The following is a 56,396-nucleotide window of genomic DNA, read 5'->3' on the forward strand; positions in this document are numbered from 1 at the left end:
GCCGCCCGGTCTCCTACTTCTACGAGTCCCCCTCGGCGGGCTCGGACGGCTGCCCGGTGGACGCGGGCGAGAAGTGCGCCCGCGAGGTCCTGGCCCTGGGCACCCCCCTGCTCTGGTGGGTGGGCTGCTTCGCCCTGCTGTACGTTCTGTGGCGCTGGCTCTTCCGCCGCGACTGGCGCGCGGGCGCCATCGCCTGCGGCGTGGCGGCGGGCTACCTCCCCTGGTTCATGTACCAGGAGCGCACGATCTTCCTCTTCTACGCCGTCGTCTTCCTGCCGTTCCTGTGCCTGGCGGTGGCGATGCTCCTGGGCGCGATCATCGGCCGCCCGGGATGCAGCGACACCCGCAGAGTCGCGGGCGCGACGGGAGCGGGCGTCCTGGTCCTCCTCATCGCCTGGAACTTCATCTACTTCTGGCCCCTGTACACGGGCACGGCGATCCCGATGGAGGAGTGGCGGGCGCGGATGTGGCTGGACACGTGGGTCTAGTCAGCTCATGACCGCGCGGGCCGCGTCCAGAAACGCCAGCCGGTTTTCCTCCAGGTAGTCCCGCACACTGTCGCCATCCGGCAGGCCCTCCCACACCGTCCGGTTGAGGTCGAGGAAGTACGCGCGTGCCGCGTCGTGCACGGGCAGGGGGAACTGGATGCGGATGAGCCGTTCGGCGACCCACAGCCTGTGCATGACGTCCCGGGTGGTGAGAAACCAGTCGTCGGTGCGTTCCCACTCGCGAGGCCGGCTGAGGGCGGAGCGTTCGGCCTCGGCCCCCACCTCGACGAACCGCTCCAGCAACGCCAGCCGTTCCGCCCGCCGGGTCTCCGACAAGGAGATCCGCTGCCGTCGCTGTTCCGCGCGTTCCGCCGAGAGCTGGGTCCGGTGCTGGACGAGATAGGACAACGAGCCACCGAGGACGACACCGCCCAGCGATATGAGGGACACCCAGACCTGACCTGACATGGCCGCGATCATCCCACGCCGCGGACCTTCGGGACGGATGCGGCGAGACATCGCTTCGTGTACGACCGGGTCACCGCAATCATCAGTGCGGGGACGGCGAACAGCGGGCCGAAGGCGACGCCCCAGACGATCTCCGCCGTACCGCTCGACAGGTACGTCTGGCTCTCGGCGGTGAAGGCGACCACGAGCTGCCACAGCGCCACCAGGACCAGAACCGCGGAGGCGGTCCAGGCCAGCGGGGCCAGGACCCCGGGGCGCAGCGGCCGCCACCGGTCGCTGACGAGCAGCAGCGGCAACAGGGCGGCCAGCTCGGCCAGGACGGAGAGGCCGACGACGTAGGCGATGCCCCATCCCGGTATGTCGTAGACGTCGCGCAGCACCTGGTCGCTGTAGCCGACGTAGACACCGGCCGCCATGGCGATGCGCCACAGGCCGGACGGGACGGCGCACAGCGCGATGGCGTGGGCGGCGCGACGAGCCCAGACGGGCGCGGGTGCGGGGAGAGCGGTGGTCGCTGTCGTCATGGCGCCCATGCTGGCCCCGGACACGGCAGCCGCGCTTCGTCCGCTGCGGCGGACCGTGTCCGCCTCGCGGGTGAGGTGACACCCTCTGAAGGAGGACCTCAGCAGGAGCCCGCCTCTGGGCGAGCCGGCTGCCGAACCGTACGGCGCCGGAGGGCACCGCTACCCCCCGGGTCTCCTTTAGGCCACCAAACGGAAACACCCGTACCGCCGGTCACTCGCTGCGCATAGAGTGCAACCACAACTGCTTCTGAACGCGTTCAAGAAGGCGGGCGGAAGGTCTGACGGGGAGGGGAGCTGCCGATGGGCAGGGGGGTCAAGGTCGCCGTCATAGGCGGGGTGTTCGCCGTGATGGTGGGCGGTGCCGGGTACGGCGCCTACAACGTGGTGTCGGCGCTGGACGGCGGCGGGGGATCCGGGTCCGCCGGGGCGGAGGCCAAGAGTGGGCCGCCGGGCAAGGAGGAGGTCGAGGAGACGAGCGAGAAGTTCTTCACGGCCTGGGAGAAGGGCGACGCCACGACCGCCGCTTCCTACACCAACAACGCCTCGATCGCCGGGACGCTGCTGACCGCCTACGGCGAGGACGCGCACATCGGCGGCGTCGAGATCACGCCGGGCACGGCGGCCGGCACCTCCGTGCCGTTCACGGTGAAGGCGAAGGTGTCGTACGAGGGGACGACGAAGCCGCTCAGTTACAAGAGCACGCTGACCGTGGTGCGCGGGGAGACCAGTGGGCGGGCGCTGGTGGACTGGGAGCCGTCCGTCGTCCATCCCAGCCTGAAGGACGGGGACACACTGGTCACCGAGGAGTCGGCGACCCCGCAGATCCAAGCCGTGGGGCGGGACGGTGACGTACTCACGAAGGAGAAGTACCCCTCGCTCGGGCCGGTCCTCGCCACGCTCCGGGAGCGGTACGGCTCCAAGGCGGGCGGCACCCCGGGCGTCGAACTGGCGGTCCGGCACACGGTCGCCAACACGCCGGACACCCCGTTGCTCACGCTGACCGAGGGCGAGCCCGGGAAGCTCCGGACGACCCTCAGCGCGAGCGTCCAGGCGGCGGCCGAGAAGGCGGTGAAGCGGTACGGCGAGTCCTCCGTGGTCGCGGTGAAGCCCAGCACCGGGGAGGTGCTGGCCGTGGCGAACAACCGTCAGGACGGGTTCAACGCCGCGTTCCAGGGGCGGGTCGCCCCCGGCTCCACCATGAAGATCATCACGTCGGCGATGCTCATCGACAACGGTGTGACCTCGATGAACGGTCCGGCGCCCTGCCCCGACACGGCGACCTGGCAGAGCCAGACCTTCAAGAACATCACCAACATGAAGCCCAACATGAGCGCCACGCTCGCCAACACCTTCATGCGCTCCTGCAACACCGGCTTCATCAAGCTCGTCGACGAGAAACCCCTCACGGACTCCTCGTTGACGCAGGAGGCCCAGGAACGCTTCGGGCTCGGGCAGGACAACTGGCAGACCGGCATCGTCTCCTTCGACGGAAGCGTCCCCGCCTCCGGCGGACCGGACCGCGCGGCCAACGCCATCGGGCAGGGCCAGGTCCAGATGAACCCGCTGAACATGGCCTCCGTGACGGCGACCGCCATCACCGGTGAGTTCCGCCAGCCGTACCTGGTGCCGTTCGACCTGGACGACCGGGAGCCGGCCACCGCCAAGGGTCTGCCGCAGGGCACCGTCTCCCAGCTCAAGCAGATGATGCGGCTCACCGCCACCCAGGGAACTGCCGTGGTCCCGATGTCCGGGCTCGGCGGCGACATCGGCGCGAAGACCGGGTCGGCCGAGGTCGACGGACGGGCCACCTCCGACAGCTGGTTCACCGGCTACCGCAACGACATCGCGGCGGCGGCCATGGTCCAGGCGGGCGGCCACGGCGGTGACGCGGCCGGGCCGATCGTCGCAGATGTGCTACGAGTGGGCGGCTGACCCGGACCGGCGGCCGTGACTGCGCCTACTGTGGTCGCCGTTGTGGGCACCGCACCATCCGGTGCCGAGCAACCGACGGCACTGATACAAGCGACGGCACCGAGGAACGGGACGCAGTGGGCAGCAGAAAGGGCGCCGCCGCCGAGCGGCGCAGGACGAAACCCGCCGTGATCGGCAGTGTGGCCGCCGTGGTCGTGGCCGGTGCCGGATTCGGTGCCTACGCGATGTACGGCGGCGGGGCCGACGGCGAGGACTCCGCGCGCACCAAGTCCGCGGCGGCCGCGGAGAAGGTGAAGTCGGGCCCGCTGACGGCGGCCGAGGTCACCTCGACCGCCCAGCGGTTCCTGACGGCCTGGCAGCAGGGCGACGTGGCCGGCGCGGCCGCCGCGACCGACGACGCCGAGGCCGCGAAGGCGCTGCTCACCGGTTACGCCAAGGACGCCCGCGTCAAGGACGCCACCTTCACCGCGGGCACCCCGGCCGGGGAGAAGGTCCCCTTCTCCGTCAAGGCCACGGTCGCCTACGAGCAGGCGGCCGAGCCGCTGGCGTACGACAGCGCGCTGACCGTCGTCCGCCGGGACGGCGACGGCGAGCCCCGCGTCGACTGGCACGCGGCCGTCGTGCACCCGGAGTTGAGGGACGGCGACAAGCTGGTCACCGGGAAGGCCGGTGATCCGCCGGTCAAGGCGCTGGACCGGGACGGCGCGGAGATCACCGCCGCCAAGTACCCGTCCCTCGGCACCGTCCTGGACGGGCTGCGCGACAAGTACGGCAAGAAGGCCGGCGGCACCCCCGGCGTCGAGCTGCGTGTGGTGCGCGGGAAGACCACCGGGGACGGGAAGGGATCGAAGGAGTCCGGGGCCGGCGAAGTCGCCGACAAGACGCTGCTGGAGCTGAGCAAGGGCACGCCCGGCACGCTGAAGACGACGCTCGACCCCGCCCTCCAGGCCGCCGCCGAGAAGCAGGTGGACGGCAAGAAGGGGGCGTCGGTGGTGCTGCTGCGCGCCTCCACCGGCGAGGTCCTCGCGGTCGCCAACGGCGGGCACGGCTTCAACACCGCCTTCCTCGGCTCACTCGCCCCCGGCTCCACCATGAAGGTCATCACGGCCTCGATGCTGCTGGAGAAGGATCTGGCGTCGGTGAACGAGAAGCACCCGTGCCCGAAGTACTTCGAATACGGCGGGTGGAAGTTCCAGAACGACGACAAGTTCGAGATCAAGGACGGCACCTTCAAGGCGAGCTTCGCCCGGTCCTGCAACACCGCCTTCATCAGCCAGGCCCCCGAGCTGAAGGACGACGACCTGACCAGGCAGGCCAAGGAGGTCTTCGGCCTGTCCATGAACAACTGGTCGGTCGGCGTGTCCACCTTCGACGGCCGGGTGCCGGTGCAGAGCAAGGCCCAGATGGCCGCGTCCCTCATCGGCCAGGGCGGGGTGCGGATGAACCCGCTGAACATGGCCTCGGTCTCGGCGACCGTGAAGTCGGGCTCCTTCCACCAGCCGTACCTGGTCGCCCCGTCGGTCGACGGGCGGGCGCTGGCCACGGCCTCCCGCACGATGTCGGGCGAGACGCTCGGCGCGCTGCGCGAGCTGATGTCCTACACGGCGGCGTACGGCACCGCGGCGGAAGCCATGGCCGGGGTCGGCGGTGACGTGGGTGCCAAGACCGGCTCGGCGGAGGTCGACGGGCAGGAGAAGCCCAACGGCTGGTTCACGGCGTACCGGGGCGACCTGGCGGCGGCGGGCGTGGTCCAGCAGGGCGGGCACGGCGGCGACACCGCGGGCCCGATCGTCGCGGCGCTCCTCAAGGCGGGTGGCTGACGCTGCCGGATGCGTGGCCGGTGGCCCGGCTCAGTGGGCCACCGGCTGGGCGGTCGCCGCGTAGGTGCGGCGCAGGAAGCGGATGAGGGCCTTGTTCTCGAACTGGACCACCGAACAGCCCTGCGGGGAGTGGAACTCGACCACGGCCTGCACCCGCCCGCACGGCCACACCCGCACCTCACCGCTTCCGGCGGGCGCGCGCAGGCCCTGTTCCAGCAGCTCGCGGGAGAAGGTCCACTCGCGGGAGCGGGACGCGCGGCCGCCCGGCCCGGGCAGGGCGACGCACACCAGCGAGGGGTCGAGTGCGGGGTCGTAGCGCAGGACGACGGGTATCGCTCCGCCGTCGTCCTGGTCGGGGAGATCCCCGTCCGTGAGGATGTGGGCTCGTGCGTACTGTTCGACTACGGACATGGGGTCGCCCCTTACGCTCTGCCACCTTTGTTGAAGCTGTGGGTCCACCCCCACTCCAATGTCCCATATTTCCCGGCTCACGCCCTGCGGGCCGGATACCACATGTGAGATCGGCCCCATCGGCAGACTGACACAGCCTTTACCTCGCTCTTGCGAACGAGTTGCAACTGGTCTCTATCATCGAACCGTGCATGTACCTGACGGATTCATCAACGCCCCGACCTCCGCCGTGACCGGAGTCGTCGCCGCGGGCGCCATCGCGGTCAGCCTGCGCGGCGCGCGCCGCGAACTGGACGAGCGGACGGCGCCGCTGGCCGGGCTGGTAGCGGCGTTCATCTTCGCCGTGCAGATGCTGAACTTCCCGGTCGCGGCCGGGACCAGCGGGCATCTGCTCGGCGGCGCGCTGGCCGCCATCCTCGTCGGGCCCTACACCGGGGTCCTGTGCGTGTCCGTCGTGCTGCTGATGCAGGGCATCCTCTTCGCCGACGGCGGCCTGACCGCGCTCGGCGTCAACATCACCGACATGGCGATCGTCACCACGGTCGTCGCCTACGCCCTCTTCCGGGGCCTGGTGAAGGTGCTGCCGCGCACCCGCCGCTCGGTCACCGTCGCCTCCTTCGTCGCCGCGCTCGTCTCCGTCCCGGCCGCCGCCCTCGCCTTCACGCTCCTGTACTGGATCGGCGGCACCACCGACGTCTCCATCGGCAAGGTCGCCACCGCGATGATCGGCGTGCACGTGCTGATCGGCATCGGCGAGGCCGCGATCACCGCGCTGACCGTCGGCGCCGTCATCGCCGTGCGCCCGGACCTGGTGTACGGGGCGCGCGGGCTCCGGCAGCGGCTCAAGCTGCGGGTCAACGGCGATCTGGTCGACGCCCCCTCCGGCGCCGCACCGGCCCCCGCGCCCGCCGCCGCCCGTTCGCACCGCAAGGTGTGGATCACCGGCCTCGTCGCCTCCCTGGTCCTCGCCGGATTCGTCAGCTTCTACGCCTCCGCCAACCCCGACGGCCTGGAGAAGGTCGCCTCCGACAAGGGCATCGACGAGAAGGCGAAGGAGCACGCCAACGCCGACTCGCCGCTCGCCGACTACGGCGTCAAGGACGTCACCAACGCCCGGGTCTCCGGCGGCCTCGCGGGCGTGATCGGCGTCGGCGTCACCGTCGTCGCGGGCAGCGCCGTGTTCTGGGCGGTGCGCAGGCGCCGCAGCGACGACGCCTCCCCGAGCAACACCGAAACGACCGTCTGACGTGGGTGCGGGTCACGCTCATCGGCTCTACCGGCACGGCCACTCCCCCGTGCACGGGCTGCCGCCGCACACCAAGCTCGCCGCGGTCTTCGCCTTCGTGGTCGTCGTGGTGTCCACGCCGCGCGAGGCGATGTGGGCCTTCGGCCTGTACGCGCTGCTGCTCGCGACGGTGGCGTACGCGGCCCGGGTCCCGGCGGCCTTCCTGCTCAAGCGGCTGCTGATCGAGGTGCCGTTCGTCGCGTTCGCGGTGCTCATGCCGTTCGTGGCTCAGGGCGAGCGGGTCGACGTGCTCGGCCTGTCCCTGAGCGTCAACGGTCTGTGGGGCGCCTGGAACGTCCTGGCCAAGGGCACCCTGGGCGTCGCCGCCTCCGTGCTCCTGGCCTCCACGACCGAGCTGCGGGAGCTTCTCCTCGGTCTCCAGCGGCTGCGGCTGCCGCCGCTGCTGGTGCAGATCGCCTCGTTCATGATCCGGTACGGGGACGTGATCGCGGACGAGATGCGGCGGATGCGGATCGCCCGGGAGTCGCGCGGGTTCGAGGCGAAGGGCGTGCGGCACTGGGGCGTGCTCGCCAAGTCGGCGGGGGCGCTGTTCATCCGCTCCTACGAACGCGGCGAACGCGTCCACCTGGCCATGGTCAGCCGCGGGTACGCCGGTTCGATGCCGGTGATCGACGAGGTGACCGCGTCCCGGGCGCAGTGGTCGTACGCGCTGGCCCTCCCGTGTGCGGCACTGGTCGTGTGTCTGCTGGGATGGGTGCTGTGACCGACCCAGTGACAGGCCCAGTGACAGGCCCCGCCTCCGACCCCGTGACCGACGCGCCCGCCTCCCTCGACGTCTCCGGCCTCGCCTTCGCCTATCCCGACGGGCACCAGGCGCTGTTCGGCGTGGACTTCTCCGTCGCGCGCGGCGAGCGGGTCGCGCTGCTCGGTCCGAACGGCGCGGGCAAGACGACGCTCGTGCTCCACCTCAACGGGATCCTGACCGGCGGCACCGGCACGGTCACGGTCGCCGGGCTGCCGGTCGACAAGCGGAACATGGCGGAGATCAGGCGCCGGGTCGGCATCGTCTTCCAGGACCCCGACGACCAGCTGTTCATGCCGACGGTGCGCGAGGACGTGGCGTTCGGACCGGCGGCGGCCGGGATGAAGGGGGCGGAGCTGGAGGCCCGCGTGGACCGGGCGCTCACGCTGGTCGGCATGGCGGAGTTCAAGGACCGGCCGCCGCACCACCTCTCCTTCGGCCAGCGGCGCCGGGTGGCGGTGGCGACCGTGCTCGCGATGGAGCCGGAGATCCTGGTCCTGGACGAGCCCTCCTCCAACCTCGACCCGGCTTCCCGCCGCGAACTCGCCGACATCCTGCGCTCCCTGGACGTCACGGTCCTGATGGTCACCCACGACCTGCCCTACGCCCTGGAGCTGTGCCCCCGCGCCCTGATCCTCAGCGACGGCGTGATCGCGGCGGACGGACCGACCGCGGACCTGCTGTCCGACGACGGCCTGATGCGCGCCCACCGCCTGGAACTGCCCTTCGGCTTCGACCCGCGGTCGGTGTCGGCGGGCGGGTGAGGAATCGCGGACGGTCGGTGGTGGTTGCACCCACTGTCACGGGCGAACGGAAGGGACACGGGAAAGTGGACGAGGACGGGGACGGGGACGCGGACGTGAACGTGCACGGCACGGTGGCCGAGGGCTTCGAGCCGGTGCGGGACGCGTTCGCACGGAACTTCAGCGCGCTCGGTGAGCGGGGCGCGGCCGTCGCCGTCTACCGGGACGGGCGCAAGGTCGTCGACCTGTGGGGCGGCGCCAAGGACGTCGACGGCACCGCCGGCACCGAGCCGTGGCGCCGGGGCACCGCCCAGGTGGTCCGCTCGGCGACCAAGGGCGTCGCCGCCGCCGTACCGCTGCTGCTGCACCGGCGCGGGGAGCTGGACCTGGACGCGCCGGTGGGCGAGTACTGGCCGGAGTTCAAGGCGCACGGCAAGGAGCGGGTGCTGGTCCGGCACGTGCTGAACCACCGGGCCGGGCTGCCGGTCCTGGACCGCCCGCTGACCCCCGAGGACGCCCTGGACCCGCTGCGGGGCCCCGCGGCCCTCGCCGCGCAGACGCCGGTCTGGGACCCGGGCACCGACCACGGCTACCACGCGCTGACGTACGGCTGGCTGCTCGACGAACTGGTCCGCCGAGTGACGGGCGGGCGGGGCGCCGGGCAGTGGATCGCGGACGAGATCGCCGGTCCGCTGGGCCTGGACCTGTGGGTGGGGCTGCCCGCGGCGGAGGAGGCGGCGGGCCGGGCCGGTCGCGTCGGACGCCTCGACGAGCCGGAGCCGTCGAGTCCCGGCAACGGCCCGCGGCTGCGCCCCAAGCGCTCCGTCACCGAGGCCTACGACGACCCGGACTCCCTCACCCGCCGCGCCTTCGCCGCGATCACCCCGTTCCCCGACCAGAACGACCCGGTGTACCGCGCGGCCGCGCTCCCGGCGGCCAACGGCATCGCGACGGCCGACGGCCTGGCCCGCTTCTACGCGGCGCTGATCGGCGAGGTCGACGGCGTGACGCGCGGCCTGCGGCTGTTCGACCCGGAGACGATGGAGCTGGCCCGCGCCGAGGAGTCCGCCGGTCCCGACCGGATCCTGGTCGTGGGCACCCGGTTCGGCCTCGGCTACATGCTGCACGGCAGTGCGTCCCCGTTCCTGGGCCCCGGCTCCTTCGGCCACCCGGGCCGCGGCGGCTCCCTGGGTTTCGCCGACCCGGAGACCGGCATCGCGCTCGGCTACGTCACCAACGGCTTCCGCAAGACCGTGACGGCGGACCCGCGGGCGCAGGCACTGGTACGGGCGGTACGCGCGTCGATCGCCCAGGGCCCGTCCTAGGGGCAGGCCCTGGACGGCCCTGGACCGGGCTCACGCGGGTCCAGGCGTGGATTCAGACGTGGATGGGGTGCGAGGTCCGCCCGGACGCCGCGTCGATCTCGTCGTGGGCCTTGGTGAGCAGCTGCATCGCCAGCTCGTTCAACGCCCGAGCGCCCGCGACCTCCTCACCGACCCGTGGCTGCTGGGAGTCGACCCGGTGCCGGCTGGCGTGGCCGTGCGCGCGGACCTCGGTGCCGTCGGGGAGCCGCACCATCGCGACCGCCCGCGTGTGCTGGTCGTCCTCCGTGAACTCCAGCTCGACATGCCATCCCACTGTGGTGTGCATCATGACGATCACCTCCGGAACACCTTCTTCCAGGGTGCGCCTCGCGACGGCCGTACGCACCATCCCGGCCCTCGCGGCTATCCGGTGTGCAGCATCAGCCCGATCCCGACGACCAGGAGACCGGCCGCCGCGATCCGGGGCGCGCCGAACCGCTCCTTGAAGAACAGGGCCCCTATCGCGGCGCCGACCAGGATGGACGACTCGCGCAGGGCGGCGATGGGCGCGAGTTCGGCGCGGGTCTGCGCCCACAGGACCAGGGCGTAGGCGGTGACGGACAGTGCCGCGCCGACCAGTCCGAGACCGGCCTGCGGTCGCAGCAGGGCCCAGGCCCCGGCGCGGTGCCGGTACAGGAAGTACGCCGGCAGGACCGTCCCCTGCACCGCCATCAGCCAGGCGATGTAGCCGAGGGAGGACCCGGAGGCGCGTACGCCGAGGCCGTCGACGACCGTGTACGCCGCGATGGTCACGCCGGTCGCCAGGGCGGCGCCGATGGCCGCCCAGTCGGGCCGGCGTCCGCGCAGCCCCCACAGGGCGACGCCGGTCAGCCCCGCGCAGGAGACCAGGATGCCCCCGGTCGCCCAGCCGTCCGGCACCTCGTGGGCGAAGACGGCGGCGAGGACGGTGACCAGCAGCGGCGCGCTGCCGCGGGCGATCGGATAGGCCTGGCCGAAGTCGCCCAGCCGGAAGGAGCGCATGAGCAGGGCGTAGTACGCGATGTGGACGGCGGCGGAGACCAGGAGGTACGGCCACGCCCCGGCCGCGGGGAACGCCGTGAACGGCAGCAGCGCGAGCCCGATGAGCATCCCGCCGCCGGAGATCAGCGCGAACCCGGTCAGCTTGTCGGTGATCCGGTGGGCGATGGCGTTCCAGCTGGCGTGGGTGACCGCCGCGAGCAGGACGGCGGCGGTGACCAGCGGTGTCACTCGGAGCGCTCGCGCACGTCCACGAGGGTGGCGCCGGCGGTGGCGACGAGGTCCTTGGGCTCCATCGGGAAGACGGCGTACGGGGTGCCGGCGGCGGCCCAGACGACGTCGTGGGCGAGCAGGGACCGGTCGGCGAGCACCCGGGTCCTGGTCCGGTGCCCGAAGGGCGGCACCCCGCCGATCGCGTACCCGGTCGTCTCCCGTACGACGTCGGCCTTGGCCCGGGTGACCTTCCCGGCCCCGAGTTCGTCGCGGACCCGGTCCAGGTCGACGCGGGAGGCGCCGTCCATGAGGACGAGTACGGGCACGCCGTCCGCGGCGAAGATGAGCGACTTGCAGATCTGGCTCAGCTCGCACCCGATGGCGGCGGCGGCCTCGGCGGCGGTGCGCGTGGCCTCCGGGAAGCGCCGGGCCCGTCCGGCCAGGTCACCGAGGCCCAGTTCGCCGAGGGCGGCGGCGAAGCGGGGGTGGGCGGCGGTGGAGCCGGTGGAGCCGGTGGAGCCGGAGGCGTCGTCGGTCGTCGTCATGGACGGCACCGTAGCGGTACGTGTAGCCCACAGGCGACCGGGTTACGGAGCCGTCGGGTGCCCTGGAACGGAGGAAGCCGGTGAGGGCAGCCCCGTCCCCACGGAGCCCTCACCGGCTGGTCTGTTGTCGTCCTCCTGTCAGAGGCGGCGGTGGCGGGTCAGGTGCGCACCAGCTCCCGGTCCTCGTCCGGGCCGGTGCCCCGCTCGGCGGCCGTGCGCAGGCCCTCGCCCTCGACGTCCACGTTGGGCAGTGCGCGGTCCAGCCACTTCGGCAGCCACCAGGCCTTCTTGCCGAGCAGGGCGAGGACCGCCGGGACGATGGCCATGCGGACGACGAACGCGTCGAAGAAGACGGCGATCGCGAGGCCGAAGCCGATCATCTTCACCATGGACTCGCTGGAGCCGATGAAGCCCGCGAAGACCGCCATCATGATCACCGCGGCGGCGGTGACGACCCGGGCGCCGTGCTTGAAGCCGGTGACGACCGCCTGGTGCGGCTTCTCGCCGTGGACGTAGGCCTCCCGCATGCGGGTGACCAGGAAGACCTCGTAGTCCATCGCCAGGCCGAAGACCACGCCGACCATGAAGATCGGCATCATCGACATGACCGGTCCGGTCTCCTCCACGCCCATCAGGCCGGCCAGCCAGCCCCACTGGAAGACCGCGACGACCGCGCCGAGCGCCGCCATGACGGAGAGCAGGAAGCCGAGGGCCGCCTTCAGCGGGACCAGGATCGAGCGGAAGACCACGATCAGGAGGAGGAAGGCCAGGCCGACGACCAGGACCAGGTACGGCACGAGCGCGTCGTTGAGCTTCTGGCTGACGTCGATGTTCATCGCCGTCGAGCCGGTGACCAGGGTCTCGGCGCCGGTCGTCGCCTCGATGTCGCCGCCCGCGTCGCGGATGGCGTGCACCAGGTCCTCGGTCTGCACGGAGGACGGCTTGGAGTCCGGGACCACGGTGATCGTCGCGGTGTCGCCGCCCTTGTTGGGGGCGGGCGGGGTCACCGCCACGACGCCGTCGAGACCCTTGATCTCGCCCGCGACGTCGTCGAAAGCGTCCTTCGGGGCGTCGCTGCCCTTCGCGTCCACGACGACCATCAGGGGGCCGTTGAAGCCGGGGCCGAAGCCCTCGGAGAGCAGGTCGTAGGCGCGGCGCTGGGTCGTGGAGGTCGGCTGGGAGCCGTCGTCGGGCAGGCCCAGCTCCAGCGAGGTCGCGGGGACCGCGGCGGCGCCGAGGCCGATGACGCCCAGGAGGAGGACGGCGAGCGGGCGGCGGACGACGAAGCTCGCCCAGCGGGTGCCCAGGTTGGCCTTCGGCTGCCCGCCCGGCCGGTCCGGCTTCGGCTCGCCCTTGCGGGAGCGGCCCAGCAGCCGGCCCTTCGCCCCGGCGGGCTTGACCCTGCGACCGGCGTAGCCGAGCAGCGCGGGGATCATCGTCAGGGCGATCAGGACCGCGATGGCGACGGTGCCGGCCGCCGCGATGCCCATCTTGGTGAGCATCGGGATGTTGACGACCGCGAGGCCCACCAGGGCGATGACGACGGTGAGGCCGGCGAAGACGACCGCGGAGCCCGCGGTGCCGACCGCCCGTCCGGCGGCTTCCTCGCGTTCGCGTCCCTCGGCGAGTTCGGCGCGGTAGCGGGAGACGATGAACAGGGCGTAGTCGATGCCGACGGCGAGGCCGATCATCATCGCCAGGATCGAGGTGGTCGAGCCCAGTTCCAGCGCGCTCGCCAGCGCGGTGATCGAGGAGACGCCGATGCCCACGCCGATCAGGGCGGTGAGCAGCGGCAGCCCGGCCGCGACCAGTGAGCCGAAGGTGATGACCAGGACGACGGCGGCGACCGCGATGCCGATGACCTCGGTGGCGCCGGTCTCCGGGACGGCCTGGAGCGCGTCACCGCCGATCTCGACGGTCAGCCCGGCGTCGCGCGCCTGCTGGGCGGCGTCCTCCAGGGCGTCCTTGGTGGACTCCTCCAGCTCCATGCCGGAGACGTCGTACTTCACCGAGGCGTAGGCGATGGCGCCGTCCTTGCTGACGGCGTCGCCGGTGTAGGGGTCGGCGACCGAGGCGACCTCGGAGCCGTCCGCAAGTTCGTCGACGGTCTTCTCGACGGTCGCCTTGTTTCCGGCGTCCGTCATCTTCTCGCCGGCGGGCGCCTTGAAGACGACCCGTGCGGTCGCCCCGTCGGCGCTCGCACCGGGGAAGCGCTGTTCCAGCAGGTCGAAGGCCTTCTGGGCCTCCGTTCCGGGGATGGAGAAGGAGGAGTTTCCGGCGGGCGGGGCGCTGGCGGCGCCGACGCCGGCGAGCGTCAGCAGGGCCACCCAGATCAGGGCGACGAAGTGCCGTCGGCGAAAGGCGAGCCGGCCGAGTTTGTAGAGGAACGTGGCCACGGGGGCGTACTCCCGGTCAGGTCGTGGGTCTTCAGGGCAGGGGTGATCAGCCCGACGACGTGAGCGGTTACGTCAGGTGGGGCTCAGGTGTCCCTGGCGTGCAGGGACGTGTCAGTGGGTGGAGACGCCGAGGGCGGGGAGGATCACGGCGTCGATGTAGGAGGTGAGGAACTCCCGGGTCGGTGGCTGGTCGTCCAGCAGCGTGCGGGTGGCGAATCCGCCGACCATCATGTGCACGAGGAAGTCCAGCGCCGGACAGTCCGCTCTGATCTCACCGCGGTCGACGGCGCGTTGCAGCACGCGCTGGAACTCCGCCATCTCCGGTTCGATGAGCTGTTCCCGGAACGCCTGGCGAAGGTCCGGGTTCTGGTGCAGCGCCATGGCGACGCCCCGCATCAGCGCGGAGTTCTGTTCCATGGTGCAGTCGTCCTCACGCGCCATCAGGGCGTGCAGGTCGCCGCGGAGCGATCCGGTGTCGACGTCGCCGATCTCGCCGGGCTTGTTGTGCCGGATGGCCTTGACCACCAGCTCCGGCTTGCCGCCCCACTGGCGGTAGAGCGTCGCCTTGCTGGACCGGGTGCGGGCGGCCACGGCGTCCATGGTGAGGGCGTCGTAGCCGACTTCGCGGAGCAGGTCGAGCACGGCCTCGTACAGCTCGGCCTCGCGCTCGGGAGTGATCCGGCTGCGGCGCGCGGTGGCGGTCTCCGTCATCTCGCTCACTCCTCTCCGTCCGGTCGGCCGGTCCACTCGACCGGAACGACACCGTTTCGTACATGACGAATGTACCCCACCGCCTAGCGAAACGAAACGGTTTCGTTCGTGGTGTGGGTCACGGTTGTCGGCGCCGCATAAGTTGCCGGTACCCGGTGCCCGGAAAAGCATGGGGCGGGTGAGTTATCTGCGCCTTCCGCACCTCAGTGGCGACCAGCTGTGCTTCGTGGCCGAGGACGACCTCTGGCTCGCGTCCCTCGACGGTCCGGGCCGGGCCTGGCGCCTCACCGTCGACCGCACCAAGGCCGGTCCCCCGCGCTTCTCCCCCGACGGCCGGCACATCGCGTACACCAGCTGGCGCAGTCTGGTGCCGGAGGTCCACCTGGTGCCGGTGGACGGCGGCCCCGGACGGCAGCTGACCCACTGGGGCGGCCTCGACACCCGGGTCTGCGGCTGGTCGCCCCCCGACCCGGACGGCACCACCGCCGTGCTCGCCGTCGCCTCGCACGGCGAGCCCTTCTCGCACCTCACCTGGGCCTACAAGGTCACCCCCGACGGCGACCCGGGCCGCAAGCTGCCCTGGGGACCGGTCACCGACATCCAGGCCGCCGACCTCGACGGCGAACGCAGGACCCTCCTGCTCACCGGCACCCCGCCGCACGAGCCGGCCGCCTGGAAGCGCTACCGGGGCGGTGCCACGGGCCGGCTCTGGCTGCACGGCGAGCGGCTCCTGCCCGACCTCGGCGGGCACCTCTCCGCCCCCATGTTCGTCGGCGGCCGGATCGCCTTCCTCTCCGACCACGAGGGCGTCGGCAACCTGTACTCCTGCGCCCACGACGGCACCGGCCTGCGCCGCCACACCGACCACGACGCGTTCTACGCCCGCAACGCCGCGAGCGACGGCACCCGGGTGGTGTACCAGTGCGCGGGCGACCTGTGGATCGTGGACGACCTCGCGCCCGGCTCGGCACCGCGCCGGCTCGACGTGCGGCTGAGCGGTCCGCGCGCGGGGCGGCGTACCTACCAGGTGCCCGCGGCCCAGCACGTGGGCGGCCTCTCCGTGGACGAGACCGGCCGCGCGAGCGCCGTCGTGGTGCGCGGCAGCCTGTACTGGCTCACCCACCGCGACGGCCCGGCCCGCACCATCGCGGACACCCCGAGGGTACGGGTGCGGCTGCCGGAGATGCTCGGGGAGAGCGGGCGCATCGCGTACGTGACGGACGCGGAGGGCGAGGACGCGGTGGAGATCTCCTACCTGCCCCGGGCGACCGGCGGCCGCGCGGCCCGGCGGCTCGCCTCCGGGCGCCTCGGCCGGGTCCTGGAGCTGGTCTCGGACCCGGCGGGCGACCGGCTCGCCGTCGCCTCGCACGACGGACGGCTGCTGATCCTCGACGTCGCGGAACCGGACACGGAGGTGGCACTGGCGCTGGAGGCGGTGGAAGCCGGGTACCCGGCCGACGCGGGGGACGAGGACGCGTCCGGGGCGGTGTCCGCCCGGGCGGACACCGCCCCGGACGCCTCCGTCGCGGACACCCCCACCGAGAACACCGACGCCGGGGACACCGGCACGCCGCCGACCGGGGCGGGAGACGGCACGCCGGGGGGCGGCTCCGCGACCGGCGGCACCGCGGGAGGCGGAACGACCGCCAGGGGGACGGCGGGGAGCGTTCCCGCGGGAGAAGGCGGGGCGGCGAGCGCCTCCGCGGACCGCGGCACCGCGGCCGACGCTCCTGGGGCAGGTGCCCCGCACGACGTCCCCGGCCCCGGACCGGCCGCCGGGGACACCGGCACCCCGGGCGGCCCGGGCGTCCCCCCGCCCGCCGGAGGCGCCGGCCCGGACGTCCCCGCAGACACCGCCGACAACGCCGACGTCGCCGCCGACACCGCCGACGCCGGGGGCACCGTGACGCCGGGCGCCCCCGGCACCCCCGACACCGCCGGAGGCCAGGTCACCGAGCTGATCCGCTCCGTCAACGGCCCCGTGCGCGACCTCGCCTTCTCCCCCGACGGGGCCTGGCTCACCTGGTCGCACCCGGGCATCGGACGCACCCTGCGGCAGATCAAGATGGCCCGGATCGACGGACCGGAGGGCACCCTCGTCGTCGACGTCACCAACGGCCGCTTCGAGGACGAGAACCCGGTCTTCACCAGGGACGGCCGCTACCTCGCCTTCCTGTCCTGGCGCGGCTTCGACCCGGTGTACGACGTGCACACCGGTGACCTGTCCTTCCCGCTGGGCTGCCGCCCCTACCTGGTGCCGCTGTCCTCCGCGACCCCCTCCCCCTTCGCCCTCAACCCCGAGGGCCGCCCCGCCGCAGGCGGCCTGGACCCCCTGGAGGACGAGCCCGGCGAGGGCGGCGCGGTGACCGTCGAGGTCGAGGGCCTGGAGAGCCGGGTGACGCCCTTCCCGGTCACCGCCTCCAAGTACTCGGCGCTGCAACCGGTCGCGGGCTGCGGCCTGGTCTGGCTGCGCTGGCCGATCTCGGGCGCGCTCGGCGAGACCTTCGCCAACCCGGCGGACCCGAGCGAGCGGCCCACGCTGGAGCACTTCAACCTGGCCAAGGCGAAGAAGTCGGAGCTGGTCGACCACCTGGACTGGTTCCGGGTCAGCGGCGACGGCAGCCGCCTGGTCGTGCTCGACGAGGGCGACCTGCGCGCCGTACCGGCGACCGAGGTCGGCGACGGCGACTCCACCACCTGGATCGACCTGCGGCGCATCCTGCACGAGGTCGATCCGGCCGCCGAGTGGCGCCAGGCGTACGACGAGGCGGGCCGCCTGATCCGCGCCTACTTCTGGGACCCGGGGATGTGCGGCATCGACTGGGACGCGGTCCTGGACCAGTACCGTCCGCTGCTCGAACGGGTCGCCTCCCCCGACGAGTTCGCCGACCTGCTGCGCGAGGTGCTGGGTGAGCTGGGCACCTCGCACGCCTACGTGGTCGCCGCCCGGCGCAACGAGGGCCCGGCGCACTACCAGCGCTGGCAGGGCCTGCTCGGCGCCAACTTCGTCTGCCGGGACGGGCGATGGGTGGCCAAGCGCATTCTGCCGGGCGACTCCTCCGACTCCAGGGCCCGCTCCCCGCTGGCCGGTACGGGCATCCGCGACGGGGCCGTGCTGACCCACGTCGACGGCCGCCCGGTCGACCCGGTTCTCGGCCCGTCCCCGCTGCTCGCGGGCGCGGGCGGTACGACGGTGGAGCTGACCTTCGCGCCCGGCGAGGGGTGCCGGGGGCCCTCCCGCCGGGTGGCCGTCGTCCCGCTCGTCGACGAACGCCCCCTGCGCTACCAGGACTGGGTGGCCAAGCGCCGCGAGGTGGTGCGGGAGTTGAGCGGCGGACGGTGCGGCTACCTGCACATCCCGGACATGGGCGGCTCCGGCTGGGCGCAGTTCAACCGCGACCTGCGCATGGAGGTCTCCCGGCCCGCGCTCATCGTGGACGTGCGCGGCAACGCGGGCGGGCACATCAGCGAGCTGGTCATCGAGAAGCTGACCCGGACCATCCTGGGCTGGGACCTGACGCGGGACGCCCAGCCGGTGTCGTACACCTCCAACGCGCCGCGCGGTCCGGTCGTCGCGGTCGCCGACGAGGCGACGTCCTCCGACGGCGACATGATCACCGCGGCGTTCAAGCTGCTGCGCCTCGGCCCGGTGGTCGGGCAGCGCACCTGGGGCGGTGTGGTCGGCATGACCGGCCGGCACCGCCTCGGCGACGGCTCGGTGATCACGGTGCCGATGAACGCGGCCTGGTTCGACGCCTACGGCTGGACCGTGGAGAACTACGGCGTCGCCCCCGACGTCGAGGCGCTGCGCACCCCGCTGGACTGGGCCGAGGGCCGCTACCCGGTCCTGGACGAGGCGGTGCGGCTGGCGTTGGAGCTGCTGGAGACCAACCCGCCCGCCACGCCGCCCGGTTACGACGCCGTGCCGGACCGGTCGCGTCCGCCCCTGCCGCCGCGGGAGTAGAGGCCTCCTCCGCAACACCTCTGGTGGCACGGGAGAAGGCGCCCACCCGGTCGACCCGGGGGGCGCCCTCTCACCTCAGCGGCGGCGCGTCAGGCGTCGAAGCTGTCCTGGAGCCGGTCGTCCTCGTCGCGACGGCGCGAGGACGGGTCCTGGTGCTCCGACTCGCGACGGCGCGAGGCCGGGGAGGACGGGTCGATCTCGTCCTCGTCGCGACGGCGGTCGCGGTTCTGGAACTGGTCCCGCGCCTGCTCGGCACGCTGCTTGCCCTGCTGCTGCATGCGCTCGGCCTTGTCCTGGAACTGGTCCTTCATACCCATGTGGGTTCACTCCTGTGGTGATCGGGCCCGACCGGATCGGCCGGGCGCTCGATCAGATTCACACGAGCGGTGACCGTGCGCATGTCGATCACTTACGGACCGTAGTCATGCTGGTCGGACGGTGTTCGTCGGCCGCTCCACCGGCCCCGACGAGGCCGATCCGCCTGCCGTTCAGCCGGTCGCCGAAGCGCCGCATCTCACGCTGTCCGACGGTGCCGATGAGGGCGGGCAGGTAACCGCGCACGCCCTGCATGCCGCGCAGCCACCACTGTCCGTAGACGTGCGCGGAGCGGCGCTCGACGCCCTCCACCAGCCGGTCGACGGCCGGGCCCAGCGGGTAGGTCTTGTTGGTCGGCCAGGGCAGCCGCTGCCGCAACTCCCGCATGACGTCGTCCTGGTCGGCGCCGCGCACCATGTCGGTGTCGGTCCAGGACAGGTAGCCGACGCCGACCTTCACGCCGCGGTGCCCGACCTCGCCGCGCAGGCTGTGCGCGTACGCCTCGACGCCGGACTTGGAGGCGCAGTAGGCGCTCATCATCGGGGCGGGAGTGAGGGCGGCCAGCGAGGCGATCTGGAGCAGGTAGCCGCGGCTCTCCAGCAGCGCGGGCAGGAAGGCGCGGGCGGTGACGGCAGAACCGATCAGGTTGACCTCGATGACCCGCCGCCACGAATCGGGGTCGGAGTCGACGAAGGGGCCGCCGGTGGCGACGCCCGCGTTGGCCACGACGATGTCGACCTTCCCGAAGCGCTCCTTCACCTCCGCCGCCACCCGGGCCATCGCCTCGTGGTCGGTCACGTCGGCGTGCCAGTGGTCGCTGTCGCTGTGCAACCGGGCGGAGACCTGCTTGAGTTCGTCCGGCTCCAGGCCGACCAGCGCCACCTTCACCCCGCGCGCGGACAGCTTGCGGGCCATCAACTCCCCCACGCCCCGCGCGGCTCCGGTGACGACGGCGACCCGCCCTTCCAGGCTCACCCTGCTCATGCGCTCTCCTCGACGGGTACGGCACGCTCAGCGCGTGCGCTGGGTATGTAGGTGGCCGCGAGGGCCCGTATCTTGCCGGTGACCAGGTCCGGGGCCTCCACCGGCGTCATGTGGCCGAGGCCCGGGAGTTCGGTGAGGCCCACGCAGTCGGGCAGCGCGGCGGCCAGCGCGCGGGCGTGCACGGGCGGCGTCAGCCGGTCCGCCGTACCGACCACGATCTCCACCGGCATCCGCAACTCCCGTACGCCGTGGTCGAGGTCGAGCAGGTCCAGCACCTGGGACCAGCCGTGCCGGACCCGGCTCGGACAGGCGTGCACGATCCGGGCGCAGGCGTCGACCGTGTGCGGGGCGGAACCGGGGCCCATGGTCCCGTACTTGAGGATGCGGCGGGCGAGCGGTGTGACCGGCCCGAGCGGCGCCCGGGAGCCGAGGATGCGCCGGGTCAGCCAGGTGCGCACCCGGCCCGCGCGCATCGGCAGCACGGTGGCGGACGCCACCAGCCGCGCGCTGCCCGTGCTGCACAGCAGGACGGCCGCCGCGTGCTCGCGCACCGCGGGCCGGGCCGCCGCGGCCATCAGCGTCATCCCGCCCATGGAGTGCCCGGCGATCACGGCCCGCTCGCCCGGCGCCAGGGTGGCCTCCAGTACGGCTTCCAGGTCGTCGGCGAGCGGCTCGGTGCCGTACGCCGGGTTGGCCGGGCTGCGGCCGTGGCCGCGCTGGTCGTAGGCGATGACGCGGTGGTCGACGGCCAGTTCGCGGATCTGCGCCGCCCAGAATGCGGTGGAGCAGCACCAGCCGTGCGCGAGGACGACCGCGGGCGCGTTCTCGGGGCCGTGCACCTCCACGTGTATCCGGGCGCCGTCGGCGGCGGTGACGGTCAGCTCGTGGGCGGGCACCGGCGGGGCGTACGGGCCGTCGGCGGCGTGCAGCAGGCGGCTCACGCGCTCACCTCCGCGTCCGCGCCGGTGTTCGCGTCGGTGGTCTTCACCGCGACCGGGCCCGGGCGCAGCACCTGGTACTCCGCGAGGTCCACGCGGCGCGTCTCCCGCCGGAACTCGGCGGTCGTGCCGGGCCAGACGGTGGTGTTGCGGCCGCTCGCGTCCAGGTACCAGCTGGTGCAGCCGCCGGTGTTCCACACGGTGCGCTTCATGCGCTCCTGCACCCGGTGGTTCCAGTTGCGCACGGCGGCGGGGCGCGGGTCGAGGGCGGTGCGGCCGCCGAGGACGTTCAGCTGGCGCAGGTAGTCCGCCATGTAGTTCAGCTGGGACTCGATCATGAGGATCATGGACGAGTTGCCGAGGCCGGTGTTGGGCCCGATGACCGTCATGAAGTTGGGGAAGCCGGCCGCCGTGCCGCCGCGCAGTGCCTCCATCCCGCCCTTCCAGGTCTCGGCCAGCGTCCGCCCGTCCGCGCCCACGACGCGCTCGGCGATGGGCATGTCCGTGACGTGGAAACCGGTGCCGAAGACGATCGCGTCGACCTCGGCCTCGGTGCCGTCGGCGGCGACGAGCGTCGACCCGCGCACCTCGCTGAGCCCGCTCGCGACCACGTCGACGTTGGGCTTGGCGAGCGCCGGGTAGTAGGTGCTCGACAGCAGGATCCGCTTGCAGCCGATGCGGTAGTCGGGGGTGAGCTTGGCGCGCAGGGCCGGGTCCTTGATGGCGGCGCCCATGTTGCGCTTGGCGATCTGCTCCACGAAGCCCAGCTCGTCGGGGTGCTTGGTGAAGGCCTGCACCTGGAGTTCGCGGATGCCCCAGAGCAGCCCGCGGCGCAGCTTGGTGGTGACGGGCAGCGCCCGGTGCAGGGCCCGCTCGGCGCCGCTGATGGCCCGGTCCACGCGGGGCATCACCCAGGCCGGGGTGCGCTGGAAGAGGGTGAGCCGGCCCACCTTCGGCTGGACGGCCGGCACGATCTGGATGGCGGAGGCGCCGGTGCCGATCATGGCGACGCGCTTGCCGGTGAGGTCGTAGTCGTGGTCCCAGCGGGCGGAGTGGAAGACCTTGCCGGGGAAGGAGTCGAGCCCGGGGACGTCCGGCGTCTTGGGGTCGGACAGCGGTCCGGTCGCGGAGACGACGACGTCGGCGGTGAGGGTGCCGCGCACGGTCTCGATCTCCCACCGCATCTCCTCGGCGTCCCACGCCATCCGCTTCACCTCCGAGTCGAAGCGGAGGTGGGGGCGCAGCCCGAAGGTGTCGGTGACGTGCTCCAGGTAGGCGCGGATGTGCTCCTGCCCGGAGAAGGTGCGCGGCCACTCGGGGTTGGGCGCGAAGGAGAAGGAGTACAGGTGGGACGGCACGTCGCAGGCGCAGCCGGGGTAGCTGTTGTCCCGCCAGGTGCCGCCGACGCTGTTGGACCGCTCCAGTACGACGAAGTCGGTGATCCCTTCGCGCCGCAGCCGCACGGCGGCCCCGAGGCCGCCGAAGCCGGACCCGATCACCGCCACCCGTACGTGTTCGTGAACCTGCTCGTGCTCGGCCATCCCGGAGCCTCCACGCTTGCCTGGACCGTCTGGAACCTGGAACCGTCTGGAACCATGCCAGTGAACACTGGCGCAATGGGAGCGTAGAGCAGCTCCGTACTCATGGGTAGGGGTCGGGCGGAGGAAAGTTACCGCTGGTACGCCATAAGGTCGACGGCGTGACCGAGAAGCGCGAATACCGCATGGAGGAACTGGCCCGGCTGGCCGGCATCACGGTGCGCACCCTGCGCTTCTACCGCGAACGCAAACTGATCCCGCCGCCCCGCCGCGAGGGCCGCATCGCCTGGTACGACGACCACCACCTGGCCCGCCTGCGCACCATCGCCGCGCTCCTGGACCGCGGCCACACCCTCAACGGCATCGCGGAACTGGCCGACGCCTTCGACCACGGCCGCGACGTCGGCGACCTGCTCGGCCTCGGCGAACCCACCGAGGAGACCCCGGTCCGCCTCACCCCCGAGGAACTCGCCGCCCGTTTCGAGGGCGAGGTCAGCGCCGAGAACCTGGCCGCCGCGATGGAGCTGGGCTACCTCGGCACCGACGGCGACGAACTGGTCCACATCAGCCACCGCCTGCTGGAGGTCTCCTCCGCCCTGGTCCGCGAGGGCATCCCGCTCGGCGAGGTCCTCCAGGCCGGCGTCCGCGTCCGCGAGCACGCCGACGCCCTCGCGGAACTCTTCGCCGACCTGATCCTGCGCCACGCCCCCGAACCGGAGCTGCACCGCCTGCGTCCGCTGGCCCGCAGCGTCGTGGAGGCGGAGCTGTCCCTGGCGCTGGACCGGCGGATGCGGAAGGGGTCGCAGTAGCCCTCCGACCGGGCCGTCAGGGGCCGTAGACCACCGTGACCGGTGCGTGGTCCGACCAGCGCTCGGCGTGGGTGGCGGCCCGCTCGACACGGCCCTTGAGCGCCTTGGCGGCCAGGCCCGGGGTGGCGGCGTGCAGGTCGATCCGCCATCCGCTGTCATTGTCGAAGGCCCGCCCCCGGTACGACCACCACGAGTACGGTCCCTCGACGTCCGGGTGCAGCGCGCGCACCACGTCCACGTACCCGCCCTCCGCCGGGTCGAGGACGCGGCCGAGCCACTCCCGCTCCTGAGGCAGAAAGCCGGAGTTCTTCTTGTTGGCGCGCCAGTTCTTCAGGTCGGCCTCGCGGTGGGCGATGTTCCAGTCGCCGCAGACGACGACCTCGCGCCCCTCGGCGGCGGCGCGCTCGCGCAGTTCCTTCAGGTAGGCGAGGAACTCGCCCATGAAGCGGACCTTCTCGTCCTGGCGCTCGGTGCCCACCTCACCGGAGGGGAGGTAGAGGGAGGCGACCGTCACACCGGGCAGGTCGGCCTCGACGTAGCGGCCGCTGGAGTCGAACTCCGTCGAGCCGAAACCGACGCGGACGGCGTCGGGCTCACGGCGCGTGTAGAGGGAGACGCCGGCGCGGCCCTTGGCGGCGGCGGGGGCGTGCGTCACGTGCCAGCCGTCGGGAGTACGTACGTGTTCGGGCAGTTGGTGGGGTTCGGCCCGCACCTCCTGGAGGCACAGCACGTCGGCGGAGGTGCCGGCGAGCCACTCCACGAAGCCCTTCTTCGCGGCGGCGCGCAGGCCATTGACGTTGACGGAGGTCACGGTGAGCATCCCGGCACGATACCGGCACACTGGACGGTGTCCCGCTCCGGACTCCGCATCGATATACGGTAGGAAGAATGAACATACGCCGGGTCCCCTTCGACCACCCCGACGCCGTGAAGCTCAACGACGAGGTCCAGGCCGAGTACGACGTCCGCTACGGCGACGGCGGCGACGCCACGCACCTGGACCCGTCGGACTTCGCGCCGCCGAACGGCCAGTACCTGATCGCGTACGACGAGAACGACGTCCCGGTCGCCTCCGGCGGCTGGCGCAGCCAGGACGCCAACGACGAGGGCAATCTCGACGGGGACGCCGAGCTCAAGCGGATGTTCGTCGTCGAGCAGGTGCGCGGGCGCGGGCTGGCCCGCCGCATCCTGGCCGCCCTGGAGGAGGACGCCCGTGCGGCGGGCCGGACCCGGATGGTGCTGGAGACGGGCACCAAGCAACCGGAGGCCGTGGCCCTGTACACGTCCAGCGGCTACGAGCCGTGCGGGAAGTTCGGCTACTACCGCTTCCACGAGGACAGCCTCTGCTACGCGAAGGCGCTCCGGGTCCCGTAGGCACCGCGCGGCCGGTGTCAGGCCGTGGTGCGGCCCGTCCTGCGGCGGCGCGAGACGGCGTACAGGACGCCGCCCGCCGCGAGCGCGAGGGCCGCGCCGGCCGAGCCGAGCAGCACCGTGGAGCCGGTGGAGGCCAGCACGCCGCCCGCCCCGCCCTGGGGCGACTGGCCGCCGGTGGTGCCGCCGCTGGTCCCGGCGGTGGAGGTGCCGCCGGTGGTGCCGCCGGTGCTGCCACCGGCCGTGTCCGAGCCGCCGGTCGTGCCGGTTCCGCCCGTCGTCGGCGAGCCGCCGGCGCTGCCCGTACCGCCCGTGGAGTCCGGACCGCCGGTGGTGCCTCCGGTGTCGCCCGGAGTCTCCTCGTCACCCGTGCCGTTGAGCACGATCCACCCGGTGTCGTTGGACGGGTCGCCCTCCCACGGGTTGTCGTACTCCGGCAGCGCGATCTTGCCCTTGGCGCCCGCGACGACCTTGTCGATGCGCAGCTTGAAGGGGAAGGTACGCGCGTCGTCCTCCAGGAAGGGGGTGTCGGCGGAGCAGCGGTAGACGGCCGGGTTCTGGTCGTCCAGGGGCTCGCACGGGCTCTCGACGACGGCGGCGCCCTCGGGGATCTGCACCGTGAAGCCGAGCGGCTCGCCGCCCGCGCGCAGCGATCCGATCCAGGCGGGCCCGTGGTTGCTCATGCGGACGTCGACGGTGACCGTCTCGCCCTGCTCGCCCGCGACCCGCGCACCGGTGAGGTCGAGGTCGTAGGTGTTCTGCGTGGGCAGGTCGATCTCGGCGTACTTGGAGTAGTCGCTGACGTGGCCGCTCTCGACCGGCTCGAGCGTGAGCGTTCTGCCGGTTCCCTGCCGGTGGCCGGTGCCCGACCGCAGCGCGTCGGCGGCTTCGGCGCCGACGGCCTCGAAGCCGTAGGTGAAGATGTCACCGAGCGCGAAGTCCGCAGTCTTCACCTCCACCGGCTCGCTCAGTTCGTAGGCCATGCCGTGCAGGAACTCGCCCTCGAAGGTGCACAGCGCGACCTGGCGGTAGCGGATCAGGTTGTCCTTGTTCTCCTCGGCGTACGAGCAGTTGTCGTACGACTCGGGGAAGGAGAGGCCGCGGGTGCCGGCAAAGCGGAGCACGACGCCGTGGGCGGGCATGCTGCCGACGTTGCGGAAGCCGAGCGGGGCCCGGTAGGTGTCGCCGGGGCGGAAGCCCGCCGGTTCGGCGGGGAGCTTCTTCTTGAGCAGTTCCGGACCGCCCACGAACACGTCGACGGTGTGCTCGTTGAACTCCAGTCCCTCGCCCTTGCCGGTGACCTTGATGGTGCCGTGGTCGCCGGCCTCGGCGGTGTCCTTCGGGTCGAGACGGATCCTCCAGCTCGGGTTGTACGAGGCGCCGGGGTAGAGGGTGCTCTCGTGGCAGACGGCGACGAGACCCTTAGCCTCGCACCACTCCGGAAGGGTGACCTTGGCGAAGCCCTTGAGCGCGGTCGCGTCGACGGTGATCTCGTAGCCGTTGTTGGGAAGCGGCTGCGGTTCGGTGTCGCCGTCGGGCTCCTCCCCCGGGCCGGTGAGCCCCAGGCGGATCTGCGGCTCGCCTGGCTCGCTCTCTGCCCCGTCCAGCGCCAGGCCCACCCGGTCAGGACCGGTGATGGTGACGGGGAGCGGCGTCCCGCCGTTCGCCACCTGATCGTCCGCCGCATGGGCGACGCCGGCCAGTCCGGCCGCGGCGAGCCCGGCGGCCGCCGCCCCGGCCACGGCCGCACGCGCCCACGGCGAGTGCAGGGAGCTAGGTCTCATGTGTGCTTCTTCCGTTCCCCAGACGACAAGAAGGTGCCACTGCGTGACACCGCGCACAGGTGACCCGCGGGAAACGCCGAAGGTTGCGCTGTACATGATCACGGATGCGTCTCGGCGACGCCGCGGGCGAGGCCACGGGCCACGGCCACGGGCCAGGGCCGGGAAACGACGAAGGTCCCGTCCGATCGTGATGATCGGACGGGACCTTCGTCAATGTGCGTGGACCTGAGGGGATTTGAACCCCTGGCCCCCTCGATGCGAACGAGGTGCGCTACCGGACTGCGCCACAGGCCCTTGCAACGAGTGAAACTCTAGCACCCTGTCCGGCCTGCTCAAAAATCCATTCCGGCTACTCGTTGGCCGCGCGGGGACGGTCGCCGTCGTCGTACTGGTCGAAGAGCGGCGTGCGGCCCCGCTCCCTGGCCCGGCGGGCCGACGCGGCACGGCGGGCACCGCTGCGGCCCGGGGTCTCCGGACGCTCCTCGGCCGGTGCGTGCGCCGGTGCGTCCGCCGGGCGGTCCCGGTCCGCGCCGGAGGCCCGGGCGGCGTCCTCCTGGTCGGGCGCGACGGCCGAGGAGCGTGCCGAGCTCCACGCGTCCGGCGCCGCGAGGTCCACGTCGGGCGTGGCGCGGGGGGCGACCGGGGCGGTCACGTAGGTGGGCAGGGGCACCGGCACCGGGTCCCAGCTGTCGCCCTGCGGGTGCCCTCGGCGTTCCCGCTGCTGGTCGACCCATTCGGCGTGGTCGGTCTGCTCGACCAGCGCGCGCCGGTCCGCGGCGAGCGCGGACATTCCGGCGCCGGACTCCGGCTCGGGTCCGTCGTCCGGCTCCTCGGTGTCCAGGTCGCCGACGGGACCGCCGGGGCCACCGGGGGTGGAGGCGGCGGGTCCGCGCCGGCGCGGGCGGGGGTCGCGGTCGCGCAGTCGCTGTGCGGCGGCCTCGGCCTGGCGGCGGTCCATCTGGAAGGCGAAGCGCCGGCGCTCCTGCGCCCGCAGATGGGCGATGTAGGCGCTGAGCAGCAGCGCGGGCACCCCTGGTGCCCACAGGAACGCGAGCCCGCCGACCGCCGCGACGACCGAGCCGAGCGTGAAGGCCAGGAACAGCATCACGGTGGTACGCCGACGGCGGGCGAGCGCCTTGCTGCGCCGGGCCCGTGCCGCGGCCCCCGGTGAGAGGGGTGCGCGACGGGCCTGCGGCACCCGCCCCCGCGCCGGTGCCGCGCCGGATCCGGCCTGCCGGCCGGGTTCCGCGGACTGTCCGGGTCTCGGGCCGTCCTCGGGTCCGCCCGGCCGCGGGCGGGCCGTTTCGGGCCGCTCCGCCGCCTGCCGGGGCGGGGTCGGCCGGGTGTGCCGTCGGGTCCTGGACACGGCGAAGGCCCGGACGTCCACCGAATCGGTGACGGCGTCCGGGGCGTCGGCGTCGGGCCCCGCCTCGTCGGCGGAGCGCGACCGCAGGTCCTTGGCGTACCGGCGCTCCATGCCCGCCCGTCCGGACAGGAGCCGGATGGCGGTGCTGAAGCGTTCGGTCGGACGGGCCTCGTTCAGCTCGTCCTGCCTACGGAGCCACATCGGCACCAAGTAGGCGGCCCAGGCCCCGACGATGACTGCGTAGATGAGGCCGCTGCTGCTCACGCCTCACACGGTAGAGGGGTTTGCGTGAGGCCATCCGCCAATTGAGCCGGTGTGTCGCACGATCTGGCTGATATTTCGAACTTTTCTTGTGACCGATCCGATCAGCCGACTGCCAGGATCGCGAAATTATCCGCTGCGGGATGGTCACGGCCCGATCAATTTCGAACGTTTATTCAATTCCCGGCGTTGCCGGTACTGCCGCTGTTCCCCGCGTTGGGGGTACTGCGGTGCCGTGACCGGTGCCATCGCCGCAGCAGTCCTTCGGGAACCTCTTCCGCGGTGAGCGCGAAGACGAGATGGTCCCGCCAGGCTCCGTCGATGTGCAGATATCGCGGCCTGAGACCCTCCTCACGGAATCCGAGTTTCTCCACGACCCGGCGGCTGGGCGCGTTCTCGGGGCGAATGCAGACCTCGACGCGGTGCAGTCCGACGGTGCGGAAACAGTGGTCCACGGCCAGCGCCACGGCCGTCGGCATCACCCCGCGGCCGGCCACCGCCTCGTCCACCCAGTAGCCGACGTGTCCGGAGCACATCGAGCCCCAGGTGATGCCGGCCACCGTCAACTGGCCGACCAGCCGCCCCTGGTACTCGATGACGAACGGCAGCATCCGGCCCGCGTGGGCCTCGGACCTCAGGTGCCGCACCATCTGCCGGTAGGTCGGCCGGTGCGCGATCGGGCCGCCGGGCCCGGGCGGCGGAATGGTGGCCTCCCACGGGCGCAGCCAGTCCCGGTTGCGCCGGTTGACCTCGCGCCAGGTCCGCTGGTCGCGCAGCCTTATCGGCCTCAGGACGATGTCGCCGTCCGTCAGCTCGGCGGGCCAGGACGGGCCGTTCAGCTCGCACCCCCACCGCTGGCGGGTCTCGGGTGGTCGCCGCCGCGGAGCTGGTCCACGGCGTGCTTCAGCAGCGGCTCCAGCACCGCGAGGCCGTCCCTCACCCCGCCGGAGGAGCCCGGCAGGTTGACGATCAGCGTGCCGTTCGCCACCCCGGCCAGTCCCCTGGAGAGCGCCGCGGTGGGCACCTTGTCCCGGCCGTACGCCCGGATCGCCTCGGCGATGCCCGGGACCTCGTGGTCGATCACCGCCCGGGTCGCCTCTGGGGTGCGGTCGGTCGGCGAGATGCCGGTGCCGCCGGTGGTGACGATCACGGCGTAGCCCGCGTCGGCGCCCGCGCGGAGGGCGGCTTCCACGGGGTCGCCGTCGGGGACGACCTGCGGGCCGTCGACGTCGAAGCCGAAGCGGCGCAGCCCCTCGGCGATCAGGGGTCCGCCCTTGTCCTCGTAGACACCGGCGGCAGCCCGGTTGGACGCCGTGACGACCAGGGCGGCGTACGGCTTGAGGAGGGCTCCTCCCACGCCGGTGCCCGGCGTCATGACCGGTTCCAGTCGCCGGACTTGCCGCCCGTCTTCTGCTCCACCCGCACGTCCGTGATGACCGCTCCCTTGTCGACCGCCTTGACCATGTCGACCACGGTGAGCGCGGCGACGGAGACCGCGGTGAGCGCCTCCATCTCGACGCCCGTGCGATCCGTCGTCCGCACCGTGGCGGTGATCTCCACGGCGTCGTCCGCGACCGACAGGTCCAGTTTCACACCGGAGAGGGCCAACGGGTGGCACAAGGGGATCAGGTCGGGGGTCCGCTTGGCGCCCATGATGCCCGCGATCCGGGCGGTGGCCAGGGCGTCGCCCTTCGGCACGCCCTCGCCGCGCAGCAGCTCGACCACGCGGGGCGCGACGAGGACGCGTCCACTGGCGCGGGCGGTGCGTGCGGTCACGTCCTTGCCGGACACGTCGACCATCCGGGCGGCGCCCGCCTCGTCGATGTGCGTCAGCCGGCCTTGCGGGTCCTGTCCGCTGCTCGGCGGTCGGTCCTGCGTACTCATGCTCGTGTGGCGCTCCCGGTCCTGGCCCGGCGCGGTGCGGCGCGTGGGCCTGCTGTGCGCGACACGCTACCGCCATCGGGCCCCGCTCAGCCGAGCAGGACCACCTCGACCTCGGTGCCGGGCTCGACCGACTCGGTGTCCTCGGGGACGACGATCAGCGCGTTCGCCTGCGCGAGGGCGGCCACGAGATGCGAGCCGGAGCCGCCGACCGGGGTGACCGAGCCGTCGGCGTGGCTGCCCCGCAGGAACTGCCTGCGGCCCTTCGGCGAGGTGAGCGCCTTGTTCGCGGCCAGGGACGCGGTGACCGTCGGACGGTGGACGTCGGGCAGCCCCATGAGGGTGCGGATCGCGGGGCGCACGAAGAGCTCGAAGGAGACGTACGACGACACCGGGTTGCCGGGCAGGGCGAGCAGCGGGGTGTGGTCGGGGCCGATGGAGCCGAAGCCCTGGGGCTTGCCGGGCTGCATGGCGAGCTTGCGGAAGTCCACGCCGCCGCCCGGCTCGTCCTCGTCGCCGACGTGTGCCAGCGCCTCCTTGACCACGTCGTACGCCCCGACGCTCACGCCGCCGGTGGTGACCATCAGGTCGGCGCGCACCAGTTGGTCCTCGATGGTGGACCGCAGGGTCTCGGCGTCGTCGGTGACCGCGCCCACGCGGTAGGCGATGGCTCCGGCGTCGCGGGCGGCCGCGGTGAGGGCGAAGCTGTTGGAGTCGTAGATCTGACCGGCCGCCAGCTGTTCGTCGGGCTGGACGAGTTCGCTGCCGGTGGAGAGCACCACCACGCGCGGGCGCGGGCGCACCCGAACCGTGCCCCGGCCGATCGCGGCGAGCAGGCCGATCTGCGGCGGGCCGAGGACGGTGCCCGCCGCCAGGGCGCGGTCGCCGGAGCGGACGTCGCTGCCCTTGGCGCGGACGTGCGCGCGTTCCTCGGCCGGCCGGTACACGTGCACGTGGCCCTCGGCGCCCTCGGGGGCCAGACTGCGGGCGCGCATCCCGGCCACCGGGCCCTCGCCGAGCCCTCCGTCGGTCCACTCCACGGGCACGACGGCCTCGGCGCCGGGCGGCAGCGGGGCGCCGGTCATGATGCGGGCGGCCTGGCCGGGGCCGACGGACGGCGCCTCGGCCTGACCGGCGGCGACGTCCCCGACGACGTCCAGGACGGCGGGGAACTCCTCGCTGGCGCCCGCGACGTCGGTGACCCGCACCGCGTACCCGTCCATGGAGCTGTTGTCGAACGGCGGCAGGGACAGCGGCACCGTGATGTCGTCGACCAGCACGCAGCCCTGGGCGTCGAGCAGGTTCAGCTCGATGGGGTCCAGGGGGCGGACGGTGGCGAGGACGTCGTCCAGGTGGTCCTGCACCGACCACAGCCGGTCCGGGCCGGAGCCCGCGGCGGCGTGGTCGTGGCCGGTGTCACGGTGCGCGCTGCTGCTCAACGTCCCTGCATCTCCTCGGCTACGTAACTGCGGAGCCAGGTCCGGAAGTCCGGGCCCAGGTCTTCACGTTCGCATGCGAGTCGGACAATGGCACGCAGGTAGTCACCGCGGTCGCCGGTGTCATAGCGGCGGCCCTTGAAGACGACGCCGTGCACCGGGCCGCCGACGGACTCGTCCTCGGCGAGCTGCTGGAGGGCGTCGGTCAGCTGGATCTCGCCGCCGCGGCCGGGCTCGGTCTTGCGGAGTATGTCGAAGACGTGCGGGTCGAGGACGTAGCGGCCGATGATGGCGTAGTTGGACGGGGCGTCGGCCGGGTCCGGCTTCTCGACCAGTCCGCCGACCTTGACCACGTCACTGTCCGCGGTGCTCTCCACGGCCGCGCAGCCGTAGAGGTGGATCTGCTCCGGCGCGACCTCCATGAGGGCGATCACGCTGCCGCCGTACTGCTCCTGGACGTCGATCATGCGCTGGAGCAGGGGGTCGCGCGGGTCGATCAGGTCGTCGCCGAGCAGGACCGCGAAGGGCTCGTGGCCGACGTGCGGGGCGGCGCACAGCACGGCGTGACCGAGGCCCTTGGGGTCGCCCTGGCGGACGTAGTGCATCATCGCGAGGTCGCTGGATTCCTGGACCTTGGCCAGGCGGCTCGCGTCGCCCTTCTTCTGGAGGGCGGACTCCAGTTCGTAATTGCGGTCGAAGTGGTCCTCGAGGGGGCGCTTGTTGCGGCCGGTGACCATGAGGACGTCGCCAAGGCCGGCGGTGACGGCCTCTTCGACCACGTACTGGATCGCCGGCTTGTCGACGACCGGCAGCATCTCCTTGGGAGTGGCCTTGGTGGCCGGCAGGAACCGGGTACCGAGACCGGCTGCTGGGATGACAGCCTTGCTGATCCTGGGGTGGGACTGAGTCATGCGCGCCACCATATCCGGTGCCTATTGGGAGAATCTGTGTCGCCTCAGCCTCCATGCTCATATGAGCAGATCAGAGTGGTACGGGAGTGACCATTGCCTCACAACGACCCCGCGGACGGAGCCGGTAAGCGCCTCCTGCGGCGGGACCTCCTCACGGCGCGCACCCGGATGACGCCGGATGACGTGCGGGAATCCGCGGACGCGCTGGCCCGGCGGGCACTCGGGCTGCCGGAGGTCGCGGGGGCGCGCGCCGTGGCGGCGTACGTCTCCGTGGGCGCCGAGCCGGGCACCCTCGCGCTCCTGGACGCGCTGCGCGCGCGGGGGGTGCGCGTGCTGCTGCCCGCACTGCTGCCGGACAACGACCTGGACTGGGGCGAGTACACCGGGGAGGGCTCCCTCGCGCGCGTGCGCCACGGCGGGCGGATGGAGCTGTTCGAGCCCGCCGGTGAGCGGCTGGGGCCGGAGGCGGTGACGCGGGCGGACGTCGTGCTGCTGCCGGGGGTCGCGGTGGACGCCCGCGGTCTGCGCCTGGGGCGCGGGGGCGGCTCGTACGACCGCGTACTGGCCCGGCTGGAAGCGGCGGGCGCGCGGCCCGCGCTGCTGGTGCTGCTCTACGACCGGGAGGTCGTCGCGCACGTCCCCGCGGAGCCGCACGACCGGCCGGTGGACGCGGTGGTGACGCCGTCGGGGGTGCGCAGGTTCCGCTGACGTCCGGACACACGGGTGCACACGGCTGTGCGCACGGGTGCACACGGGAAACGGCCTCCACGCGCGCGTGGAGGCCGTTCTCGTACGACGGGTGCGGGACGGCTACGGCTTGAGGACCAGCGTGTCGCTCGTGCTCTCGTCGACGGCCTTCCTCGTGAAGGACCACGGCAGCAGCTCGCCGTTCGCCCACTTGTCGGTCTGGTCCGTGTAGTGGGCGCTGTAGGCGTGCCCGGAGGCGCCGGTGAGGTTGATCCAGCGGGACTTGTCGAGGTCGCCGAGGTTGACCACCATCCGCATGGACGGCACCCAGATCACCCCGTAGCCGCCGGCCGCGTTCCAGCCGGAGGCGTTGACCGCCGCCTCGCCGCCGCTGAGCTTCCAGGGGCCGCGGTTGAGGGCGTACTTCAGGAAGCCGGGGCCCTCGGTGCCCAGGGTCTGGTTCTTCAGGAACAGGCGGTGCAGCCGGCCCCAGTTCCAGGTGTCGATGTCCTTGCCGAGCTTGGCGGTCAGCTCCCAGCGGGCGTCGGTCATGGCGCGCTTGAACAGGTCGTCGCGGTTGTGGTCGGCGCCCTTGCGGGTGCCGTTGGCCGGCGTCGTCCACCAGTCGCTCTTGGGCTTCTCCATCAGCGTGCGGACCACCTCGAACCAGCGGTCGCCGCCGTCCGGCTGCGCCTGGTCGGCGTCGCGCTGGCCGCACTCGCGGACCTTGTTGGTCTCGTCCGCGGGGCCGGTGGTGTTGACCGGGTCCACCCACAGGCACTGGCCCTCGACCCGCAGCTCCTTGGGCAGCTTGTTGCCGAAGGCGAGCTTGAGGATGTTGCGCCAGACCGCGTTGAAGTAGGCGGCGGCGGCCGAGTCGGCGTCCTGGGTGTAGTCCCAGCCCTCCAGCAGCTTCTGCGCCTCGCGGACGTCCTTGTCGGCGATGTCGATCTTCAGCAGCTGGGGCACGAGCAGCTTGGCCATCTCGCTGCTGTTGTCCAGCTGCATCTGGCGCATGTCGTCCGTGGAGATCTTGCCGCCGTCCTTGATCTTCTGCTCGATCAGGGAGGTGATGCGCTGGCTGCGGGCGCCGTAGCCCCAGTCCGTGGTGATCGTGTACGGGTACTTGTCCGCGTCGACGACGGCCTGGTTGGCGGTCACGATGTAGCCGCGCTCCGGGTCGTACTCGTAGGGCAGCTCGTCCTGGTCGATGTACTCGCCGGTCCAGCGGAACTTCGGGTCCCAGCCCGGCGCCGGGACGGAGCCGTCGTGGCCCTCGGCGCGCACCGGGATCCGGCCCGGCAGCGTGTAGCCGATGTGCTCTTCGTCGGCGTAGACCAGGTTCTGCGAGGGGACGTCGAACAGGGTGGCGGCCTCGCGGAAGTCGTCCCAGTTCCGCGCCCGGTCGATGGCGAAGACGGCGTCCATGGTGGTGCCCGCCTCGAGCGCGGTCCAGCGCAGCGCCACGCCGTACCCGTCGCCGCGGTCGGGGGCGGCGGTCTCGACGGTGGCCTTCTTGCCGGTCTTCACCAGCTCGTCGTCGCGGTCGGAGAGCAGGGGGCCGTTGTTCGTCTCGCGGACGACGATCTTCTTGGAGTCGCCGCCGGCGACCTTGATGGTCTCCTCGCGCGTCTCGAACGGGACCACCTTGCCGTCGTACTGGTAGCCCTCGCCGGTGATCTTCTCCAGGTAGAGGTCGGTGACGTCGGCGCCGGAGTTGGTCAGGCCCCAGGCGATCTCCTGGTTGTGGCCGATGACCACGCCGGGCATGCCCGCGAAGGTGTAGCCGGCCACGTCGTACCGGCACTTGTCGGAGACGGTGCGGCAGTGCAGGCCCATCTGGTACCAGACGGACGGCAGGGACGGCGACAGGTGCGGGTCGTTGGCCAGCAGGGGCTTGCCGGTGATGGTGTGCTTGCCGGAGACGACCCACGAGTTGGAGCCGATGCCATTGCCGTTCACGCCGACGGCGGTGGGGACGTTGTCCAGGACGTTCTGGAGTCCGGCCAGTTGGCCCTCCAGGGCGCTGCCGGAGCCGGTCCCCGTACCGGAACCGGTCCCCGTACCGGTGCCGGTCCCCGTGCCCGTGCCCGTGCCGTCGCTCTCGTCGCCGCCCGACGTGCCGCCGCCGTCGAACGTCTCGGTCAGCTCGTCGTACTGACCCTCCTGGACGATCGCCTTGTTGCGGTCGTACGGGTAGGCCGGGTAGAGGTCGGCGATCTGCTTGGGGCCGAGGCGGCTGGTCATCAGCGCGCGGTCGACCTCGTCCTGCATGTTGCCGCGCAGGTCCCAGGCCATCGCCTTCAGCCAGGCCACCGAGTCGACCGGGGTCCACTCCTGGGGCTTGTAGTCGTTGGTGAAGCCGAGGGCCGCGTACTCCAGGGAGATGTCCGCGCCGTCCTTGCCCTTCAGGTAGGCGTTGACGCCCTTGGAGTACGCCTGGAGGTACTTCTTCGTGGAGTCCGAGAGCTTCTCGTCGTACTCCTTCTTCGCCACCCGGTGCCAGCCCAGGGTGCGCAGGAACTCGTCGTTGTCGATCTGGCTCTTGCCGAACATCTCCGACAGGCGCCCGGCGGTCATGTGCCGGCGGACGTCCATCTCGTAGAACCGGTCCTGCGCCTGGACGTAGCCCTGCGCCATGAACAGGTCCTCCTCGGTGGAGGCGTAGACCTGCGGGATGCCGTACCCGTCGCGCTTGACGTCGACCGGGCCCGACAGGCCGTCCAGCGTGATCGAGCCCTTGGTCTGCGGGAAGGACGCGCGGACGGTGCTGATCGACCAGTACGCCCCGTAGGCGAGACCGCCGATGAGGGCCAGGACCAGCACGAGGACGAGCAGGCGGCCCTTGCGCCCCTTGCGCCCCTTCTTCCTGCCGGACGTGCCGGTCTGCTGACCCGGGGAGGCGGTGGTGGTGGGGGGCATCGCTGTCCTTGCTGTCCTAACACGAGCGGCAGGGGCGGGCTGTGCTTCGTACGGAGCGCCGAGCGCTGAACGCCGAACGCTGGAGCAACTGTAGGCGCAGGCCCGGCTCCGCCTTGACGCGGAGTCGGGTACACGGACGCACGGGCGTTCGATCCTGCCAAGCCGAGCGTCAAGAAAGCGTCAAGAGTTAGGTAAGGTAACGAAGTAGTTGCCCGCAGAGCATGGCGGATTCGTGTGCCATGGGGTGGTGCGCCGGTGCACCACCGGTGCACGCCTCGCGCGCCGAGCGGGCGCGCTCGCCCGCGCTGTGATCCATGCGGTGCGCCAGGGAAAGGGAACGGCCGCTGACTGTCCACCACCTCAACCAGCTCCTGCTCGTCTGCTCGCTCGTCCTGCTCATCGCCGTGGCGGCGGTCCGGATCTCCTCGCGCAGCGGGCTCCCCAGCCTGCTCGTCTACCTGGCCATCGGCGTCGCCATGGGCCAGGACGGCATCGGCGACATCAAGTTCGACAACGCCGAACTGGTCCAGGTCATCGGCTACGGGGCCCTGGTCGTGATCCTGGCCGAGGGCGGACTCGGCACGAAGTGGAAGGAGGCGAAACCGGCACTCCCGGCCGCCTCCGCGCTGGCGCTGGGCGGCGTCGCGGTGAGCGTCGGCGTGACCGCGGCGGGCGCGCACTACCTCACCGGGCTGGAGTGGCGGCAGGCACTGATCGTCGGGGCCGTGGTCTCCTCCACGGACGCCGCGGCCGTCTTCTCCGTGCTGCGCAGGATTCCGCTGCCCAAGCGGATAACGGGCACGCTGGAGGCCGAGTCCGGCTTCAACGACGCCCCGGTGGTCATCCTCGTGGTCGCCTTCTCCACGGCAGGACCGATCGAGCACTGGTACGTACTCATCGGCGAGATCGCCCTGGAGCTGGCCATCGGCGCGGCCATCGGACTCGCGGTCGGCTGGCTCGGGTCGTGGGGGCTCAAGCACGTGGCGCTGCCCGCCTCCGGCCTCTACCCCATCGCCGTCATGTCGATCGCCATCGCCGCCTACGCGGCCGGTGCGATGGCCCACGGCAGCGGCTTCCTTGCCGTCTACCTCGCCTCGATGGTCATGGGCAACGCGCGGCTGCCGCACTGGCCCGCCACCCGGGGCTTCGCCGACGGACTCGGCTGGCTCGCCCAGATCGGCATGTTCGTCCTGCTCGGCCTGCTGGTCACTCCGCACGAACTCGGCGACGACATCCTGCCCGCCCTGGTCATCGGGCTGGTGCTCACCATGGTGGCGCGCCCGCTGAGCGTCGTGCTGTGCCTGGTGCCCTTCCGGGTGCCGTGGCAGGAGCAGGCCCTGATGTCCTGGGCGGGGCTGCGCGGCGCGGTGCCCATCATCCTGGCGACGATCCCCATGGTGGAGGGCGTCGCGGGCAGCCACCGCATCTTCAACATCGTCTTCGTGCTGGTCGTCGTCTACACCCTGGTGCAGGGCCCGACGCTGCCGTGGCTGGCCCGCAAGCTGCGCCTGGGCAAGGGCGACGAGGCGGCCGACCTCGGCATCGAGTCGGCGCCCCTGGAACGGCTGCGCGGGCACCTGCTGTCCGTGACGATCCCCGAGGGTTCCAGGATGCACGGCGTGGAGGTCAACGAGCTGCGGCTGCCCACCGGGGCCGCCGTCACGCTGGTCGTCCGCGACGGGACGTCCTTCGTACCGCTGCCCACCACGGGGCTGCGCCGCGGCGACGAACTCCTGGTGGTCGCCACGGACCCCGTGCGGGACGCGGCCGAGGCACGGCTGCGCGCGGTCGGCCACGGCGGAAAGCTGGCCGGCTGGCTCGGCACCGGAGGCACCGAGGACCCCCGCGGGAATCGCAGGTGAGCGTACGAGGGGTGCTCCCTTTCACAGGCCGCCCCTCCCCCGCCCCCTGTACGATGAAGGCCGCACCTGATCGAACCACCTCTGTCTGAAGCAGAGCTGGCGCGACCGTATGGCGGCCGGATCGCCCCCTCATCCACGCGGGCTCCGGCATCTACCGCAGTCCGCGCAAGTGGACAGCTCTCGGCGCTCCCGCACGACGACCGTCACACAGCGGGACCGCGCTACCAGGCGGCAGAAAGGCACGGGCCGTGGCATCCACGGTCACCCGTCCGGGATACGGGCAGCTGCTGCGCACCCGCGGCGCCTGGACGTTCCTGCTCCCCGGCTTCGCGGCACGCCAGCCGTTCGCCATGCTCACGCTCTCCATCGTGCTGCTGGTGCAGCACACCACCGGCTCCTACGGCGTCGCGGGCGCCGCCGCGGCCGTCACCGGCGTCTCCATGGCCGTGTTCGCCCCGTACAGCGGCCGGCTCGCCGACCGCCACGGGCAGCGCGCCGTCCTGCTGCCCGGCGTGCTCGTGCACGCGGCGTCCGGGCTGACCCTGACCGTCCTCGCGCTCGCGGACGCGCCCCTGTGGGCGCTGTTCCTGGCGGCGGTGCCCACCGGCGCCTCGGTGCCGCAGGTCGGGCCCATGGTGCGGGCCCGTTGGGCCGTGAGGCTCAAGGACTCCCCCCTGATGAGCACGGCGGCCGCCTTCGAGTCCGTCACCGACGAGCTGACCTTCGTCCTCGGCCCCCTGGTGGCGACCGCCCTGTGCACGGCCGTCGACCCGGCCGCGGGCCTGGTCACGGAGGCCGCGCTCACCCTGGTGGGCGGTCTGCTGTTCGCCGCTCAGAAGAGCACCGAGCCGAAGACCGGCGACGCCGACGGCGGGCACGCGCGCGTGGAGCACGTTTCCGCGCTGCGGGTCCCCGGCGTGCGGGTGCTGATCGTCGCCTTCCTGGGCATCGGTTCCGTCTTCGGCGGCATGCAGGTGTCGCTGGCCGCGTTCACCGAGTCCATCGGCGAGCCCGGCCTCAACGGCGTCCTGTACGGCGTCTTCGCGGCGGGCAACATGATCTCCGGCCTGGCCTGCGGCGCCATCGCCTGGAAGGTGGCCCCGCAGCGGCGCCTCCTGGTCGGCTACGCCGCCCTCGCGCTGACCGCGTCCGGCCTGTGGGCCGCGCACTCGGTGCTCGTACTGGCGGGCCTCGGCCTGCTGGTCGGCATGTGTGTCGCACCGGCCATCGTCACCGGCTACACCCTGGTCGAGGGCCTGGTCCCGGCCGGTGCCCGCACCGAGGCCTTCACCTGGCTGACCGGCGCCGTCGCGCTGGGCCAGGCGGCGGCCGTGACCGTCGCCGGACAGCTGGAGGACAGGTTCCGGGACGGCGCCGGGTTCCTGGTGCCGATGGGCGGCACGGTCCTCGCGCTGGCGGTCCTGGTGGCGCTCCGGTCGCGGCTGGCGCCCCGGTCCCACGGCCGCACCGTCGCACGTGGTGTCGGTCACCGCGCGCCCGCCACAGTGGACTGATCCCGCGGAATAGGTCACTATGGACCGTCGTTAGCACTCATCGAGTGAGAGTGCCAGGAGGAAGACAGTGCCGACGTACCAGTACCAGTGCACCGAGTGCGGCGAGGGCCTCGAGGCGGTGCAGAAGTTCACCGACGACGCCCTCACCGAGTGCCCCAACTGCCAGGGCCGCCTGAAGAAGGTGTTCTCGGCGGTCGGCATCGTCTTCAAGGGCTCCGGTTTCTACCGCAACGACAGCCGCGGCAGCTCGTCGAGCAGCTCGCCGGCGTCGTCGTCCTCGAAGGCGGCCTCGTCCTCGGCTTCGTCGTCGTCCTCGGACTCGGGTTCGTCCTCGGCGTCCTCCTCCGGATCCGGTTCGTCGTCGGGCTCCGGCAGCTCCTCCGCGGGAAGCACCGCCGCGTAGCACCCGGCTCCCACCGTCGCGCGGGACCCGGTTCCTTCCCTCCCGCCGTGTGGGACGCACTTCTTACGAGACCCTGTCGTCGCCCGACGACGGGGTCCTCGGCGTTGTACCGGGCGGTTAGGGTGCGGTCATGGCGAACAAGGTGAAGGCCGGGAACGGGCAGGCCCAGAACGAGCGGGTCGAGATCGGCGTGATCGGGGGCTCGGGTTTCTACTCGTTCCTCGACGACGTGACCGAGGTCCGGGTGGACACCCCGTACGGGCCGCCCAGCGACTCCCTCTTCCTCGGCGAGGTCGCCGGCCGGCGGGTCGCCTTCCTCCCCCGGCACGGTCGCGGCCACCATCTGCCGCCGCACCGGATCAACTACCGGGCCAACCTGTGGGCGATGCGTTCGGTCGGCGCACGCCAGGTCCTCGGCCCGTGTGCGGTCGGCGGCCTGCGCCCCGAGTACGGGCCGGGCACGCTGCTGGTGCCGGACCAGTTCGTCGACCGCACCAAGTCCCGCCCGTCGACCTACTTCGACGGGCTGCCGATGCCCGACGGCACGGTGCCCAACGTGGTGCACGTGTCGCTGGCCGATCCGTACTGCCCCACCGGCCGGGCCGCCGCGCTGAAGGCGGCCCGGGGGCGGGAGTGGGAACCGGTGGACGGCGGCACCCTGGTCGTGGTCGAGGGGCCCCGCTTCGGGACCCGCGCGGAGTCGCTGTGGCACCGGGCGCAGGGCTGGTCGGTGGTGGGGATGACCGGCCACCCGGAGGCGGCGCTCGCCCGTGAGCTGGAGCTCTGCTACACCTCGCTGACCCTCGTGACCGATCTCGACGCCGGCGCGGAGAGCGGCGAGGGCGTCTCGCACGAGGAGGTGCTGCGGGTGTTCGCGGCGAACGTGGACCGGCTGCGGGGCGTCCTGTTCGACGCGGTGGCCGCACTGCCGTCGTCCGGAGAGCGGGACTGCCCGTGCGGGGCGGCGCTGGGCGGGATGGATCCGGGGATCGCGCTGCCGTAGGGGTACGGAGGGCCCGCAGGCCGGGGGAACGCCACGTTCCGGTGAGGGAGTTGTCCACAACCGGTCCGTGGTCCACGGGCTTCGGCGGGACGCGGCGATAAGCCCCATCGTGGGAGCGCAAGCCGGTCCCTCGTCACAGGTGGTGGTCCCCGTGTTCCGTCCCGCCCTGCCCTCCCCCTCCCCTTCCCCGTTTCCTTCTCCTTCCCCGTTCCCGCTTCCGCCCGGCACCGATGCGCCGCCCACCTGCGAGGTGCCGCAGTTCGCCCCCGTGCGGGTGCGCGGCGGACGTCATCGGCTGCACCGGCTCGTACGGCACCGGCGGCGTGCCCTGGCCGCCGGGCTCGCGGTCACGGCCGCCGCGCTGGTGGCGGCGGGCCCGCATCCGGGGGCCGGCGGACAGGACGCGCGGCGGGCACGCGGACATCCGGTGGCCGATCCGGTGGGCGAGCGGCCCGCCACCCGGTTTGTGGCGGCACCGGTGCGCATCGCCGACGCGGCCACTGTGCGGCTGCTCAGGCCGGGCGACCGGGTCGACGTCGTGGCGGCCGGGGACGGCGGTGCGGACGACGCCTCGGTGGTCGCACGCGGTGTGCGGGTGACGAAGGTGCCGGAGCCCGTGGCGGATGCGGCGGCGGGCGGGGCGCTGGTCGTCGTCTCGGTGCCGCGCGCCACCGCCCACCGGCTGGTCGGCGCGGGTACCACGGAGCGGTTGGCGGTGACCCTGTGCTGAGCCCGTCAAGTCCCTCGTTCGTGGGATCGGATTGGACAGGACGGCCCAACGCTGTCGTAGGTTGCGGAGCGTTTGGTTCCTACACCTGTTCAAGCGAGGAGTGCTCCCACCGTGAGCGAGAAGAACGAGCCGAGCGTCTGGCAGGGCTTCAAGGCCTTCCTGATGCGCGGAAACGTCATCGACCTGGCGGTGGCGGTCGTCATCGGCGCCGCCTTCACCAAGATCGTCAACTCGGTGGTGGACGGGGTCATCAACCCCTTGGTCGGCGCGTTCGGCACGCAGAGCCTGGACAGCTACAGCTCCTGCCTGAAGGGCCCGTGCACCGGGACCGGCGACAGCGCCACGGGCGTGCGGATCCTCTGGGGCTCGGTGCTGGGCGCCACCCTCACGTTCCTGATCACGGCGGCCGTCGTGTACTTCCTGATGGTGCTGCCCATGTCGAAGTACCTGGCCCGGCAGGAGGCCCGCCGCAAGGCGAAGGAGAGCGCCGAGGAGGTCATCGAGGTCTCCGAGCTGGAGGTGCTCAAGGAGATCCGCGACGCCCTGATCGCACAGCGCGGTTCGGGGCACGACCGCCCGTAGCGCGGGCGGTACGGGCCCGGGCGGCTCACAGGTGGTGGGGAGGCTTCTCGTCGAGGAAGCGCTTCAGGTCGGCCGCGCTGTCGCCCTCGGGCCGCTCGCCCCAGCCGCGGTCGGTGTCGTCCGAGCTCTGCTGGTCGAGCGGGTCGTCGAAGACCAGCGCGGGCCGGGGCGCGCCGGGCTCGGGGTCGGGGGTGGTACTCATGCGTCCAGGGTACGGCTCGCCCCGTGGACGCCGTTCCCTGCTCCCCGCCCACCGCGGCGGACGGGGGGTCGCGCAAGCACGTCCGCGCCGTATCTGCTGTGCTGGGAGCCATGATGTCCAGTCCCTCCTCCGCGAGCGCGCCCGCCGGGCCGCCGCCCGACGGCCACCCACCGGTGCGCCGCCTGAAGGCCCGCCACCGGCACGAATCACACCGCGCCGCCACGCCGCTGGAGCTCTTCTTCGACCTGTGCTTCGTCGTCGCCATCGCCCAGGCGGGCGTCCAGCTGGTGCACGCCGTCGCGGAGGGGCATGCCGGCGAGGGCGTCCTCAACTACGCGATGGTCTTCTTCGCCATCTGGTGGGCGTGGATGAACTTCACCTGGTTCGCCTCCGCGTACGACAACGACGACGTCCTCTACCGGGTGGTCACGCTGGTCCAGATCGCCGGTGTGCTGGTCCTGGCGGCCGGGATCTCCCGGGCCTTCGAGGACCACGACTGGGTGGCCGTCGTCATCGGTTACCTGATCATGCGGGTCGCGATGGCGGCGCAGTGGCTCAGGGCGGGCCGGTCGGCCGCGCCGCCGGAGAGCACCATGGCCCGGAGCTACTCGGTGGGCGTGCTGCTGTGCCAGATCGGCTGGCTGGGGATCCTGTTCCTGCCGGAGGACGACCGCGGCTGGCTGTTCCTGGTGATGGTGGTGCTGGAGCTGTGCGTGCCGGCGTACGCCGAGCGCAAGCACCCGTCGTCCTGGCACCCGCACCACATCGCCGAGCGGTACGGGCTGCTCACGATCATCGTGCTCGGCGAGACCATCGCCGCGGCCACGGTCGCGGTGAAGTCGGGTATCGAGGAGAACGACGCGCTGAACGAGGTCCTTCCGATCGCGGCCGGCGGACTGCTGATCGTCTTCGCGGCCTGGTGGATCTACTTCGTGGTGCCCGTGCACAGTTATCTGAGGTCCAGCAGACAGTCCTTCCTGTGGGGTTACGGCCACTACCTCGTGTTCGCCTCGGCGGCGGCGATCGGGGCGGGTCTGGAGGTGGCGGTGGAGCAGGCCGTGGGCAAGGCGCACATCTCCGCGGTGGCGGCGTCCGCCGCGGTGACCGTGCCCACGACGGTGTTCCTGCTCACGGTGTGGGCCCTGCACGCGCGGCACTTCAAGGTGGGCGTCGCCGAGCAGCTGGTGCTGCCGACGGGCGCGCTCATGGTGCTCGGCTGCACCTTCCTCGGCGCCGAGGCGGTGCTCGTGGCGGGGATCGTCCTGGCCCTGACCGTGGCGGCCGGGGTGGCGCTGACCGCACGTCGCACCGAGCGGGAGCGGCGCGCGGCGGCTCCGGCCGCCTGAAGCACCGCCGCCTCCCGCCGGGTCCGCCGCCTCCCGCCGCCTCCCGCGCCGTCGCGGGTGGCTGGTCGAGACTGGCCGTATGACAGTTGACGCATTGACGGACGTCGCCGGTCTGCTGGTGGGGCACGCGACCCGCGCCGGGGACGGGTGGCTCACGGGGACCACGGTGGTGCTCGCGCCGGAGGGCGGGGCGGTCGCCGGTGTGGACGTGCGCGGCGGCGGCCCCGGCACCAAGGAGACCGACGCCCTCGATCCGCGCAACCTGGTGCAGAAGGTCCAGGCGGTGGTGCTGACCGGTGGCAGCGCCTACGGGCTGGACGCGGCCTCGGGCGTGATGGCCTGGCTGGAGGAGCGGGGGCGGGGCGTGCGGGTCGGCCCCGATCCGGCACACGTGGTGCCGGTGGTGCCCGCGGCCTGTGTCTTCGACCTGGGACGCGGGGGCGACTTCCGGGCCAGGCCGGACGCGGCCACCGGGTACGCGGCGGTGGAGGCGGCGCACGCGAGCACGCCGGGCGCCGCGGTGGCCGAGGGGTGTGTCGGGGCGGGCACGGGCGCCGTGGTCGGCACGCTGAAGGGCGGGGTGGGCACCGCGAGCACCGTGCTGGACTCGGGGATCACGGTGGCGGCGCTGGTGGTGGCCAACGCGGCGGGGTCGGTGACGGATCCGGAAACGGGGGTGCTGTACGGGGAGTTGTTCCGGGGCGGGCGGGTCGCGTACCCGGCGCCGGAGGTCCACGAGGCCGCGGGGCGGCGGCTGGCCGAGGTCGCGGCGAGGAACGCGCCGCCGCCGCTGAACACCACGCTCGCCGTGGTCGCCACCGACGCCGGTCTGTCCAAGGCGCAGGCGCAGAAGCTGGCCGGCACCGCGCACGACGGGATCGCGCGTGCGGTACGGCCCGTGCATCTGCTCAGCGACGGGGACACCGTGTTCGCCCTGGCGACCGGGGAGCGTCCGCTCGACGCCGGGCAGCCGCTCGCGCTGAACGAGGTGCTGGCGGCGGGCGCGGACATGGTGACGCGGGCGATCGTGCGCGCGGTCCGGGCCGCCGAGCCGGTGGACGGTCCGGGCGGGGCGTGGCCGTCGTACGGCGAGCTGTACGGCGGACCGGGAGGCCGGGGGGTCTGAACGGGCCGTCGCCCCGGGCCGGTTGACCCGTCCGTGTTGCGATTGTCCGGGTTTTGTCACGTGACGGCGTTTCCGGCGGCCGGTGGGAACCCCACGGGTCGCCGGGCCCCTCTACACGGCTGAAGCGAACATCGCACAACACCCGAACCTGGAGCAGCCCGTGACAACGCCGGACATAGCCACGCGGCGCGTACTGGGGGCCTGTGCCGCCCTGGTGGTCGGCGCCCTCACCCTCACCGCCTGCGGCGGGAGCGCCAGTGCCGACGACAAGCAGGACGGCAAGGGCGGCGCCGGGTCCGCCGACACCTCGGTCGCCAAGCTCGTGATCTCGGCGAAGGACGGGTCGACCGGCGCCTCGATCAACTCGACCGGTGTGAAGGTCAGTGACGGCAAGCTCACCGACGTGAAGATGACCGTGGCGGAGAGCGGTGCCGCCGTACCCGGCGCGGTGTCCGGCGACGGCGGCAGCTGGAAGCCGAAGGAGCAGCTGGAGCGGGGCACGAAGTACCGGATCACGGCACGGGCGAAGGATGCGAACGGCCGCACGGCCGCCGCCGACTCGGTCTTCACGACCGTCTCCTCGGACAACAGCTTCGTCGGCACGTACACCCCGGACGGCGGCAGCACGGTCGGGGTGGGGATGCCGGTGTCGTTCACCTTCGACAAGGCGATCACCGACCGGAAGGACGTGCAGTCGCACATCTCGGTCACCTCCAGCAGCGGGCAGGAGGTGGCCGGGCACTGGTTCGGCGCGCAGCGGCTCGACTTCCGGCCCGAGGAGTACTGGAAGGCCGGTTCCAAGGTCACGATGAAGATCAACCTGGACGGGGTGGAGGGCGCGAACGGCCTCTACGGCGTGCAGAAGAAGACCGTGACCTTCACCGTGGGCCGCGCGCAGGTCTCCACGGTGGACGCGAACACGCAGACCATGACGGTGGTGCGCGACGGCAGGACGCTCAAGTCGGTCCCGATCTCCGCGGGCAGCGCCGCGAACCCGACGTACAACGGGCAGATGGTGATCTCGGAGAAGTCCGAGCAGACGCGCATGAACGGGTCGACGGTCGGGTTCGGCGGCGAGTACGACATCCCGGACGTGCCGCACGCGATGCGGTTGAGCCAGTCGGGCACCTTCATCCACGGCAACTACTGGTACAGCCGCGGCAACCCGCCCTTCGGCGCCCAGGGCACCAGTCACGGCTGTGTCGGACTGGCGGACGCGCAGGGCGCGCAGGGCGACACCCCGGGCAAGTGGTTCTACGACAACTCGCTGATCGGGGACGTCGTCATCGTCAAGAACTCCCCGGACGAGACGATCGCGCCGGACAACGGGCTCAACGGCTGGAACATGCCCTGGAGCGAGTGGAACGCCCAAAGCGCGGCCTGATCGGCCTGTGACCAGGGTTTTTTGACGGTTCGTCGGGCCGCGCGGAAACTTTTCGCGCGGCCCCCGCGTTTTTCGTGCGTACGTTTTCTCGGTTCCCGGACATGATGTCCGACCGAGGGGCTACGGTATGCACCCACAAGGTGACATGCAGCAACGCCGGGAGAAACCTTGAGCGTTCCGTACGAGACGGCAGCGTACGAACCACCCGAGTCGCCCGAGTCTCCGGAGGAGCACCTCATGCGACTGCTGGGTCGCGCCCTGAACTCCTTCGAGCTGCCCGAGGAGACCATACGGCGGCTGGACTGCGCGCTGGCGCACGACGGTTCGCTGCACTCCGCGCACCACAGCGCGGGACTGCACCGCGAGACGTACCGGCACACCTGGCTGCTCGCCGACGGTTCGGCGCTCACGCTGTGGGAGCTGGTCCACAACACCGCCCCGGGCAGCGAGCCGCAGCACGAGGTCTACCTGGACGAGGAGGAGCTGCGCGCCGCGGGTTCCCGGCTGGCCCTGCCGCCCGAGGCCCCCGACTTCGAACTGCCGGTGCAGGTGCAGTTGTCGCCCGTCCCGGCCCCGCGCCACGCCTACGTCCCCGACGCCTCCGCGGACCACGCCCGCAGGCTGCTGCGCCGCGCGGAGAACGCGGACCGTCCGGACGCCGGCCTCGCCGACCGGCTGTCGACGGCGTGCGGGCACCAGATCACCCAGGCCTTCGGCGGTCCCGGCCGCGCGGGCCGCACCCGGGTCGGTTTCTCGCTGTACGAGCACGCGTTCCTGCTGCACGACGGCGTGGAGGTCTCCCTGTGGGAGGTCGAGCACACGGCCACCCCGGACGGGCGCCACATGTGCGAGGTCTACGACAGCGAGGACACGGCCCGCCGGGCGATGGAGCGGCGCGCGGCCCAGGTCTCCCCGTAGCGCGCCCCGCTCCACCGGCCCGTCGTATCGCGTCCTACGCGGCCACCGCCTGCTTCGCGCCCGGCGTCGGGGACGACGGGTCCGCGCCCCCGCCGGGTCCCTGGACGGCCGCTCCCGGCGCCGCCTTGCGCAGCCCCTTGAGGACGATCACCAGAGCCGTGGTGACACAGACCCCGGCCGCGACGGCGACCAGGTAGAGCAGCGGGTTGCCGATCAGCGGGACCACGAAGATGCCGCCGTGCGGGGCACGCAGCGTCGCACCGAAGGCCATCGACAGGGCGCCGGTGACCGCGCCGCCCACCATCGAGGACGGGATGACGCGCAGCGGGTCGGCCGCGGCGAACGGGATCGCGCCCTCGGAGATGAAGGAGGCGCCCAGGACCCAGGCGGCCTTGCCGTTCTCGCGCTCGGCGGCGTTGAAGAGCCGGCCGCGCACGGTGGTGGCCAGGGCCATCGCCAGCGGCGGGACCATGCCGGCCGCCATCACCGCCGCCATGATCTTCATCGCCGACTCGCTGGGGCTGGCGACCGCGATGCCCGCGGTGGCGAAGGTGTAGGCGACCTTGTTGACCGGGCCGCCGAGGTCGAAGCACATCATCAGGCCGAGCAGCGCGCCGAGCAGGACGGCGTTGGCGCCGGACAGGCCGTTCAGCCAGTCGGTCATGCCCGACTGCGCGGACGCGATGGGCTTGCCGATCACGACGAACATCAGGAAGCCGACGACCGCCGCCGAGACGAGCGGGATCACCACCACCGGCATGATGCCGCGCAGCGCCTTCGGTATCGGCACCCGCTGGATCGCCAGCACCACCGCGCCGGAGATCAGACCGGCCGCCAGACCGCCGAGGAAGCCGGCGTTGATGGTCAGCGCGATCGAGCCGCCGACGAAGCCGGGGACCAGGCCCGGCCGGTCGGCCATGCCGTAGGCGATGTAGCCGGCCAGCACCGGGACGAGGAACGCGAAGGCCACGCCGCCGATCTGGAAGAGCAGCGCCGCCCAGCTGTCCGCCTGGGTCCACACGAAGTGGTCCATCACGGAGGGCGCCTTGTTGATCTCGTAGCCGCCGATCGCGAAGCCCAGGGCGATCAGCAGACCGCCCGCGGCGACGAACGGGACCATGTAACTGACGCCGGACATCAGCCACTTGCGGAGCTTGGTGCCGTAGCCCTCGCCGGACTCGCCACCGCGCTCGACGGGCGTCGCGCCCGGGGAGGCGGAGGTGACCTCACCGCGGGCCGCCTTGCCGCGGACCTCGCCGATCAGCTCTCCCGGCCGGTTGATGGCGGCCTTGACGCCGGTGTCGACGGTGGGCTTCCCGGCGAAGCGGTCCTTCTCGCGCACGGCGACGTCGTGGGCGAGGATCACTCCGTCCGCCGCCGCGATCACCGCCGGGTCGAGCCGCGTGAAGCCGGCCGAGCCCTGCGTCTCGACGACGACCTCGACGCCCTCCTCGCGACCCGCGTTCTCCAGCGACTCGGCCGCCATGTAGGTGTGCGCGATGCCGGTGGGGCAGGAGGTGACGGCGACGATGCGGAAGGGGCGCTCGGGCCCGCCGCCGTCCTCGCCGGTGCTGCCCGGGGCGGTCTCGGCGGAGGCCGCCGCCGAGACCGCCCCGGTGTCCTCGGCCGGTGCCGGCTCCTCCCCGCGGATGAGCGCTGCGGCGCCCGCCGCGTCGCCCACCGAGCGCAGCGCGGCGGTGAACTCGGCGTTCATCAGCTGCCGGGCCAGCGAGGAGAGGATCGTCAGGTGGGCGTCGTCGGCGCCCGCCGGAGCGGCGATGAGGAAGATCAGGTCGGCGGGTCCGTCCGCCGCCCCGAAGTCGACACCGGCCGTGCTGCGTCCGAAGGCGAGCGTCGGCTCGGTGACGTGCTCGCTGCGGCAGTGCGGGATGCCGATCCCGCCGTCGAGGCCGGTCGGCATCTGCGCCTCACGGGCGGCCACGTCGGCGAGGAAGCCCTCCAGGTCGGTCACCCGGCCCAGGGCCACCATCCGCTCCGCGAGGGCGCGCGCCGCGGCTTGCTTGGTGTCGGCGGACAGGTCGAGGTCGACCAGGTCCGCGGTGATCATGTCGCTCATCGCGGGCTCCTTAGCTCGCGTATCGCCCGGAACGTGGGGTGAGGGGCGGGGGCGGGGAGGGGGACGGGGGCACAGCGGTGGGGGCTGGGGACGGCCCCCGGGCGGAAGCGGGGGGCGGGGCGGGGAGTCATGGCGCCGGCTCCCCCAGTACGCGGTCCACGGGTACCTCGGCCGTGACCGTCACGGCGGCCGGGTCCAGGTCGTGCGGCGTCGGCATCACACTGCCGGGCAGCTGGACGGCGGCGGCGCCGTGCGCGACGGCGGCGGCGAGGGCGCCGGGACCGGTCCCGCCGGCGACGAGGAAACCGGCGAGGGAGGAGTCCCCGGCGCCGACGTTGCTGCGTACGGCGGCCACGCGGGCGGTGCCGAACCAGGTGCCCGCCTCGTCCACGAGGAGCTGCCCGTCGGCGCCCAGGCTGGCGAGCACGGCCCTGGCGCCCAGCTCGCGCAGCTCCTCGGCGGCCTTCACGGCGTCGCCGACCGTGGCCAGTGGACGCCCGACGGCCTCGGCCAGCTCCTCGGCGTTCGGCTTGACCACGTCGGGCCGCTCGCGCAGGGCCCGCAGCAGGGCCGGTCCGGAGGTGTCCAGGGCGATGCGGACCCCGGCGGCGTGCGCGCGGGCGACCAGGTCGGCGTACCAGGACGGGGCCAGGCCGCGGGGCAGACTGCCGCAGCAGGCGATCCAGTCCGCGCCGGGCGACTGGCGGCGCACGGTCTCCAGGAGCAGTTCCCGTTCGGCCGGGGTGAGTTCGGGGCCCGGCGCGTTGATCTTCGTCAGGACGCCGTCGGCCTCGGCGAGCGCGATGTTGGAGCGGGTGGGTCCGGTGATCGGCACCGGTGCGACCTCGATGCCCTGCGCGTCGAGCAGGTCGGCGACGAGCGCGCCCGGTGCCCCGCCCAGCGGCAGCACCGCGACGGTGCGCCGTCCGGCGGCTGTCACCGCGCGCGAGACGTTCACGCCCTTGCCGCCGGGGTCGACCCGCTCGCCGGTGGCGCGGACGACCTCGCCGCGGTCGAGGGAGGGCACCTCGTAGGTGCGGTCCAGCGACGGGTTGGGGGTGACGGTCAGGATCATGCGCGTACTACTTCCGTGCCGGCGCGCTCGATGTCGCCGGCGTCCTCGGGGGTGAGTCCCTTGTCGGTGATCAGAAGGTCCACGTCGCCGAGGGCGCCGAAGCGGGCGAAGTGCTCCTGGGCGTACTTGGAGGAGTCGGCCAGCAGCACCACGCGCCGGGCGGCGGTCAGGGCGGCCCGCTTGACGGCGGCCTCGGCGAGGTCGGGGGTGGTCAGTCCGTGCTCCACGGAGAAGCCGTTGGCCGCCACCACGGCCATGTCGGCGCGGATCTCGCCGTACGCGCGCAGCGCCCAGGCGTCCACCGCGGCGCGCGTACGGTGGCGCACGCGCCCTCCGACGATGTGGAGCTGGATGCCGGGGTGGTCGGCGAGGCGGGCCGCGATGGGCAGGCTGTGGGTGACCACGGTCAGCGAGGCCTCCGGCGGGATCGCCGCGGCCATGCGGGCCACCGTGGAACCGGCGTCGAGGATCAGCGTGCCCTCGGCCGGCAGTTCCGCGAGGGCCGCCCTGGCGATGCGGTCCTTCTCGTCGGCGGCCGTGGACTCGCGCTCGGCGAGGTCCGGCTCGAAGTCGAGCCGGCCGGCCGGGATCGCGCCGCCGTGCACCCGGCGGAGCAGTCCCGCGCGGTCGAGCGCCTTGAGGTCGCGGCGGATGGTCTCCGCCGTCACCTGGAACTCCTCGGCCAGCGACACCACGTCCACCCGGCCGCTGTCCCGGGCGAGCCGGAGGATCTCCTGCTGCCGCTCCGGTGCGTACATGACCGTTCACCTCCGACCCGTGCCCGAACCTGTGGTTTCGCTCGGAGGCTACGCCTGCTTGTCCGGAATGTAAACAGGAAGCAGAAACACTCGGACACAAACAGACGTGAACGGGCAACGACATGAAGGAGGGCGGGCCCGGCACCTTCGTGCCGGGCCCGCCCCTGTCCGCCTACTCCTGTCCGCCCGTCCGTCCGGCGCGCGTCCGCGGTCTCAGACCAGCGCGGGCTCCTTCTCCTCCGCGCGGTCCTCGGCCGGGCCGCCTTCCACGTGCTGGGCCGACCGCCGGGGCAGCGCGAACATCAGCAGGAAGATGACGGCCAGCACCGCGGCCACCCACCCCAGGGCGTTCTGGAAGGCGTCCACGTAGGCGGGGCCGATGCGGTCGGGGGTGAGGCGGTCGCTCATCGTGCCGAAGAAGACCACCGACACCAGCCCGAGTCCGAGCGCGTTGCCCATCTGCTGCACCGTGTTGATGAGCCCCGACGCCGACCCGGCGTGCTCGCGCGGCACCTGGGAGAGGACCGCGTCGGTCAGCGGCGCGACGATCAGGCCCATGCCGAGGCCCATCACGACCAGCGGCAGCGCCATCTGCCAGGACGTGATGGCGAGTCCGTAGCGCCCGGACTCCCAGATGTAGAGGAGCACTCCGGCCGCCATCACCAGCGCGCCCGTCTGGAGCACCTTGCGCCCGAAGCGCGGGACCAGCTTCTGCACCGAGATCCCGGCGGCCGTGGAGACGGCGATCGAGAACGGTACGCCGGTCAGTCCGGCCCGCAGCGGGCTCCAGCCGAGCCCGAACTGCATGTACAGCGTCCACACCAGGAAGAAGACGCCGAGCGCGACCCCGAAGACGGTCTGCACGGCGATCCCGGCCGCGAAGCTCTTCACCCTGAACAGCGACAGCTCCACCAGCGGCGAGCCGTCCCGCGCGCTCTTGCGCCGCTCGTAGGCGACCAGGACCGCGAGGACCACCAGCGAGCCGGCCATCGACAGGTGGCCCCACAGCGGCCAGCCCAGCTCCTCGCCCCGGGTGAGCGGGTAGATCAGCATCAGCAGGCCGAGGGTGACCAGCGCGACCCCGACCAGGTCCAGCCGGAGGGCGCGCGGCGCCTTGGACTCGGTGATGAAGCGGCTGCCGAGGACGAGGCCCGCGATGCCGACCGGCAGGTTGATGAGGAAGATGGGCCGCCATTCGAGGCCGAAGAGGTTCCACTCGGTGAGCAGGGCGCCCAGCAGCGGGCCCGAGACGGCCCCCAGCCCCACGATCGCGCCGAACAGCCCGAAGACCTTGCCGCGTTCGTGCGCCGGGAAGGTGGCGTGCACGATCGACAGCACCTGCGGCACCATGAGCGCCGCCATGCCGCCCTGGAGGATGCGGGAGGCCACCAGCATCTCCGGGTTGGCGGCCAGGCCGCACAGCGCCGAGGCGAGGGTGAAGCCGCCGATGCCGACGAGGAAGACCCGCTTGCGGCCGTGGATGTCGCCAAGCCGCCCGCCGGTGATCAGACCGGCCGCGAAGGCGAGGGCGTAACCGGCGGTGATCCACTGGATCTGGCTGAAGGAGGCGCCCTCGTCCCGCTGGATCGAGGGGATGGCGATGTTGACGATGGTGACGTCCACCAGGTCCATGAAGGCCGCGGTCATCACGATCGCGAGGGCGAACCAGCGACGCCGGTCGCCCGCCGCGGGCGGGACGGGAGCCGGTTGCGGGGTCTGCTTGAAGGTCATGGGAGGAACGTATGCGGCCAGTAGGTCGGATCGTGTCCTAGATATGCGGCATCCTCACACGCATGACGACGGACACTCCGGCCCGGCTGCTGACCCTCCTCTCCCTGCTCCAGACGCCCCGCGAATGGCCCGGCGGCGAGCTGGCCGACCGGCTCGGGGTCTCCCGGCGCACGGTCCGGCGGGACATCGACCGCCTGCGCGAACTGGGCTATCCGGTGCAGGCGACGATGGGCGCCGACGGCGGCTACCGGCTGGTGGCGGGCAAGGCGATGCCGCCGCTGGTCCTCGACGACGAGGAGGCGGTGGCCATCGCGGTCGGGCTGCGGGCCGGCGCGGGGCACGCGGTCGAGGGCCTGGACGAGGCGTCGGTGCGGGCCCTGGCCAAGCTGGAGCAGGTGCTGCCCTCCCGGCTGCGCCACCGGGTCACCACGCTCCAGTCCGCGACCACGCCGCTGACCAGCGGGGACGGAGCGAGCATCGCGCCCGAGACGCTGACCGTGATGGCCTCGACGGTGGCCGGGCACGAGCGGCTGCGGTTCGCCTACTGCGCGGCGGACGGCAGCGAGACGCGGCGCGTGACGGAGCCGTACCGGCTGGTGTCGACGGGGCGGCGCTGGTACCTGGTCGCCTACGACCTCGACCGGGACGACTGGCGGACCTTCCGGGTCGACCGGGTGAGCGAGCCCTTCGCGACGGGGGCGCGGTTCGCTCCCCGGGAGCTGCCGACCGGGGACGCGGCCGAATACCTGCGGCGCTCGATGCAGCGGCGGCACGACTCCTACGGGATCACGGTCGTCTTCCACGCACCGGCCGAGGCCGTCGCGCCCCTGCTGCCGCACTGGATGGGAACGCCCGAGCCGGTGGACGGGTGCACGTCGTGCGTGGTGCGGGCGACCGTGTCCGGCCCGGTGGAGTGGACCGCGGCCCGGCTGGCGACGACCGGTCTGGAGTTCCGGGTCCGGGAACCGGCGGAACTGGTGGAGTGCGTACGGGAGCTGGGGGCCCGGCTGGGACGCGCGGCGGGGTCCGGCTGACCGGCGGGCCCACGGAGCGACCGGCGGCGCGACCGGCGGCGGGGTTCGCCCGGGGGCGGCTCACCCCTCTACCGCAAACCCCGCCTCCCAGGCGAACCCCCGCAGCACCTCCAGGTTCAGCAGCGCCTGCTCCAGGGGACTGCGTGCTGCGTGCGAGGCGGACGACGCCCAGTACTCCGCCGCGACGCGCACGGACGCGCCCGCCACGGCGGCCGCGAAGTGCAGCCGGGGCGAGGCGGCGAGGCGGGCGGCAACGTTGTCGTCGCCCCCGGACATCCGCGCGGCCAGCGCCTGGACCAGCCCCCGCTCCGTGGAGTGGCAGACCTCCGCCCACACCTTGCGCAGCGCCGGACTGCTCTCGGCCAGGCGGATGAGGGTGCGGGCCCACTCCCAGGAGGGCGCCGACACACCGGCGCCCGGGGTCAGCGTGTGCCGCACGGCCTGTTCCAGTGCCTCGGGCGGGGACAGTTCGGCCGGGGCCTCGCGCACCGCCCGCACCCAGCGCTCGGCGCCCAGGGCGTAGAGCGGGGCGACGGCCTCTTCCTTGGTGGCGAAGTAGCGGTAGAAAGTGCGCGGGGCGACTCCCGCCGCCCTGGCGATGTCCTCGGCCCGGGTGGCCCGCAGGCCCTGTCCGACGAAGAGGCGGGCCGCCGCCCGGGCGATCTCCATCCGGGTCTCGGCCTTGCGCCGCTCGGTCAGGGAGACCGGTCCGGCCGGTTCGGGTCCGAGGCCGGGTCCGGGGAATGGCGGAATGGTGCTGCTCACTTCGGCAGGCTATGCCGCTGTGGCAGAATCTGCCATTCGGCGGGCCACCCCGGGGTTCAGGTTCGGGGTGCCCCGCCTCCCCCGTGACGTGGAAGGAGCCGGGCTGCGGCGCCCCAGGGGGGAGGGGCGGCCGAGCCCGGCTCGGGAAGTCCCGGCGCCGGGGGGAGTGCGTCGGGACGTGGTCTCCAGTGGTGCCGCGGTACCGGCTCGAACGTCTTGTTCCCGGCCGACGCGGATTGAAGCAGCGTTGTACGGCCATGTTCGCGCCGGGTCCGGCACCCGGCGTACGCCCCATCCGCCCCGTCACGCCCCCACGTCACGCGGCATCCGGGCCGTACGGCCGGCGTGGTCCTGCGGCCGGGTCAGGCCGCCGCCTCGAAGCCGGTGTCGCGGGCCAGCTTCTTCAGCTCCAGCAGCGCGTGCTTCTCGATCTGGCGGATGCGCTCGCGGGTGAGGCCGTGCTCCTTGCCGACCTCGGTCAGCGTGCGCTCGCGGCCGTCGTCGATGCCGTACCGCATCTTGATGATGGAGGCCGTGCGCGGGTCGAGGCGGCCGATGAGGTCGTCCAGCTCCTCGCTGCGCAGCAGGGTCAGCACCGACTGCTCGGGCGACACGGCCGAGGTGTCCTCCAGCAGGTCGCCGAACTGGGTCTCGCCCTCGTCGTCCACCGACATGTTCAGCGAGACCGGGTCACGGGCCCAGTCGAGCACGTCGACGACGCGCTCCGGCGTCGAGCCCAGCTCGGCCGCGATCTCGGCGGGCTCCGGCTCGCGGCCGTGCTCCCGGTTGAACTCGCGCTGCACGCGCCGGATCCGGCCCAGCTCCTCCACCAGGTGGACGGGCAGCCGGATGGTGCGGGACTGATCCGCGATGGAGCGGGTGATGGCCTGACGGATCCACCAGGTCGCGTACGTGGAGAACTTGAAGCCCTTGCGGTAGTCGAACTTCTCGACCGCGCGGACCAGACCGGCGTTGCCCTCCTGGATCAGGTCCAGGAGCGGCAGACCGCTGCGCGGGTAGCGGCGGGCGACCGCGACGACGAGGCGGAGGTTGGACCGGATGAAGACGTCCTTCGCCCGCTCGCTCTCGTCGATCAGGGCCTGGAGCTCCTCACGGGTGGCGTCCGCCCCGGTCTCCTCGTACCCTTCGAGGACCTGCCGCGCGAACACACCCGCCTCGATGGTCTGGGACAGCTCGACCTCCTTGGCGGCGTCGAGCAGCGGTGTCCGGGCGATCTCGTCGAGGTACATGCCGACCAGATCGCGGTCGGCGAGCTCGCCGCCGTTCGCGCGGACGCTGGTTGCCGAGCCGGAGGTCTCGCCGGTGGCGGACTTACGACGGGCGACGGCACGGGTTGCCATGCGTGCTCCCTTGCGATGGTGGTTCAGCGGGTGGTCCGGTGGACGCTCGGGCTCCTTGCGGGGTGGTCTCCGTGTCTCCAGCCCCTCTCGGGACTCTCCTCGGGTGCCCTGCATCCGATGGAAACAACGACTGGAATCCGGACAGAATTCCCAACCTGCCCCTCGATTTTTCTGATCATGCAGTACCCTGTGCCGCCACAGAGGGAGGGGCGGCCATGCCGGGAACTGCCGAGGTCCAGGTCAGACCGGGAGTCGAGGAGGATCTCAAGGAACTCACCGACCTCTACAACCACTACGTACGTGAGACGCCCATCACGTTCGACACCGAGCCGTTCACCCCGGAAGAGCGCCGCCCTTGGCTGCTCTCCCACCCTGAAGACGGCCCGTACCGCCTGAGGGTTGCCACGGACGCGGACTCACAGGAGATTCTGGGGTACGCCACATCCAGCCCCTACCGCGCCAAGCCCGCCTACGCGACCTCGGTGGAGACCACCGTCTACGTCGCTCCGGAGGCCGGCGGCCGCGGCATCGGCTCGCTCCTCTACACATCGCTCTTCGACGCCCTGGCGGGCGAGGACCTGCACCGCGCCTACGCGGGCATCGCGCAGCCCAACGAGGCGTCGGGGCGACTGCACGCGCGCTTCGGCTTCCGGCACGTGGGCACGTACCGGGAGGTGGGCCGCAAGTTCGGCCGGTACTGGGACGTGGCCTGGTACG

At 72.5% G+C, this 56,396-nt stretch carries 51 protein-coding genes and 1 tRNA gene (2 of these 52 running past the window's edge); 23 read left to right on the forward strand and 29 right to left on the reverse strand.

Features of this window, described 5'->3' with window-relative positions; genetic code table 11:
* On the forward strand, positions 1–488 hold the 3' portion of the coding sequence (locus tag ACFYZ3_RS28035; protein WP_388523148.1) for a dolichyl-phosphate-mannose--protein mannosyltransferase. 1,258 nt of this gene lie to the left of the window's left edge; only the last 488 of its 1,746 coding nucleotides appear in the window; the start codon falls outside the window, past its left edge; its stop codon occupies positions 486–488.
* Here the strand turns inward: ACFYZ3_RS28035 and ACFYZ3_RS28040 are convergent, their stop codons facing one another.
* Positions 489–956: a hypothetical protein gene (locus ACFYZ3_RS28040; RefSeq protein ID WP_388523151.1), complete on the reverse strand. Its 468-nt coding sequence runs from the start codon at positions 954–956 to the stop codon at positions 489–491.
* Positions 957–964: 8 nt separating this feature from the next.
* Positions 965–1,489 carry a hypothetical protein gene (locus ACFYZ3_RS28045; RefSeq protein WP_388523295.1) on the reverse strand — a complete coding sequence of 175 codons (525 nt, stop codon included), beginning with the start codon at positions 1,487–1,489 and terminating at the stop codon, positions 965–967.
* 291 nt (positions 1,490–1,780) lie between these two features.
* Here ACFYZ3_RS28045 and ACFYZ3_RS28050 point away from each other — a divergent pair, with 291 nt between their 5' ends.
* Complete coding sequence (locus tag ACFYZ3_RS28050; protein ID WP_388523154.1) at positions 1,781–3,412, forward strand: penicillin-binding transpeptidase domain-containing protein; 1,632 nt, start codon at positions 1,781–1,783, stop codon at positions 3,410–3,412.
* Positions 3,413–3,528: 116 nt separating this feature from the next.
* Positions 3,529–5,232, forward strand: a complete 1,704-nt coding sequence (locus tag ACFYZ3_RS28055) for a penicillin-binding transpeptidase domain-containing protein (RefSeq protein WP_388523157.1) — start codon at positions 3,529–3,531, stop codon at positions 5,230–5,232.
* Between the two features lie 30 nt (positions 5,233–5,262).
* On the opposite strand, the gene ACFYZ3_RS28060 is transcribed toward ACFYZ3_RS28055, so the two are convergent.
* Positions 5,263–5,643, reverse strand: coding sequence for an SsgA family sporulation/cell division regulator (locus ACFYZ3_RS28060; RefSeq protein ID WP_388523159.1), 381 nt, complete (start codon positions 5,641–5,643; stop codon positions 5,263–5,265).
* Positions 5,644–5,830: 187 nt separating this feature from the next.
* Here ACFYZ3_RS28060 and ACFYZ3_RS28065 point away from each other — a divergent pair, with 187 nt between their 5' ends.
* The 4 genes from ACFYZ3_RS28065 to ACFYZ3_RS28080 all read left to right on the forward strand — a co-directional run bounded on the left by ACFYZ3_RS28065 (position 5,831) and on the right by ACFYZ3_RS28080 (position 9,759).
* A complete protein-coding gene (locus ACFYZ3_RS28065) occupies positions 5,831–6,889 on the forward strand; it encodes an energy-coupling factor ABC transporter permease (RefSeq protein ID WP_388523162.1) in 1,059 nt (352 codons plus the stop codon).
* 1 nt (position 6,890) lies between these two features.
* On the forward strand, positions 6,891–7,652 hold the full coding sequence (gene cbiQ, locus ACFYZ3_RS28070) for a cobalt ECF transporter T component CbiQ (RefSeq protein ID WP_388523165.1): 762 nt from the start codon (positions 6,891–6,893) through the stop codon (positions 7,650–7,652).
* On the forward strand, positions 7,640–8,455 hold the full coding sequence (locus ACFYZ3_RS28075; RefSeq protein WP_388523168.1) for an energy-coupling factor ABC transporter ATP-binding protein: 816 nt from the start codon (positions 7,640–7,642) through the stop codon (positions 8,453–8,455). Before cbiQ ends, ACFYZ3_RS28075 begins: the two co-directional genes overlap by 13 nt.
* Before the next feature lie 95 nt (positions 8,456–8,550).
* Positions 8,551–9,759: a serine hydrolase domain-containing protein gene (locus ACFYZ3_RS28080; RefSeq protein WP_388523298.1), complete on the forward strand. Its 1,209-nt coding sequence runs from the start codon at positions 8,551–8,553 to the stop codon at positions 9,757–9,759.
* A 52-nt stretch (positions 9,760–9,811) separates the two neighbouring features.
* On the opposite strand, the gene ACFYZ3_RS28085 is transcribed toward ACFYZ3_RS28080, so the two are convergent.
* From ACFYZ3_RS28085 to ACFYZ3_RS28105, 5 genes are all read right to left on the reverse strand, one after another.
* Entirely contained in the window at positions 9,812–10,087 is a 276-nt protein-coding gene (locus tag ACFYZ3_RS28085; RefSeq protein ID WP_030190655.1) for a DUF1876 domain-containing protein, read from the reverse strand.
* A gap of 74 nt (positions 10,088–10,161) precedes the next feature.
* Complete coding sequence (locus tag ACFYZ3_RS28090) at positions 10,162–11,007, reverse strand: EamA family transporter (RefSeq protein ID WP_388523171.1); 846 nt, start codon at positions 11,005–11,007, stop codon at positions 10,162–10,164.
* On the reverse strand, positions 11,004–11,534 hold the full coding sequence (locus ACFYZ3_RS28095; RefSeq protein ID WP_388523174.1) for a YbaK/EbsC family protein: 531 nt from the start codon (positions 11,532–11,534) through the stop codon (positions 11,004–11,006). The genes ACFYZ3_RS28090 and ACFYZ3_RS28095 overlap by 4 nt, the downstream gene beginning before the upstream one ends.
* Before the next feature lie 158 nt (positions 11,535–11,692).
* Positions 11,693–13,930, reverse strand: coding sequence for an MMPL family transporter (locus ACFYZ3_RS28100; protein WP_388523177.1), 2,238 nt, complete (start codon positions 13,928–13,930; stop codon positions 11,693–11,695).
* Between the two features lie 111 nt (positions 13,931–14,041).
* Entirely contained in the window at positions 14,042–14,641 is a 600-nt protein-coding gene (locus ACFYZ3_RS28105; RefSeq protein ID WP_388523179.1) for a TetR/AcrR family transcriptional regulator, read from the reverse strand.
* Between the two features lie 169 nt (positions 14,642–14,810).
* Here ACFYZ3_RS28105 and ACFYZ3_RS28110 point away from each other — a divergent pair, with 169 nt between their 5' ends.
* Positions 14,811–18,605: a S41 family peptidase gene (locus ACFYZ3_RS28110; RefSeq protein WP_388523182.1), complete on the forward strand. Its 3,795-nt coding sequence runs from the start codon at positions 14,811–14,813 to the stop codon at positions 18,603–18,605.
* Between the two features lie 89 nt (positions 18,606–18,694).
* Here the strand turns inward: ACFYZ3_RS28110 and ACFYZ3_RS28115 are convergent, their stop codons facing one another.
* The 4 genes from ACFYZ3_RS28115 to ACFYZ3_RS28130 all read right to left on the reverse strand — a co-directional run bounded on the left by ACFYZ3_RS28115 (position 18,695) and on the right by ACFYZ3_RS28130 (position 22,383).
* A complete protein-coding gene (locus ACFYZ3_RS28115; RefSeq protein ID WP_361008295.1) occupies positions 18,695–18,922 on the reverse strand; it encodes a hypothetical protein in 228 nt (75 codons plus the stop codon).
* A gap of 88 nt (positions 18,923–19,010) precedes the next feature.
* Positions 19,011–19,904: an SDR family oxidoreductase gene (locus ACFYZ3_RS28120; protein WP_388523185.1), complete on the reverse strand. Its 894-nt coding sequence runs from the start codon at positions 19,902–19,904 to the stop codon at positions 19,011–19,013.
* Positions 19,901–20,845, reverse strand: a complete 945-nt coding sequence (locus tag ACFYZ3_RS28125; protein ID WP_388523188.1) for an alpha/beta fold hydrolase — start codon at positions 20,843–20,845, stop codon at positions 19,901–19,903. The genes ACFYZ3_RS28120 and ACFYZ3_RS28125 overlap by 4 nt, the downstream gene beginning before the upstream one ends.
* Positions 20,842–22,383: a flavin-containing monooxygenase gene (locus ACFYZ3_RS28130; protein WP_388523191.1), complete on the reverse strand. Its 1,542-nt coding sequence runs from the start codon at positions 22,381–22,383 to the stop codon at positions 20,842–20,844. The genes ACFYZ3_RS28125 and ACFYZ3_RS28130 overlap by 4 nt, the downstream gene beginning before the upstream one ends.
* Before the next feature lie 158 nt (positions 22,384–22,541).
* Here ACFYZ3_RS28130 and ACFYZ3_RS28135 point away from each other — a divergent pair, with 158 nt between their 5' ends.
* A complete protein-coding gene (locus ACFYZ3_RS28135) occupies positions 22,542–23,189 on the forward strand; it encodes a MerR family transcriptional regulator (protein WP_388523195.1) in 648 nt (215 codons plus the stop codon).
* A gap of 16 nt (positions 23,190–23,205) precedes the next feature.
* Here the strand turns inward: ACFYZ3_RS28135 and ACFYZ3_RS28140 are convergent, their stop codons facing one another.
* The gene (locus tag ACFYZ3_RS28140; protein ID WP_388523197.1) at positions 23,206–24,009 is read right to left on the reverse strand and encodes an exodeoxyribonuclease III; all 804 of its coding nucleotides are present in this window, start codon (positions 24,007–24,009) and stop codon (positions 23,206–23,208) included.
* 68 nt (positions 24,010–24,077) lie between these two features.
* Between ACFYZ3_RS28140 and ACFYZ3_RS28145 the strand changes: the two genes are divergently transcribed.
* Positions 24,078–24,563: a GNAT family N-acetyltransferase gene (locus ACFYZ3_RS28145; RefSeq protein ID WP_388523200.1), complete on the forward strand. Its 486-nt coding sequence runs from the start codon at positions 24,078–24,080 to the stop codon at positions 24,561–24,563.
* Positions 24,564–24,580: 17 nt separating this feature from the next.
* Here the strand turns inward: ACFYZ3_RS28145 and ACFYZ3_RS28150 are convergent, their stop codons facing one another.
* The 8 genes from ACFYZ3_RS28150 to galU all read right to left on the reverse strand — a co-directional run bounded on the left by ACFYZ3_RS28150 (position 24,581) and on the right by galU (position 32,199).
* Entirely contained in the window at positions 24,581–26,344 is a 1,764-nt protein-coding gene (locus ACFYZ3_RS28150) for a hypothetical protein (RefSeq protein WP_388523203.1), read from the reverse strand.
* A 220-nt stretch (positions 26,345–26,564) separates the two neighbouring features.
* Positions 26,565–26,638, reverse strand: a tRNA-Ala gene (locus tag ACFYZ3_RS28155).
* A 55-nt stretch (positions 26,639–26,693) separates the two neighbouring features.
* Entirely contained in the window at positions 26,694–27,974 is a 1,281-nt protein-coding gene (glpR, locus tag ACFYZ3_RS28160) for a gephyrin-like molybdotransferase receptor GlpR (RefSeq protein WP_388523206.1), read from the reverse strand.
* A gap of 173 nt (positions 27,975–28,147) precedes the next feature.
* On the reverse strand, positions 28,148–28,810 hold the full coding sequence (locus ACFYZ3_RS28165; RefSeq protein WP_388523301.1) for a GNAT family N-acetyltransferase: 663 nt from the start codon (positions 28,808–28,810) through the stop codon (positions 28,148–28,150).
* Complete coding sequence (locus ACFYZ3_RS28170; RefSeq protein WP_388523209.1) at positions 28,807–29,346, reverse strand: molybdenum cofactor biosynthesis protein B; 540 nt, start codon at positions 29,344–29,346, stop codon at positions 28,807–28,809. The genes ACFYZ3_RS28165 and ACFYZ3_RS28170 overlap by 4 nt, the downstream gene beginning before the upstream one ends.
* Positions 29,343–29,855: a cyclic pyranopterin monophosphate synthase MoaC gene (gene moaC, locus ACFYZ3_RS28175; protein WP_388523211.1), complete on the reverse strand. Its 513-nt coding sequence runs from the start codon at positions 29,853–29,855 to the stop codon at positions 29,343–29,345. The genes ACFYZ3_RS28170 and moaC overlap by 4 nt, the downstream gene beginning before the upstream one ends.
* An 86-nt stretch (positions 29,856–29,941) precedes the next feature.
* Positions 29,942–31,291: a gephyrin-like molybdotransferase Glp gene (gene glp / locus ACFYZ3_RS28180; RefSeq protein WP_388523214.1), complete on the reverse strand. Its 1,350-nt coding sequence runs from the start codon at positions 31,289–31,291 to the stop codon at positions 29,942–29,944.
* Positions 31,288–32,199: a UTP--glucose-1-phosphate uridylyltransferase GalU gene (galU, locus tag ACFYZ3_RS28185; RefSeq protein ID WP_003975635.1), complete on the reverse strand. Its 912-nt coding sequence runs from the start codon at positions 32,197–32,199 to the stop codon at positions 31,288–31,290. Before galU ends, glp begins: the two co-directional genes overlap by 4 nt.
* 93 nt (positions 32,200–32,292) lie before the next feature.
* On the opposite strand from galU, the gene ACFYZ3_RS28190 reads away from it, so the two are divergent.
* Positions 32,293–32,907 (forward strand): 5-formyltetrahydrofolate cyclo-ligase, encoded by a 615-nt coding sequence (locus tag ACFYZ3_RS28190; RefSeq protein WP_388523217.1) that lies wholly within the window; start codon positions 32,293–32,295, stop codon positions 32,905–32,907.
* Between the two features lie 102 nt (positions 32,908–33,009).
* Here ACFYZ3_RS28190 and ACFYZ3_RS28195 read toward each other — a convergent pair whose 3' ends face one another.
* Positions 33,010–35,808 carry a penicillin acylase family protein gene (locus tag ACFYZ3_RS28195; protein WP_388523218.1) on the reverse strand — a complete coding sequence of 933 codons (2,799 nt, stop codon included), beginning with the start codon at positions 35,806–35,808 and terminating at the stop codon, positions 33,010–33,012.
* Between the two features lie 314 nt (positions 35,809–36,122).
* On the opposite strand from ACFYZ3_RS28195, the gene ACFYZ3_RS28200 reads away from it, so the two are divergent.
* From ACFYZ3_RS28200 to mscL, 6 genes are all read left to right on the forward strand, one after another.
* A complete protein-coding gene (locus tag ACFYZ3_RS28200; RefSeq protein WP_388523221.1) occupies positions 36,123–37,670 on the forward strand; it encodes a potassium/proton antiporter in 1,548 nt (515 codons plus the stop codon).
* Positions 37,671–37,918: 248 nt separating this feature from the next.
* The gene (locus tag ACFYZ3_RS28205; RefSeq protein ID WP_388523224.1) at positions 37,919–39,184 is read left to right on the forward strand and encodes an MFS transporter; all 1,266 of its coding nucleotides are present in this window, start codon (positions 37,919–37,921) and stop codon (positions 39,182–39,184) included.
* A gap of 67 nt (positions 39,185–39,251) precedes the next feature.
* Positions 39,252–39,587: an FmdB family zinc ribbon protein gene (locus ACFYZ3_RS28210; protein ID WP_388523227.1), complete on the forward strand. Its 336-nt coding sequence runs from the start codon at positions 39,252–39,254 to the stop codon at positions 39,585–39,587.
* A 130-nt stretch (positions 39,588–39,717) separates the two neighbouring features.
* Positions 39,718–40,590 carry an S-methyl-5'-thioadenosine phosphorylase gene (locus tag ACFYZ3_RS28215; protein WP_388523230.1) on the forward strand — a complete coding sequence of 291 codons (873 nt, stop codon included), beginning with the start codon at positions 39,718–39,720 and terminating at the stop codon, positions 40,588–40,590.
* A 250-nt stretch (positions 40,591–40,840) separates the two neighbouring features.
* A complete protein-coding gene (locus ACFYZ3_RS28220) occupies positions 40,841–41,320 on the forward strand; it encodes a hypothetical protein (protein ID WP_388523233.1) in 480 nt (159 codons plus the stop codon).
* A gap of 111 nt (positions 41,321–41,431) precedes the next feature.
* Positions 41,432–41,902 (forward strand): large conductance mechanosensitive channel protein MscL, encoded by a 471-nt coding sequence (gene mscL / locus ACFYZ3_RS28225; protein WP_003975627.1) that lies wholly within the window; start codon positions 41,432–41,434, stop codon positions 41,900–41,902.
* Positions 41,903–41,927: 25 nt separating this feature from the next.
* Here the strand turns inward: mscL and ACFYZ3_RS28230 are convergent, their stop codons facing one another.
* Positions 41,928–42,104 carry a hypothetical protein gene (locus tag ACFYZ3_RS28230; RefSeq protein ID WP_388523237.1) on the reverse strand — a complete coding sequence of 59 codons (177 nt, stop codon included), beginning with the start codon at positions 42,102–42,104 and terminating at the stop codon, positions 41,928–41,930.
* Positions 42,105–42,217: 113 nt separating this feature from the next.
* On the opposite strand from ACFYZ3_RS28230, the gene ACFYZ3_RS28235 reads away from it, so the two are divergent.
* From ACFYZ3_RS28235 to ACFYZ3_RS28250, 4 genes are all read left to right on the forward strand, one after another.
* Positions 42,218–43,450 carry a low temperature requirement protein A gene (locus ACFYZ3_RS28235; RefSeq protein WP_388523303.1) on the forward strand — a complete coding sequence of 411 codons (1,233 nt, stop codon included), beginning with the start codon at positions 42,218–42,220 and terminating at the stop codon, positions 43,448–43,450.
* A gap of 79 nt (positions 43,451–43,529) precedes the next feature.
* Entirely contained in the window at positions 43,530–44,576 is a 1,047-nt protein-coding gene (locus ACFYZ3_RS28240; protein WP_388523240.1) for a P1 family peptidase, read from the forward strand.
* 160 nt (positions 44,577–44,736) lie between these two features.
* Complete coding sequence (locus ACFYZ3_RS28245) at positions 44,737–45,960, forward strand: Ig-like domain-containing protein (protein ID WP_388523243.1); 1,224 nt, start codon at positions 44,737–44,739, stop codon at positions 45,958–45,960.
* 168 nt (positions 45,961–46,128) lie between these two features.
* Entirely contained in the window at positions 46,129–46,878 is a 750-nt protein-coding gene (locus ACFYZ3_RS28250) for a DUF6227 family protein (protein ID WP_388523246.1), read from the forward strand.
* Between the two features lie 34 nt (positions 46,879–46,912).
* Here ACFYZ3_RS28250 and ACFYZ3_RS28255 read toward each other — a convergent pair whose 3' ends face one another.
* The 4 genes from ACFYZ3_RS28255 to ACFYZ3_RS28270 form a co-directional block, all read right to left on the reverse strand.
* On the reverse strand, positions 46,913–48,955 hold the full coding sequence (locus tag ACFYZ3_RS28255; RefSeq protein WP_388523249.1) for a fructose-specific PTS transporter subunit EIIC: 2,043 nt from the start codon (positions 48,953–48,955) through the stop codon (positions 46,913–46,915).
* A gap of 127 nt (positions 48,956–49,082) precedes the next feature.
* Complete coding sequence (gene pfkB / locus ACFYZ3_RS28260; protein ID WP_388523252.1) at positions 49,083–50,030, reverse strand: 1-phosphofructokinase; 948 nt, start codon at positions 50,028–50,030, stop codon at positions 49,083–49,085.
* A complete protein-coding gene (locus ACFYZ3_RS28265; RefSeq protein ID WP_388523255.1) occupies positions 50,027–50,788 on the reverse strand; it encodes a DeoR/GlpR family DNA-binding transcription regulator in 762 nt (253 codons plus the stop codon). The genes pfkB and ACFYZ3_RS28265 overlap by 4 nt, the downstream gene beginning before the upstream one ends.
* Positions 50,789–51,001: 213 nt before the next feature.
* A complete protein-coding gene (locus tag ACFYZ3_RS28270; protein ID WP_388523258.1) occupies positions 51,002–52,519 on the reverse strand; it encodes an MFS transporter in 1,518 nt (505 codons plus the stop codon).
* Between the two features lie 62 nt (positions 52,520–52,581).
* Here ACFYZ3_RS28270 and ACFYZ3_RS28275 point away from each other — a divergent pair, with 62 nt between their 5' ends.
* Positions 52,582–53,553, forward strand: coding sequence for a helix-turn-helix transcriptional regulator (locus ACFYZ3_RS28275; RefSeq protein ID WP_388523261.1), 972 nt, complete (start codon positions 52,582–52,584; stop codon positions 53,551–53,553).
* A 60-nt stretch (positions 53,554–53,613) separates the two neighbouring features.
* Here ACFYZ3_RS28275 and ACFYZ3_RS28280 read toward each other — a convergent pair whose 3' ends face one another.
* Together ACFYZ3_RS28280 and ACFYZ3_RS28285 are read right to left on the reverse strand one after the other, a co-directional pair.
* Positions 53,614–54,318 carry a TetR/AcrR family transcriptional regulator gene (locus ACFYZ3_RS28280; RefSeq protein WP_388523264.1) on the reverse strand — a complete coding sequence of 235 codons (705 nt, stop codon included), beginning with the start codon at positions 54,316–54,318 and terminating at the stop codon, positions 53,614–53,616.
* Positions 54,319–54,680: 362 nt separating this feature from the next.
* On the reverse strand, positions 54,681–55,679 hold the full coding sequence (locus tag ACFYZ3_RS28285) for a sigma-70 family RNA polymerase sigma factor (protein ID WP_361008245.1): 999 nt from the start codon (positions 55,677–55,679) through the stop codon (positions 54,681–54,683).
* Between the two features lie 215 nt (positions 55,680–55,894).
* Here ACFYZ3_RS28285 and ACFYZ3_RS28290 point away from each other — a divergent pair, with 215 nt between their 5' ends.
* Positions 55,895–56,396, forward strand: the 5' portion of a protein-coding gene (locus ACFYZ3_RS28290; protein WP_388523267.1) for a GNAT family N-acetyltransferase. It continues 14 nt past the right edge of the window; the window shows 502 of its 516 coding nt (coding positions 1–502); the start codon lies at positions 55,895–55,897; the stop codon falls past the right edge of the window.

Source organism: Streptomyces sp. NPDC001599 (assembly GCF_042893535.1).
Taxonomy (GTDB): Bacteria; Actinomycetota; Actinomycetes; order Streptomycetales; family Streptomycetaceae; genus Streptomyces.

Coding starts and splice junctions, on each gene's coding strand:
- ACFYZ3_RS28105 (WP_388523179.1), bottom strand. CDS start 14,641: ATGACGGAGACCGCCACCGCGCGCCGCAGCCGGATCACTCCCGAGCGC.
- ACFYZ3_RS28140 (WP_388523197.1), bottom strand. CDS start 24,009: ATGCTCACCGTGACCTCCGTCAACGTCAATGGCCTGCGCGCCGCCGCG.
- ACFYZ3_RS28285 (WP_361008245.1), bottom strand. CDS start 55,679: ATGGCAACCCGTGCCGTCGCCCGTCGTAAGTCCGCCACCGGCGAGACC.
- ACFYZ3_RS28115 (WP_361008295.1), bottom strand. CDS start 18,922: ATGGGTATGAAGGACCAGTTCCAGGACAAGGCCGAGCGCATGCAGCAG.
- ACFYZ3_RS28240 (WP_388523240.1), top strand. CDS start 43,530: ATGACAGTTGACGCATTGACGGACGTCGCCGGTCTGCTGGTGGGGCAC.
- ACFYZ3_RS28270 (WP_388523258.1), bottom strand. CDS start 52,519: ATGACCTTCAAGCAGACCCCGCAACCGGCTCCCGTCCCGCCCGCGGCG.
- ACFYZ3_RS28060 (WP_388523159.1), bottom strand. CDS start 5,643: ATGTCCGTAGTCGAACAGTACGCACGAGCCCACATCCTCACGGACGGG.
- ACFYZ3_RS28230 (WP_388523237.1), bottom strand. CDS start 42,104: ATGAGTACCACCCCCGACCCCGAGCCCGGCGCGCCCCGGCCCGCGCTG.
- ACFYZ3_RS28275 (WP_388523261.1), top strand. CDS start 52,582: ATGACGACGGACACTCCGGCCCGGCTGCTGACCCTCCTCTCCCTGCTC.
- ACFYZ3_RS28195 (WP_388523218.1), bottom strand. CDS start 35,808: ATGCCCCCCACCACCACCGCCTCCCCGGGTCAGCAGACCGGCACGTCC.
- moaC (WP_388523211.1), bottom strand. CDS start 29,855: ATGAGTACGCAGGACCGACCGCCGAGCAGCGGACAGGACCCGCAAGGC.
- ACFYZ3_RS28145 (WP_388523200.1), top strand. CDS start 24,078: ATGAACATACGCCGGGTCCCCTTCGACCACCCCGACGCCGTGAAGCTC.
- ACFYZ3_RS28040 (WP_388523151.1), bottom strand. CDS start 956: ATGTCAGGTCAGGTCTGGGTGTCCCTCATATCGCTGGGCGGTGTCGTC.
- ACFYZ3_RS28255 (WP_388523249.1), bottom strand. CDS start 48,955: ATGAGCGACATGATCACCGCGGACCTGGTCGACCTCGACCTGTCCGCC.
- galU (WP_003975635.1), bottom strand. CDS start 32,199: ATGACTCAGTCCCACCCCAGGATCAGCAAGGCTGTCATCCCAGCAGCC.
- ACFYZ3_RS28235 (WP_388523303.1), top strand. CDS start 42,218: ATGTCCAGTCCCTCCTCCGCGAGCGCGCCCGCCGGGCCGCCGCCCGAC.
- ACFYZ3_RS28085 (WP_030190655.1), bottom strand. CDS start 10,087: ATGATGCACACCACAGTGGGATGGCATGTCGAGCTGGAGTTCACGGAG.
- ACFYZ3_RS28095 (WP_388523174.1), bottom strand. CDS start 11,534: ATGACGACGACCGACGACGCCTCCGGCTCCACCGGCTCCACCGGCTCC.
- ACFYZ3_RS28265 (WP_388523255.1), bottom strand. CDS start 50,788: ATGTACGCACCGGAGCGGCAGCAGGAGATCCTCCGGCTCGCCCGGGAC.
- ACFYZ3_RS28120 (WP_388523185.1), bottom strand. CDS start 19,904: ATGAGCAGGGTGAGCCTGGAAGGGCGGGTCGCCGTCGTCACCGGAGCC.
- pfkB (WP_388523252.1), bottom strand. CDS start 50,030: ATGATCCTGACCGTCACCCCCAACCCGTCGCTGGACCGCACCTACGAG.
- ACFYZ3_RS28050 (WP_388523154.1), top strand. CDS start 1,781: ATGGGCAGGGGGGTCAAGGTCGCCGTCATAGGCGGGGTGTTCGCCGTG.
- ACFYZ3_RS28215 (WP_388523230.1), top strand. CDS start 39,718: ATGGCGAACAAGGTGAAGGCCGGGAACGGGCAGGCCCAGAACGAGCGG.
- ACFYZ3_RS28150 (WP_388523203.1), bottom strand. CDS start 26,344: ATGAGACCTAGCTCCCTGCACTCGCCGTGGGCGCGTGCGGCCGTGGCC.
- ACFYZ3_RS28075 (WP_388523168.1), top strand. CDS start 7,640: ATGGGTGCTGTGACCGACCCAGTGACAGGCCCAGTGACAGGCCCCGCC.
- ACFYZ3_RS28170 (WP_388523209.1), bottom strand. CDS start 29,346: ATGACGCCGGGCACCGGCGTGGGAGGAGCCCTCCTCAAGCCGTACGCC.
- ACFYZ3_RS28045 (WP_388523295.1), bottom strand. CDS start 1,489: ATGGGCGCCATGACGACAGCGACCACCGCTCTCCCCGCACCCGCGCCC.
- ACFYZ3_RS28110 (WP_388523182.1), top strand. CDS start 14,811: ATGGGGCGGGTGAGTTATCTGCGCCTTCCGCACCTCAGTGGCGACCAG.
- ACFYZ3_RS28130 (WP_388523191.1), bottom strand. CDS start 22,383: ATGGCCGAGCACGAGCAGGTTCACGAACACGTACGGGTGGCGGTGATC.
- ACFYZ3_RS28200 (WP_388523221.1), top strand. CDS start 36,123: ATGCGGTGCGCCAGGGAAAGGGAACGGCCGCTGACTGTCCACCACCTC.